This is a genomic window from Rhodophyticola sp. (genome assembly GCF_965284195.1).
Lineage (GTDB): Bacteria > Pseudomonadota > Alphaproteobacteria > Rhodobacterales > Rhodobacteraceae > Rhodophyticola.
On the sequence record NZ_CBDIRM010000001.1, the window covers coordinates 3,764,754 to 3,822,287 of the forward strand.

Sequence of the window (57,534 nt, forward strand, 5' to 3'; positions counted from 1 at the left end):
TTTCCGATCTGGTCCGCGCTCAAGACCCGGTTATCGAAACCGCCGAAAGCTACGCGACCGTATCGGTGGCGGCCCGGGGATTCTACGCGCTGGAGTTCCTTCTCTATGACCCCGAGATACGGGCGCTTGAGCCTGCGGCCTATCGCTGCGCGCTGATCCGGGCGGCGAGTGCCGATGCCCATGAAAGCGCGCGCGCCATTCTGACCGATTGGCAGGAAACCCATGCGGGCCTGATGCGCAACGCCGGCGGCAATGACACCTATCAAAGCCGTGACGAGGCCCTGCGCACGCTTTTCGGTGCGCTGTCCGAGGGGCTGGAGTTCACCGCCGATCTGCGCCTCGGCCGTCCCATGGGGACGTTCGAGCGCCCCCGTCCGCGACAGGCAGAGGCGTGGCGCTCGGGGCGCTCGCTTCGCCATGTGCAGATGTCGCTGATCAGCCAGGCCGATCTGGCCCGCCGGCTGGCGGCCTCCCGCCCTGAGATCCGGGACCGGCTTGACCGTACTTTTCAGCATGCCATCACCCGGGCGGAGGCGTTGGACGATCCGGTCTTTGCCGGCGTCGAAACGCCGGCGGGACGGCTGCGGGTCGAGGTTCTGCAACAGGCCGTGCGCGACGCCGGTGGCGTTCTCCGGGCCGAGCTTGGGCCTGCTCTGGGCATCGCCGCGGGGTTCAACGCGCTGGATGGAGACTAGCATGCCGTCGCGCAGAGCGTTCCTTGCGGGGATCCTGGCCGCGGCATCGGTGCCGCGGGCAAGCTGGGCCGATGCGGGCGATCCCGGTTACCTGTCCGCTGCGCGGGCAACAGACGGCACCTATCGGCTGTGCGGGCTCACCCCGGATGGGCACCTTGTCTTTTCGCTTCCGCTACCCGGCCGGGGCCATGCCGCCGCCGCCCATCCCCACCATCCACAGGCGGTGGCCTTCGCCCGCCGACCGGGCACATTCGCCGATGTGATCGATTGCGCGACTGGGGTGCATACGGCGCGGCTTGCCGCACCGCCCGGCCTCCATTTCTACGGCCATGGCAGCTTTTCCGCCGATGGCGCACGGCTTTACACGACCGAAAACGATCTTGAGACGCTTGAAGGCCGGATCGGCATCTGGGATGCGGGCTCAGGTTACGCGCGCATCGGCGACATACCGTCCGGTGGCATCGGGCCGCATGATCTGCGGCGTCTGCCGGGCTCCGACACGCTGATCGTTGCCAATGGTGGCATCGCCACCCATCCCGATAGTGGCCGGGCCAAGCTCAACCTGCCGACAATGCGCGCCAACCTCACCTATCTGGACGACCGTGGCGCGGTGCTGGATCAGATCGCGTTGCCCGACGCGCAGCGTCTGAACTCGATCCGGCACCTGTCGATCCGCCCTGACGGGGTTGTGGCGGCGGCGATGCAGTGGCAGGGCGCCGAGACGATCCACCCGCCTCTTCTGCTGCTTCACCGGCTGGGCGGCGGGGCGCCGCGACTGCTGGAAGCCCCGGGGGAGATCCAACGCGGCCTGCGAGGCTATGCCGGCAGTGTCAGTTTCTCCGGAAACGGTGCCGAGGTTGCCATCACATCTCCCCGTGGTGGCGCGATCCACCGGTTTGACGGCGAAAGCGGCGTGTTTCTGGGGGCCGTCGCGGTGGCCGATGTCTGCGGTCTGGGCCCGGCGCCGGGGGGCTTCGTCGCCTCTACGGGCGGCGGGGATATCCTGACAATCGCGGGCGGGTCGGTGGTCCGAACCCGCCACGACGCACTGCAGTGGGACAACCATCTGGTCAGCCTGGCCTAGCGCGGGCGGCTTCCCGCCCGGTCCCCGCCAACGGGGATGGCAAGCGCAGGGGCAGAACGAGGGCGCGGCCGCGTTTCCGTCAGTTGACGCTTTCGGCAGGTTGCTGATCCGCGTTTGCGGCATCGTCATAATGCGGGCAGGCAACCATGTGCCCGTCGGCGACTTCCAGCAATTCGGGCCGCACCTCCGCGCAATCGGGCTGCGCAATCGGGCAGCGTGTGCGGAACACACATCCCGAGGGCGGGGCGAGTGGGGAGGGAAGTTCGCCTTCCAGCACGGGGCGGTGCCGCGCCCGTTCAGCCTTCGGAGAGGGGATCGGAACCGAGGCGATCAGCGCCTTGGTATAGGGATGGCGAGGATTGGCTATCAACTCGCCCGCTTCGGCCGTCTCGACGATCCGCCCGAGATACATCACCGCAATCCGGTTCGAGATATGGCGGACCACGCTCAGATCATGGGCGATGAACAGAAGGGACAGACCCATGTCGCGTTGCAGATCCTGCAACAGGTTCACCACCTGCGCCTGCACCGACACGTCCAGCGCGCTGACCGGCTCGTCGCAGACCACCAGTTCCGGTTCGGTGATCAGCGCCCGCGCGATGCCGATCCGCTGACACTGTCCGCCGGAAAACTCATGCGGATAGCGGTTGACCAGCGCGGGCAGCAGGCCCACCCGCTCCATCATCGCACCGACCTTGTCCCGCACTTCGGATTTGCTCAGATCCGGGAAATGCGTGACCAGCGGTTCGGCCACGACCTGCCCCACGGTCATCCGCGGGTTCAGCGCCGCCAGAGGGTCCTGAAAGACCATCTGCACGTGGCGGCCATGGGCGCGGGTCTCGGCGGCCGACAGCCCGACCATGTCCTTGCCTTTCCACAGCACCCGGCCCCCGCTTACCGGAACGGTGCCCACGATGGCGCGGGCAAGTGTCGATTTGCCCGAGCCGCTTTCACCCACGAGACCAAGCGTCTCCCCTTCCTTCAAGGTGACCGAGGCGTTGGAGACCGCCTGTAGCTGGTCCGGCGGCGTCCATGGCCAGCCACCGCGGCGCGGGATGCCGAAGGTGACGCTGAGGTTTTCGACCTGCATCAGAATGTTGCTCATTACAGCGCCTCCCGGCTGGCATGACAGGCCCTGAACCGTCCGCTGTCGAACGCCTCCAACGGGGGCATGGTTTTCGTGCAGGGATCGTGGGACAGCGGACAGCGGGGGCTGAACGGACAGCCCGGCGGCAGATCGGTCAGATCCGGCGGGTCGCCCGGAATGGTCTCAAGCGAAGGCTGCGGCACATCGAGCCGTGGCACGGCCTTCAGAAGGCCAAGGGTATAGGGATGGGCCGGCGCCTCGAACACGTCATCGGTGGGCCCGCGTTCCATCACCTGCCCGCCATACATCACCAGCGTTTCGGCGCAGGTGCCCGCCACGATCGCCAGATCATGGGTGATCAGCACAAGCGCCGTGCCGAAATCGCGCTGTACATCGGCCATCAGTTCCATGATCTGGGCCTGCACGGTCACATCCAGCGCCGTCGTCGGCTCATCGGCGATCAGCAGTTTCGGGCGGCACAAAAGGGCCATCGCCACCATGATCCGCTGCCGCATCCCGCCGGAGAACTCATGCGGATACATCCGCAGACGCGACCGGGCATCGGGAATGCGCACCGCGTCCAGCATCGCGGCGCTTTCCTCCAGCGCGTCATGCTTGGATTTGCTCTGATGCAGCATCAGGACCTCGGCCATCTGGTCTCCGACCCGCATATAGGGGTTCAGCGAGGTCATCGGGTCCTGAAAGATCATCGCGATCTCGTTGGCGCGGATCCGGTTCAGCTTCGACTCCGGCAGGTTGAGGATTTCCTGGCCGTTGAACCGCACGCTTCCCTCGGCCTTGCCGTTCTTGGCCAGCAGACCGAGGATGCCGAAGGCCAGCTGCGTCTTGCCGGAGCCGCTTTCGCCAACAATCGCAAGCGTGTCGCCGGGTTCCAGCGTAAGGCTCATTCCGTTGACGGCGCGCACGATGCCATCGGGCGTATCGAAGCTGACCGTCAGGTCGGTGACTTCCAAAAGCGGCATTCGTTATTGATCCTTCGGGAAACGTGTCATCACCGATCCTTCGGATCGAGCGCGTCGCGCAGCCCGTCGCCGACGAAGAAGAAGCCGAAGAGCGTTACGACAAAGAAAAACAGCGGGACGAGCAGCATCCAGAGCGTCCCGTTCACCATCTCTCCGGAGCCCTCGCTGATCAGCGCGCCCCAGCTTGTCAGCGGTTCCTGCACCCCAAGTCCCAGAAAACTGATGAAGCTTTCATAGATGATCATCGAGGGAACCAGCAGCGTCGCATAGACGATCACCACGCCCAGAAGATTGGGCACGATGTGGCGCAGGATAATGGTGAAGGGGCCGACACCCGTCGCAACGGCGGCCTCCACGAACTCCTTGTTGCGGAGCGTCAGCGTCTGACCGCGCGCGATCCGCGCCATGTCCAGCCAGCTGACCAGCCCGATCCCGATGAACAGCATCAGCATGGAGCGCCCGAAGACCACCAGAAGCAGGATCAGCACGAACATGTAGGGGATCGACATCAGCACATCGACGATGCGCATCATCACATTGTCCACGCGGCCTCCGAAATACCCGGCGACCGCGCCGTAAAACGTGCCCACGATGACCGCGATGAAGGCGCCCACGATCCCCACCATGAGCGAGATCTGCGTGCCCTGCACGGTACGCGCGAACAAGTCCCGGCCCAATGGATCGGTGCCGAACCAGTGGCCCGTTTCCAGTGATGGCCGCCCCGCCTCGGCGACGCGGCCCAGCACGGACCAGTCGATCTCCTCATAGTCCCATGGCGCGATGAAAGGTCCGATCAAGGCGAAGAGGCCGACCAGAAGAAGGACGATCAAACCGCCGACCGCCGCCTTGTTGCGAAAGAACCGGGTGCGTGCATCCGCCCACAAGGACCGCCCCTTGACGGCGTCCTTATGGGCCAGCTGGTCGGCGATGGCTCTGGTTGCGAGCATGGGTCTAATACCGGATTTTCGGGTCGATCCACGCGTAGAGGATATCGACCACGAGGTTGAAGAAGATCGTAAGCGCGCCAAGAAGAACCGTGATCCCCATCATCACCCCGTAATCGCGGTTGAGAGCGGAGGCGACGAAGAACTGCCCGATGCCGCCGGTGGAGAAATATATGTCGATCACCACCGATCCGGTGATCATCCCCACGAATGCGGGGCCCAGATAGGAGATGACGGGCAGAAGTGCGGGCTTCAGGGCATGGCGCAGCACGATCCGGCGCATCGGCAGGCCCTTGGCCCGCGCCGTGCGGATGAAGTTCGAGGTCAGCACCTCCAGCATCGAGGCGCGCGCGATCCGCGCGATGGAGGCCATGAAGCTGGTCGACAGCGCGATGACCGGCAGGATCACATATTGCCACTGGCCGCCCTGCCAGCCGCCGCCGGGCAACCAGCCGAGCCAGAGCGTGAAGATCAGCACCAGGATCGGCGCCAGCACGAAGTTCGGCAACACCTGCGCGCCGATGGAAATGCCGACGGCCAGATAATCCAGCCAGGTGTTGTGGCGAATCGCGGCGATGATACCGAGGGTTCCGCCAACCAGCACGGCGACGACAAAGCTCCAGAACCCGTAGGTCAGCGTCACCGGGAAACCCTGCGCGATTAGGTCGTTCACATCCTGATCTCGGTAGATGAAGGACGGGCCGAAATCGAAATCGCTGACGATGCCCCAGATATAGCGCCAGATCTGGACATAGAACGGCTGGTCCAGCCCGTATTGGCGCTCAAGATTGGCCAGAACCGCGGGGGGTACGCCACGCTCGGTGGCGAACGGGCTGCCGGGGGCGGCATACATCAGGATGAAGGTGCCCACGATCAGGATCAGCAGAACCGGTATCGCGATCAGAAGGCGTTTGAAGATGAATGTGAACATCTGGAAAACGAAGCGCCGGGGCGGGTCGGATCACCCGCCCCGGCTGTTCATTATTCTGCTGCGACGCGGTAGATATCGCGGACGTACCAGTTGTTTTCCACGTTCTCCATCGGCCAGTTCCGGATCGTCGGATCCAGCACGAAGTTCTGCGTGTAGTGGTAGATCGGGATGATCGCCATGTCCTCGGACAGGATCTGCTCGACCGCGGTGTAATTCGGCTGCGGATCGGCCATGGTGACACTTTCCGCCATCAGCCGGTCGACCTCGTCATTGGCATATTTGCCGTCGTTGTTGGAGTTGTTCGAGGTCAGCAGGTCGAGGAAGGTCGACGCCTCGTTGTAATCCCCGCACCAGGCCGAGCGGGCGACGTCGAAGTTCTGGTTGCCCCGGATTTCCAGATAGGATTGCCATTCGAAGTTGTTCAGCACGGTGGTCACACCAAGGGGGCGCCACATCTGGCTGATGACTGTCGCGATCTGCCGGTGGTTTTCAGAGGTGTTGTAGATCAGGTTCAACTCGATCGGGTTGTCGGGGCCATACCCGGCTTCGGTCATCAACTCCATCGCATGCGCCATCCGTTCTTCCTGGGTCCAGGTGGCGTATTCGATCACGGGCATCTCGAAGCCCGCGGTCGCCCAGTGCGTGAAGTTGAAGGCAGGGGCCTGACCGGCCTGCAAAACCTGATCGGTGATGACTTCGCGGTCGATCATCAGGCTGAGAGCGGTGCGAACGCGAGGGTCCTGCAATGCCTCATGCCCGCTTTCGGACTGGTTGATCGCGTAATAGTAGGAACACAGACGCGGCACCGAATGCGCCACATCGGGCATTTCCGCCTCCAGACGCGGATAGCTGCCTGCGGGCAGATCGTCCATCATGTCGAACTCGCCGGCCTGAAAGCGCGTCAGGGCCTGGCTGGCATCGTTGATGACATATCCGGTGACCTCGGTGATGATCACATCTTCGGCGCCCCAGTATTCCGGGTTCGGGACGAGGCGGAAGAATTCGTTCACCGCAATCTCGTCCAGCATATAGGCGCCGTTGGAGACGATGTTCTCGGGCGCTGTCCAGGCCGCGCCGTGTTCCTGTACCGAAGGCTGATGGCTGGGCATGAAGGTGTAATGCACCGTCATCTGCGGGAAGTAGGGCAAGGGCTGGGACAGCGTGACCTCAAGCGTGCGGTCATCGATGGCGCGGACACCAAGCTCTTCCGGGCCGACTTCGCCCGCGATGACGGCGGCGGAGTTGCTGATCTGGCTCAGTTCGACATACCAGGCGTATTCGGAGGCGGTGGCCGGGTCGGCCGCACGCTGCCAGGAGGCAACGAAATCCTGTGCCGTCACCGGGTCGCCGTTGGACCAGCGGGCATCTTCACGAAGATTGAAAACCCAGGTCTGGTTGTCTTCGGAGGACCAGCTTTCGGCCACGCCCGGGCGCAAGGTGCCATCGGCGTTCTGTGTCAGCAACCCCTCGAACAACTGGCGCGCGACGTGGCCGCCGGCAGTTTCCTCGATCAACTGCGGATCGATGGAAGGGAACTGATCCAGCAGGCGGTATTGAAAGGTCTGATCCTCGGCCAGCGTTTCGCCGGTTACCGGGTGCGTCGTCTGCGCCCAGGCCGTGCTGCCAAGCGCAAACGTCAGAATGGTGGAAGTGGTCAGAAGGCTAAGTCTCGTCATTTGAGTCTCCCTGTTGTTGGTCGCCGGGCGTTTCCGGGCTCTGCCGGTTTATCGCCTCGACTTGATCCCGGTACTTTCGCGAAACCTGCGGTTCACACACTAGTATACGTTGCGTCATTTCCGCTTTCGGCGGAAATATTCCTACATGGCTGTTACGCAAGACCAGAATCGGAACAAACACTTTTCGATGTCGGACATCGAACTTCCGGTATCTAAGCACCTGAATGCGATATGCGGAAGCCCTGACTGATTTATTGTCCCGAATGGACGGATTGATACCGGTTCCGCGGGTTTCCTCGCCAAAAGCCGCGCGGTCAGTCTATTTTGGAGGCATCGCGATACATCACCCGATGCCGGCGCGTCCTGATCCACTCCGCAAGATCCTCGTCGGACATGAAATGGTCGCGATTGTATTGGTCCCGATGGAGGATTTCCTCGATCGGGCGGCGCCAGCGCTTATAGGGCGCCTGCGCGGGGGGACCGAACAGAAAGATATCAAGGACAGAGATCTCTTCGGGAATGTTCAGTAAAGGGCGCATCGCCTTCTGCGCCTCCTGCTGGCCGATGGCCGTCACCCACCAGACATTGTAGCCAAGTGCTGCGGCGGCCAGATGGGCCGACATGGTCGAGGCGGCGACCGATTGCAGCAAGATCCGTTCCGCATTTTCGCGATACATCCGGTCCAGATCGGAGCCGTCATTCAGCACCGGAAAGGCATTGACCCACCGCATGTCCGAACAGACCACCACAAAGCCAGGCGCCGTGGCCAGCCCGCGATAGTCCGGCGTCGGGAACTTCATTTTCGCCTTGGCGCGAAACCGCTGCTCGGCGACGAAGTAATCCGCGATCTGCTGCTTCACCGCTGCGTCGCGCACGATGATGTACTGCCAGGGTTGGGCGTTCGCGCCTGACGGGCCGTGGCGGGCGGCCTCCAGAATCAGCTCGTAATGCGTCTCTGGCACCACGAAATCGGCGTCGAACTTGCGCACGGTCACCCGGTTGCGGATCACCTGCATCAGCGCGTCGTATCTGCTGCGGTCCCCGATCGGCGGCAGATCAACCTCCGCTTCGGCTTCGGCGAGGTCGACGGCGGGCGTGATGTCGGTTTCTGTCATGATGGTCTCCCGAAAATCTCATGTGTTTACCGATCCGCCATCGACCGCGATGGTCTGGCCGGTCACAAAGTCGCTGTCGTCGGAACACAGGAACAGCAGTGCGCCGATCAGGTCGGCGGGTTGGCCATCGCGTTTGATCGCGCGCGAGGCCAGCACCCGGTCGCGGGTCGCCTCGATATGCGCCGCGTTTTCCAGAATGCTGGAGGACAGCGTAAGACCGGGTGCCAGCGAGTTCACGCAGACGCCGTTTTCCCCCATCTCCCGCGACAGGGTCCGCGTCAGGGCCGCCAGCGCCCCCTTTGAGGCGACGTAATGCGCCATCCCCGGCATCCCCTTCATCACCGTGCCCGAGGTGATGTTCACGATCTTGCCGCGCCCGCGTTGCTCCATCAGCGGTCCGATGGCGCGAATCATCCGCCAGGTTCCGCCGATATTCACCTTCATCACCTCGTCCCACAGATCGGGGGCGATCCGGTCATATCGTGCCATCGGCAGACCGGCATAAAGGGCGGCATTGTTGATCAGGATATCGACCTGTCCGAAGGCCTCCATCGCCGAGTCCGCGACCCGCTCGGCCATACCCTCCCCGGTGATATCGGCATGCACGAAACACGCGCCCGCCTGTTCCGCATCGGCGCCATCGGCAATGTCGGCGACCAGGACCCCGGCCCCCTCCGCAATCAGCGCGCGGGTGAACTCCAGGCCCAGACCTTTGGCCCCGCCCGTGATGACGGCGGCCTTGCCGGTCAGTCGTCCCATGCCAGTTCCGGCGTTTTTCCGGGGCCGTCCGCGACCATTTCGCGTACGAACAGATCGCTGTAATTGAGGGCGGCATGGCTGTGTTCGCGCATCATCGCCTCGGCGCGCGCGGCATCGCGTTTCTTCAGCGCGTCGAAGATGATGACATGTTGCGAGTGGCCCACGGTCAAACGCATGCGTTCCCGTCTGGGCTCGGTCGCCTTGAACATGAGCGAGCCGAGCGAGGTGAGGGGCAGCATCGCGATCCGCTCGAATGTATGCGCGATCAACTCGTTGCCGCACCGTTTCATGATCGTTTCGTGAAACAGGATATTGGCCTCCTGATAAAGCTCCAGCTGCGATGCAACGGGGCCATCGCCGGCCAGCATGTCTTCGGACATCTTGATGGAGCGCGAGAGGTCGGCTTCCACCTCGGGGCTCATCCCGGTTTGGGCCATGGTGGCGGCGGCAAGCGCCTCAAGCGCCGCGCGCACGGCGATGGATTTTTCCACATCCGCGGTCGAGATCGAGCGGATCGTGAACCCGCGACCCTTCCGCTTTTCGATCAGCCCCTCGGCCTGGAGCGCGGCAAGGGCCGTGCGGGCGGGCGTACGGGACACGCCAAGCTCGGCGGCAATCGCGGCCTCCGAAATCTTCTCCCCTGGCGGTCGATCGCCGTTGAGGATTTGCCGGCGGATGACCGCAAGCACATGTTCCACGCTGGATGCCATGCCCGATTATCGGATACGAAATCTCCTCTGTCGAGCTAATCTGGGCCCCTATGGCATTTTTTTGCTTTCTTTTGGATACGAATTTGACTCTAGTGGGGCAGGGACATCGCAAGGCCGCTTTGGGAGGAGAGGCCGGATCTGCCCCGCCGACACCGTTAAGCTTCTCTCATCGAAATCGGGATAAGCCTGTGTCGCCACCAGAGGGAGGAAGAGAATGCAAAGATTGGGTATCTGTGCCGCTGCCGCGTTGGCCTTGTCGACCGCCGCACCTCAGGCCGAGGAGTTGAGCCTGGCCTATTTCATGGGGCCCGGTCATCCGATGAACGCCGCCGTCTTCACGCCGTTCGCCGAGGCGCTGGCCGAGGTTTCGGGCGGAGAGATGACCGTGCAGCAATACCCCGGCGGGGCGCTGAACTCGGCGCCACCCCGCCAATACGGAATTCTGCTGGATGGTGTGGCCGATATCGTGTTTGCCCTGCCGGGATACACCGGCGAGGTGTTCCCGATGACCAATGCCGTCACGACCCCGGGCGTTTGCGGCAGCGCGTCCGAATGCACGCAGGCCTTGCTGCGCGCGCGCGAGGTGCTGGAACAGGAATATGAGGCCGAGGTGCTGGCGATTTGGGCCAATGCGCCGCCGGTTCTGATCACCCGTGACAGGCCGGTGCGCAGGCTGGAGGATCTCGACGGGATGCTGATCCGTGTCACCGCGAGCCAGGACGCGCCGTTCGTGGAGGCGCTTGGCGCCTCCGCGGTGGCGCAGCCGGTGAATGTCATCAACCAGAACCTGACCAACGGTGTCATCGATGGAATCGCCATCGGGCCGTCGGGCATCCCGTCCTTCAATCTGCATGAGCCTGCGAATTACATCACCACTTGGTTTCCCGGCTCCGGCTCGGCCTTCGTGTTGCTGATGAATCGCGAGGTCTATGACGGGTTGAGCGATGAGCAGCGCGGCTGGATCGACGCCGCTGCCGATGATGCGCTGTCGATCGCCGGGGGCGAGTTCTACGACCGGGCCGCCGCCCGCGGGCTCCAGATGGCCGCGGAGGCCGGGGTCGAGATGATCGAGATCCCGGAAGAGGAGCGCGCCCGATGGAACGCGGCCATCGCCGATACCCTGTCCGAGGTGCGCGCCCAGAACGCGGGACCGATGACCGTGGGTGAGGTCATGGACCTGATGATGCAGCCGGACGGCTGATCCCCCCGTGCCGCGCCAGACACCATCCACCCTGCTATGGGTCGATCGCCAGCTCGGGCGCCTGTCCGGGCTGGTGGCGATCCTGGGCGCGCTCGCCGTTCTGGGGCTGATGTTCGTCACGCTGACGGCGGTGCTCTGGCGCTATGCCCTGAATGATCCGATTTTCGGGATCAGCGACATCTCGACCATGACGCTGATCATCGTGGCCGGCGCGTCGGTCTGTTACGGTGCGCGTCACGGGGCGCATGTATCCGTCAACGTGATCGGAATGGTCGCGGGTCGTCGGCTGACCCGGTTCACCGACGCGCTGATGCGGCTGATGGCCTTTGGCATTCTGGCCCTGGCAAGCTATGCGCTGGCAGACAAGGCCTGCGGCGCGGAACGTGCCTGTCTCACCAACAACATGTCCATCGTGCATCGCCCGTTCTACTATTTCCTGTCCGCCACGATGGGCCTTTTCGCCCTGAATGTGCTTCTCCAGCTTGTTGTCGGTCTTTACCATCTGGATGGCGACGACCCGAACGAGATTGCTGACTGATGGACGGAAGCCTGATCGCGCTTGTCGGCTTCATCGCCCTGTTCGCCTGTCTGGTGATCCGTATGCCGGTGGGCATCTCGATGATGCTGGTCGGCACAATCGGCATTTATGCGATCCGCGAACGCGCGGCGATCCCGAAACTTGCGGGCGAAATCTTCAACGAGGCATCGAACTACCCGCTCACGATCATTCCGCTTTTCGTGTTGATGGGCAACCTTGCCGGCGTCTCGGGCATGAGTCGGGATCTTTATTCGGCGGCCCATAGCTGGCTTGGCCATCTGAAGGGCGGGCTGGCCTCGGCCACGGTGGTGGGCTGTGCGGGGTTTTCGGCGCTGTCTGGATCGTCTCTTGCCGCCGCACTTACCATGGGTCGCGTCAGCCTGCCGGAAATGCAGCGCTACAATTACGACAATGGTCTGGCCACAGGCTCCATCGCCGCGGGCGGCACCCTTGGTATCCTCATCCCGCCCTCGGCGGGGTTCGTGATCTACGCCATCCTGACAGAAGAAAGCATCGGACAGCTTTTCATGGCCGGGGTGATACCGGGCCTGATGCTGACCGCGCTTTTTGTCGTCGCGATCTGGCTGGTCGTGCTGCGCAATCCCGAAAAGGCACCCCGCGGCGCCGCGATCGTGCCGCTGAGGGAACGGTTTCAGGCGATGCGCCGCGCGTCTGCCATTGTCAGCATCATCGTCATCACCATCGGCGGCATCTATCTGGGCGTCTTCTCGGCGGTGGAGGCGGCCGGAGTGGGCGCCGCGCTGGCCTTCGTGATCACCGCCTTCCGGGGCCAGTTGACGCGCGCCAATCTGATCGAGGTCTTCACCAGCACGCTCAAATCCACCGGCACGGTCTTCTTGATCCTTTTCGGCGCATTCGTGTTCAAGAGCTTCATCGGTTTCTCCGGCGTCACCTACGATCTGTCCCTCTGGGTCGAGGCGCAGGGCTTCACCGGCATGCAGGTGGTGCTGATGTTCCTGCTGATCTTCATCATTCTGGGCATGTTCATGGACGGCTTCGCAATCCTCGTGCTGACCGTGCCGCTTGTGCAGCCGATCATCGAGCCGCTGGGCGTGGACATGATCTGGTTCGGCGTACTGATGGTGATCTGTCTGGAGATGGGCCTGATCTCGCCACCGGTGGGTGTGAATGTCTTCGTCGTCAAGGGCATCGCGCCGGGGGTTCCGCTGAACACCATATTCCGTGGCATCTGGCCGTTCTGGTTTGCCATGCTGCTGGCCGTGGTCCTGATCGTGGTCTTTCCGCAAATCGCACTGCTCCTGCCGCAAACCATGTTCGGCTAGGGCCTCGGCGTTCCATCAGGGAGTTGAGATATGAAACTGGGTGAAAACATCATCGCCGCAAGCGACACCGCGCCGTTCTTCGGCGTTGCCAATCCAGGCGATGTGGGTCTCGCACCGCCCGCCTTGCGTCTGGGCGATGCGGTGCGATGCTGGGTCCGGTCGCTGTCCGGGTTTCAGAAAGAGGCTCTGGTGATCTCGGCGCGTTCCGGGCTCATGTGGCGGCTGGTCTCGGATGAGGGGGCCTATCTGAACGGCCACGACGCCGCCCCGTGCCCGTTGGCCTTTCTCACCACCGGCATGATCGCGAGTTACATGAACGAGATTACCGCACTGGCGACGCGGGAGGGGGTCGCGTTGCGCAAGCTGCGGCTGATCCAGGACAATTTCTACACCATGAAGGGCTCCATGCGGCAACGCACGATGACCGGCGGCGCGCTTCCCGTGGAGCTGGAAGTGCAGGTCGATTGCGATCTGCAGGACGGCGCGCTGGCCGAGTTGTTGAGCAATGCAGTGCATGCCTCGCCGCTGAACGGGCTGATGCGGGACAAGCTCGACAGCCTGTTCACGCTGACACGAAACGGCGTGCAGATCCCCACTGCCGAGGCGAAACAGCTCAATGGCGCGCCCGTCCCCGACCCGGCGGGTGCCGACCCGGTGCCCGCGCCCACCGACCTGACCCTGATCGAGCGGCTTGGCATGACGCCGGCGAAGAAGGTCCGTGGCGGGACCGCGGGCGCCGCAACCAGCCTGACCGACGAACAGGACCGCACGTTGAACCCCGGTGCGATCTGCACGCTGCGCGACGACGGGATCAAGGAGATCGAACAACGGCTCTACAGCCCCCATGGCAGCGTCTTCCGCTTTCTGAGCGAAGAGGCGCCGGTGGCCGGCGGACAGGGGCGGGCGCCCGATGCGGTCAGCTTCATTTCCGCCGGGATCGGCTTTTGCTTCATGACCCAGTTCGGGCGTATGGCTTCGATGGAGAACCTCGATCTGCCAAGCTATTCCATCGTGCAGGATACGCATTTTTCCCTTGGCGGGGCGTCGGGCGGCACCGGCAAGGCGGGTACGGCCGATCCGGTCGAAACCCATGTGCATCTTGTAACCAGCGAAGCCGACGAGGTCGCTCGCGACATGCTGGACGTGTCCGAGCGGACCTGTTTCCTGCATGCGTTCTGCCGCACCGATCTGAAGACCAAGCTGAAGATCACCCGGGTCTAGACCGCGCGTCCGACCGCCATCGCCAGCATCGCTCCGGGATCTTCGACGTCGTCGCCGGCCCAGGCCACGAACCCGTCTGGCCTGACCAGAATGGCGCGCGCGGCATAATCCAGCCGTTCATCCGCATAGCTGTCGGTCACCACCGTCAGCGGCACGGAGAGCTTGGCAGCGGCCGTCGCCATTTCGCCTGCCAGTCCGGGCCGATCAAAGGCCAGAAGGGTGAAACCCGTTCCCAGGGCGTCATAGGTGGTGCGCCCGTCGCTCAGCCCGCGGGGGGCCAGATGATGCCCCGCGCGCGCCTCGAACCGATGATCGCCCCGCGCACCCGGATGGCCCGGCCCCGCCACGATGGGGGAGCCTTCGTAATGCGGCTCGAACGCCACGATCTCGGATGCGCCTTCGGGCCGGGCGAACCAGGCTTTTCTGAACGCCTCCTCGTCCTTTTCGGGGCTGTAGCGCGCCAGAAACGCCCGATCCTCCTTGATGAACCGTTCGATGAAATCGCGCGCGGTGGAGGCAAAGACCGGGCGGCGTTCCGCATCAAAGCTGTCCAGCAGCCGTTCACCGGCCCAGCCCTGCAACGCCGCGGCCAGCTTCCAGCCCAGGTTTCGCGCATCCTCGAACCCGGTATTGATCCCGTAGCCGCCATAGGGCGGGTGGCTATGGGCCGCATCGCCGGCGATGAACACGCGGCCCTTGCGATAGGTATCGGCCAGCGCCACGCGCAGATCCCAGAACCCGGTATGCGTGATCTCCAGATCGAACGGGCGGCCCACGGCCTTGTGCAGGAACCCGGCCGCGTCGAATGTCTCCTCCGTCGTGCCGTCGGGCACCGGCGCGTGAAAGAACCAGTCCCGGCCCAGATCCACCCGCCCAAGAAAAAGCCAATAGCCATCCAGCTCCGGGCTGATCGCATTGTAGAACGACCGTTCCGCATAGCGCTCACCCAATAGCCGATGCAATTCGGGGGAGCGGAACACCAGCAGCGCCATTCGCCGGTCATGATCCGACAGGCTCTGCGTGATCCCCGCCGCATCGCGCGTGGCCGATCGGCTGCCGTCGCAGCCCACCGCAAATGCGGCCCGCAGAACCTGCCGGCCGTCCCCCTTGTGCTCGGCGATCCCGATCGTCACACCGTCGGCATCCTGCGACAGCCCGTCGAAAGACCAGCCATAGAACGTGTCGATGGCGCCGATACGCGCGGCGCGGGCCCGCAGAACCCGCTCGGTCTCGTATTGCGGCAACCGGTCCAGCGCCTGCCCGTAGAAGGGCTGCACCTTTTCCCGCGGGAACCAGTCGTAATGGTAATCGCTCAACAGCGCGCCATAGGTCACCAAGCCGCCATTGGCCACGCCGCGGGGCACCACGCGGGCCGCGCGCAACTCGGGCTCGCAGCCCCACGCATCGATGTTTTCCAGCGTTCGCTGCGTCAGGTTCTGGCCTTTCGGGATCGGCTGCGGCGCAACATGGCGCTCCACCACCGCGACACGCAGTCCGCGCTGACCCAGATCGATGGCCAGCCCCATGCCCACCGGGCCGCCCCCGACGATGATCACATCATGCCGGGTCATGCGACACCGGGCTCCATGAAGATATGCTTGGTTTCCAGAAAATCGTGGAGGCCTTCGGGCCCATGCAACCGGCCCAGTCCCGACTGTCCGTAGCCGCCCGTTTCGGCCTCCGCGAACAGTCGCAGATGCGCGTTGATCCAGACCGTGCCCGCCCGGATCGCCCGCGACATCCGCATCGCGCGGGCATGGTCGCGGGTGAAGACCGAGGCCGCCAGCCCGTAGACCGTTGCATTGGCCTTGGCGACCGCTTCGGCCTCGTCCCCGAACGTCTCGAAAGAGATGATCGGGCCGAACAGTTCCTCCTGCACGAGCGGGGAGCGCACATCGTCGATCCCGAAGAGAGTGGGTGTCAGGAACGCGCCTGTTTCCAGCGGCCCGCCTTTCAGCATCATCCGTCCTTCGTCGCCGGCCTGCTCGATCAGTCGCATCAGGCGCGCCTGATTGGCCGTGTCGATCAGCGCACCCATCCCGCTTGACGGGTCGGCGCCGGGGCCGACGCGCACAGCCTTCAATGCCGCCGTCATCCGCTCCGCGAAATCCGCGGCGACGCTGTCTTGAACTAGAAACCGCGCGGCGGCGGCACACATCTGACCGGCAATCGCCAGCGAACCGTGGGTCAATTGCCGCACCGCCAGGTCCAGATCGGCATCTTCGAAGATCACCGACGGCGCCTTGCCCCCCAGTTCCAGCCCGACGCGTTTCAACGTGGCCGCAGCACCTTCCATGATCTTGCGCCCCGTACGGCTCGACCCGGTGAAACTGATCACGTCGATCAGGGGCGAGGCGACCATGGCCTGCCCAACCTCGATCCCGTTTTCATTGACCGAATTGATCACGCCCGCAGGCAGGGAGGGGCATTCGGCCAGGCATTGCATGACCCGCGCATGCACCAGAGGCGTCTGCGCCGCGGGCTTGATCACCGCCGTACAGCCCGCCGCCAGTGCAGGGGCCAGCGATCGCACCAACAGCGTGACCGGCGCGTTCCATGGCACGATGATGCCGGCAACTCCGGCCGCTTCCCGGTGAAACAGGGATATCTGTCCCGGCGCCATTTCCTGCATCGAGCCCCGGATATTGCGCGCAAGCCCGGCATAGTACCGACTCTCGGAGATGCCAGCCATGGTTTCACCCATCGCCTCCGACCGGAGCTTGCCATTTTCCGCGACGACCAGATCCGCGATGTCATCCTTTGCCTCGGCAAGCCGGTCCGCGAATTCATGCAGCAGCTGCGCCCGCAACCGGGGGGAGGCCGCCCATAGGCCGTCGTCAAACGCAGCCCGCGCCGCAGTTGCCGCCTCATCGGCCAGCGCGGCGTTGCCGGGGATGTATCTGCCAAGCGGAGTGTCATCGGCGGGGTTCACGCTTGGGCGCGGGGGTGCGCCATCGTCGCGCCAAAGCCCCGCGATGTAATGCTGCGCCAGTCCCGTCATTGCCGATCTCCCCGTCCCTTGGGGAAGCATCGCCCGATGGCTCCTTCAGGTCCAGAAGGTTCCTACAAAAAAACCGCCCTAAATGTCTGTTTTCAGGGGTTTGGGCGTACCGGCTTCAGATGCGCGGGTCTTGGTGATACGCCCGCGCCGGTCCTGCGTCCCGGGTCAGACCGTTCCGCCGAGAGAGCCTTCCAGCGCGACCAGTTCCTGTCCTCCGGCCATCATGTCCTGCAGCTCTTCGGGCGTGATCTGCCCGCGTTGCGCGGTGCCGAGCGTGGTGCCCCGGTTCAACACCGTGAACCTGTCGCCCACCGCCATCGCATGGCGGACATTATGGGTGATGAACACCACCGCGATGCCCTTCTTGCGCACCTTGTCCACGGTGGCCAGCACATTGGCGGTCTGCCGCACGCCAAGCGCGCTTGTCGGTTCGTCAAGGATCAGCACCTTGGCCCCGAAATGGACCGCCCGGGCAATCGCGACCGTCTGGCGTTCGCCGCCGGACAGCGTGCCGACCGCCTGATCCGGCCCCCGCAGGTTGATGCCCATCTTCTTCATTTCGTCCATGGTCACGCGGTTCGCATGCTCATGATCGAACAGCTTGATCGGCCCGATCCTGCGCAGCGGTTCGTTTCCCATGAAGAAATTGCGGCTGACGCTCATCAGCGGGATCATCGCGAGATCCTGGTAGACCGTTGCAATCCCCGCCGCGATCGCGTCGCGGGGGTCGTCGAACTGCATCGGTTTGCCTTCGAAGAAGATCTCGCCTCTTGTGGGTTTGTGAACGCCCGACATGGTCTTGATGAAGGTCGATTTCCCCGCGCCGTTATCGCCCAACAGGCAATGGCATTCGCCGGGATAGACCTCCACCGTGACGCCGTTCAGCGCAATGACCGAGCCGAAATGCTTCTCGATGTTCTTCATTTCGACGATGGGTGCGTGTCCGGTAGCCATCTCAACGCTCCCCCGTGATGATGCGGCGAATATAGGTGTTCAGGATCACCGCGAAGAGCAGGATGACGCCCAGGAAGACCCGGAACAGGCTCGATTCGACGCCGGCAAAGAACAGCCCCTGCTGCACCACGCCGAAGATCAGCGCGCCCAGAGCGGCCCCCACGACCGAACCGTAGCCGCCAGTCAGAAGCGCGCCGCCGATCACCACCGCGATGATCGCCTCGAACTCTTTCAGAACGCCCCGATCGGCCCCGGCGGACCCGAACTCCATCACTTGGCATGTGGCGAAGACGGTTGCGCAAAAGGCCGTGAACATGAACATCAGGATCTTCACGCGGTTCACCGGTACGCCGACATAGCGCGCCGCCTGCGCATCGCCGCCCGCGGCAAAGATCCAGTTGCCGAACCGGGTGCGGGTCAGCACGATATGCCCGAAAATCACCAGCGCGATGGCCCATACGATCAGCATTGGAATGCCGTCGATCACCGGCTCGCCCGCCCGATTACCCCTTTCGAACACGTCGATCAGGCCTAGATCGGCGAGCCAGACGAAAATCGGCTGTCCGATCTCGCCTCCGAAAAACGGCGCAAGCCAATCCCCTTCGGCGGCGTCGTCGATCCCGCCGATGATGGTGCGCCGCTCGATGGTCTGCGGAAAGAAGATGGTGAACCCGCGCAGGATGAACAGCGCCGCGAGCGTCACGATGAAACTGGGCAGGCCGGTCTTGATCACGATGTAGCCGTTCAGCGCCCCGATCGAGATGCAGAGCGCGAAGGTAGTGAGGATCGCGATCCAGACGGGCCAGCCCAGCGTGACCGAGAAAATCGCGATGGACATGCCCGCGAACCCGATCATCGAACCGACGGAGAGATCGAACTCGCCGGCGATCATCAACATGCAGGCACCGACCGCGATGATCATGAACTGCGCCGAAACCGTGGACCAGTTCATGATGCCCTGCGCATTGAACATGCCGCTGTCGGCGGCAAAGAGCAGAAAGAAGGTGAATACCGCGACGGTGCCGACGATCCCGCCCAGTTCGGGACGGATCAGGGCCTTTCTGAACCCCGATATTTCCTTGACGCGTTCGTCTCCTGTTGCCGTGTCGGACATCTCTTCCTCCCCCTTCCCGTGTCAGAAATGGCGCGACAACCCTCCCGTCGCCGCGCCATCAGGCCCTTGGCCGCTCAGCGGAACTCGCCGGCGAACTCTTCAACCAGTTCCAGACCGTCTGCGGTGATGAAGCCGGGGCCGGAGTTGATGTTGTTGCCCGGCAGCACGCCGTAACGGTGGTAGTTCGTCAGCACGACAACCGGCAGATAGGCCTGCAGGAAGGGCTGCTGGTCGATACCCCATTCGATGACGCCATCGCGGATCGCCTCAACGATGTTATCGCCCAGATCGAAGGTGCCGAAATAGATGTCGCCGGCCATGCCGTTGCTTTCCAGCGCCAGAATGGTCGGGTCTGCCGAGGTCGGCCCGAGTGTCAGGATCGCGCCGGTGTCGGGATTGGCGTTCAGATAGGCCAAAACCCGGTTCTGGATTTCCGACGGGTCGGTGCCGCTGTCGATCATCGAGTCGCCCAGATCCACGCCCAGACCGTCGGCAAAGCCCTGGCAACGCTCCGCGACGACCGGGTTGGAGATAACGTGGTTCACGCAAAGGAAGGAGGTCACCCCGTCCCGCGCGGCCCGCTGGCCCGCGGCCAGTCCCGCATCGTATTCGGGCTGTCCCACATACATCAGCGCGCCCACTTCGGCGGCCTGTTCCGGGGTGCCGGAATTCATGATGATCACATCCACCCCGCTGTCCACGGCGGCCCGGATCGGGCCGGAGAGCACATCGAAATCCGCCAGCGTGGTGATGATGCCGTCGGGGCCCGACGCGGTGGCCTGTTCGATGATGCGCGCCATATCGGCGATGTCGCCGGTGGGCGGGTTGCGGTACTCCACCTCGACGCCCATCTGCTCACCCGCCAGCGCCAGTGCGTTGCGGATCGTGTTCCACCAGCTGTCGCTGTCGGGCGCATGGCTGACCAGAACATAGCGTTCTCCTTCGGCGGCGGCCTGACCGGCTGCCAGAAGCGGCGCAGCGGCGACAAGTGCGGTCATCGCGGCCGTTTTCAGAAATGATGTCATTGGTTCCTCCCAAGAGTTTCCCCGCCGGCGGACACGGGCATTCGCGGTTTTCTCCGCCTTGGCGAAATCGTAACCACGAATCGCGCCACTTTGCAACCGGTTGCAAAAACGGGTGAAGCAAGGCATGGTGATTTCGGTCTTTTTGTATGAAAAGAGGGATGGGAAGCTTTGCAATTGGATCACGGGGACGCATGGCCGTAACTCTGAAAGATGTCGCCGAACGTGCCGGCGTGTCGCGCTCGGCGGTGTCGCGCACGTTCACCGAAGGCGCCTCGGTCTCCGACAAGACCCGCCGCAAGGTGGAAAAGGCCGCCGATGAACTGGGCTACAGCCCCAATGCGCTGGCCTCCAGCCTCACAACGGGCCGGACCAAGCTGATCGGGCTTGTGTCGAACAACTTCCACAACCCGATCTTTCTGGAGGTGTTCGATCTCTTCACCCGCGGCCTTCAGGACCGTGGCCTGCGCCCGCTTCTGGTCAATCTCAGTCACGAGGTCGATCCGGCCAATTCGGTGCGGATGCTGCGCCAGTACTCCGTCGACGGGGTGATCGTCGCCTCCTCCACGTTGCCGCCCAGCTTCGCCAAGGCGTTCCGCGATGCAGGCGTTCCGGTGGTTCATTCCTTCGGCCGCCGCGCGTCCATGCCCGAGGTGCATGTGGTCGGCATCGACAACCAGGAATGTGGCCGGATGGCCGCGCAGACCCTGATCGATCGCGGCTACACCCGCGTTTCATTTCTGGGCGGGCCGGAACGGGCCACCTCGACACAGGATCGCCTGATCGGCTTCATGGATGTGATGCAAGGCAACCCCGGCATGACGGTCAGCCACAGTTTCGCATCCGAGTATTCGTTCGATGCAGGCCGTGCGGAAATGATCAGGCTGCTGACCTCCGACCCGGCAGAGGCCTATTTCTGCGGTGACGACGTGTTGTCCATCGGCGCGCTAAGCGCGGTGAAGGATGCCGGACTTTCGGTGCCCGGCGATATCGGGATCATCGGATTGAACGACATGGAGATGGCAGGGTGGGAAAATATCAACCTCACCACCATCCGTCAGCCCATTGGCGAGATCATCAATTCCTCCATCGAACTGGTCGTGGCCACCGTCGACAAGCCCGACCGCACGCCGGAGGCGCGGCTGTTCCCCTGCCGGATCGTGGAGCGGGGAACGCTGCGCCCGCCAGCCTATCCGGTCTCGCCATGAGCTTTCCGCCCTGATCGAGCCGGAGGGCGGCGGCCTCCCCTCGGTATGCGCGACCGGACGATCCGGCCGGGACGTCTGCCACGCGGGTTTCGCCAAATGCGCGCGGGCGGATACGGGCCTGTCAGCGAAACATGGGCGGCCGCGCATTCACCCATTTGCCCTCGGCCTTGCCGCTTTCGGCCACCGCGAATACAGCCGCCATGGATCGCAGCCCGTCCTCCGCCCGGGGGTAGAGATTGGCTGCCGGATCCATTGTCCGGCCTTCTTTTCGTGCCCGGATCGCTTCGGCCAAATCCTTGTAGATATTCGCAAAAGCAAGCGGCATACCTTCCGAATGGCCGATGGTCACCCGGCTGGCGCGGTCTGCTTCCGGGCTGAGACCTGCCTCGCCGCGCTCGATCACCTGCAGGCGCTGGCCCAGGGGCATGTAGTACAACTGGTTCGGCTGCTCCTGCGCCCATCTGAGCCCGCCCGTCTCGCCGAAAACCTGCAAAGTCAGACCGTGCTGCCGCCCGATCGCCACGGAACTGGTCCAGAGCCGGCCTGTTGCGCCGCCGCTCATACGGAAATTCACCATGGCGTCATCTTCCAGCACCCTGCTGCCGATCGCGGAAATTGTATCGGCGCTGAGGCGTTCAACCTCCTGGCCGGTCACGAAAGATGCCATATGCATCGCGTGAATCCCGCAATCTGCAAACTGGGCCGAGACGCCCGCCTGCGCCGGGTCGTAGCGCCACCGCACCCGCGGATTATCGGCATCCGCGGCATCCGCATGGTGCCCGTGCGCAAACTCCGCCACCACAACGCGGATTTTTCCGATATCGCCGCGGGCGACCATGGCTTTCATGTGCCTGACCAGCGAATACCCGGAATAGCCGTAGTTGACGGCACAGATCTTTCCCGTTTCCTTCGCAATACTTACGATCTCTTCACCTTCCGCCACGGTCATCGTCATCGGCTTTTCGCAAAGCACGTGAAACCCGCCTTCGAGAAACGCTTTGGTGATTTCGAAATGCGTGGCATTCGGTGTTGCGACGGTGACCAGATCGACCCTGTCGGCGCGCGCGCGTTCGCCCTCCAACATTTCGCGCCAGTCGCCATAGGACCGATCCGCATCCAGTCCCAGGGCCTGTCCATATGCACGCCCTGCATCGGGCCGGTGGTCCAAAGCGCCGGCCACGAAGGAGAATTCGCCATCCAGCCCCGCGCCAAGACGATGTGCCGGGCCGATCTGGCTGCCTTCGCCACCGCCGATCATACCCCAGGTCAGTTTTGTCATCGCACGCACCCCGTCACTTGAAGCCGATGGATTCAAGATACGCGCGATTGGCCCGCGCATCGCCAACGGGATCGGGGTCCAGCGTCGGATCGCAATCCTGCTCGACGGTGCACCAGCCCTCGAACCCGGCATCCAGAAGCAGTTGCCGGACGGCGCGGAAATCCACATCGCCCTTGCCCAGATTGCAGAAGACACCCTGCCCGCAGGCCTCATAGAAACCGGTACAGCTCGCAATCACATCGGATTTGATGGCTTGATCTATGTCTTTGAAATGCATGTAGGAAATTCGCCCCATATACCGTTTCATGAACGATACGGGGTCGAAACCGGCATAGGAGTGGTGACCGGTATCGAAACAGATTTTCAGAATATCTTCATCCACCTCTTCCAGTAGCTGCTCCAGCTCCGGCTCGAAATCCATGAACCCGGCGGCATGGGCGTGGATGCCCACGGTCAGCCCGTACTCCTCCGCCCCCATCCGGGCAACCGTCGCAATCCGGTCCCGGAAGCCCGCCCATTCATCAGGCGAAAGCTGTTCGGCCTCGTCCGCCCGACCGGCCGTGGGCGCGCGGCGGGGTGAGATCGAGTCGATCAGAACCAGATGTTCCGCGCCATGGGCGACAAGCGCCTTGCAGGTGCGCACGGCTCCGTCCAGCACATCGTCCCACTGATCCGGGTCATGAAACGGGCGGAACACCACGCCACCGATCAATTGCAGATCATGTGCGGCCAAAGCGTCGGCCAGAATCGCCGGATCTTCGGGCATGAAGCCAACCGGCCCAAGCTCAATCCCTGCGTAGCCGGCGTCGGCGCAGTCCTTCAACACCGACATCCAAGGCGGATTGCGGGGGTCATCTGCAAATTCCACGCCCCAGGAACAGGGGGCATTGCCGATACGGATGGTCATTTCTGTTACCCTTTCAGACGGAGGAAACCGACCGCCAGCGTCTCTCGGCTGACGACGCGATGGCGGCGGCGACAATCTGGTTCACATGCATCCCGTCCCGGAAGCAGGGCCAGACCGGTCGGCCGGTCTCGATGGCGGTCAGGAAATCCCTGGCCTCGATAATGATCTGATCCTGATAGCCCGTCCCGTGACCCGGCCCTTGGCAAAAGGGCAGATAATCCGGGTGGGCGGGGCCGGTGAGGATCCTCGTGAACCCCCGTGTCGCCTCGGGACCCGCCGCGCGATAGAGCAACAGCGCGTTCTGATCTTCCTGATCAAATCGGATCGCGCCCTTTGTACCCGTGATTTCATAGGCGTAGCCCATCTTGCGGCCCGTTGCGATGCGGCTGAAATACATATGCCCCATCACCCCGTTTTCGAACCGGCACATGATCTGCGCGTGGTCATCATTGGTGACGTCCCGGGTGCCGTCCGGACCGGGGCGGGTCTTGTGAACGGTCTCGACCACCCCCATGACCTCGTCGATCGGCCCAACCAGCGCCAGCGCCGCATTGATCATATGGGGCGCCAGATCGCCCATGGTCCCATTGCTCATCCCTTGCGTGCGCCATGTCGCGGGCGCGTCGGGATCGGCATAGAAATCCTCCGTATGTTCCCCCCGAAACCAGGTCAGATCACCGATTTCTCCGTCGGCGATCAGCTGGAGGGCGAACTGGCTGGCGGGCGTGCGGATATAGTTGAAGGCGACCATGTTGGCGGCGCCGCTGGTCTCTGCGGCCTCCACCATTCTGCGGCTGTCCTGCAAAGATGCGCCAAGCGGCTTTTCGCACAGGACGGGCTTGCCAAGCGCAAAGGCGGCAAGCGCGATTTCGCAATGCATCTCTTGCGGTGCGGCAATGACGATCGCCTCCACCGCGGGGTCCGCGACGAGGGCATGCCAGTCATCCGTGCCGCGCGCAAAACCGTAGGCCCGGCGATACCGGTCGGCCCGATCCGCCGTTGTTGCACAGACCATCTCCAGCCGGGGGCGCAGGCCGGTATCGAAGACCGCACCGACCGACGACATGGCGACGGCATGAGCTTTGCCCATGTATCCGCCGCCGATGATTCCGATGCCGATTTCGGTCATCGCGCGCCCTCTCCGAGATTCCTGTTGCAACCGGTTGCAAAACAACTATCGTTGCCCCGGGGGACAGGCAAGTCTGAATCGGCGCCATCCCGACAAAAGACAAAATCCACTTGGGGGCGCGGAATGCCACAGACGCTTCGCCTGACAGTCGCACAGGCCATCATCCGCTATCTGCAGAACCAGTTTATCGAGATCGATGGTGTCGAGACGCGCATCTGTGGTGGCGGGTTCGGTATCTTCGGCCACGGCAATGTGCCCTGTCTGGGTGAGGCGCTTTACACCGTGCAGGAGGACCTGCCGCTTTATCGTGGCCAGAACGAGCAGAGCATGGGCTTCGCGGCGGCGGGATATGCCAAGTACCACTTGCGGCGGCGGTTCATGTTCTGCACCGCAAGCGCCGGGCCGGGCACGGCCAATCTGCTGACGGCGGCGGCGCTGGCTCATGCGAACCGGCTGCCTTTGCTGATGCTTTGCGGCGATACGTTCCTCACCCGCCTGCCGGACCCGGTGTTGCAGCAACTGGAGCATTTCGGAAACCCGACCCTTGGCGTGAACGATGCGTTCAAGGCGGTGGTGCGCTACTGGGACCGGATCACCCACCCGGCCCAGATCATCCAGTCGCTGCCTGCCGCACTGGCGACGATGCTGGACCCGGCCGATTGCGGGCCGGCGTTTCTGGGTCTGCCACAGGACGTGCAGGGCTGGGCTTATGATTATCCGGTCGAGTTCTTTCAGAAGAAATACCACCGTATCCGCCGCGTGAGCCCTGACGCCGGTGAAGTCGCGGATGCCGCCGCCGCGCTTGGCTCGGCCAGGCGCCCGATGATCATTGCCGGCGGGGGCGTGCAGTATTCCTGCGCCGTAGCCGAGCTGACGGCCTTTGCCGAGGCGCACCGGATCCCGGTCGTGGAATCCATTGCGGGCCGGGCAAACATGCTGGCGACCCACGAGCTGAACATCGGCCCCATAGGCGTGACGGGATCGGACAGTGCCAATACCATTGCGGAGCAGGCGGATGTGATACTGTCGGTCGGCTGCCGGATGCAGGATTTCACCACCGGCTCCTGGACGGCCTTTGCCCGGGACGCCACGCTTATCTCGCTCAACGCCGCGCGCCACGACGCGGGCAAGCATATGTCCCTGCCCGTTGTCGGCGACGCCAAGCTTGGATTGCTGGCCCTGGGCCAGGCGCTGGGGGGCTACACCGCCCCGGATACCTGGACAGCCGCGGCGCGGGAGGAGCGGGCCAAATGGGATGCCTATGTGGCCGCAAATGTCGCGCCCGGGAACCGGCCAAACTCCTATGCGCAGGCGATCGGCGTGGTGAATGACCTTTGCGATACACGCGACCGCGTGGTGGCGGCGGCAGGCGGGTTGCCCGCAGAGGTGACGGCCAACTGGCGCACGCTCGATATCGGCACGGTCGATGTGGAATTCGGCTTTTCCTGCATGGGCTACGAGATTGCCGGGGGCTGGGGCGCGCGCATTGCACAGGCCGAAAAAGAGCCCGACCGGGACACCATCGTCTTCACCGGGGACGGCTCCTACCTGCTGATGAATTCGGACATCTATTCTTCGGTTCTGACCGACCGGAAGCTGATCGTTCTGGTGCTCGACAATGGCGGGTTTGCCGTCATCAACAAGTTGCAGAACAACACCGGCAACGAGAGTTTCAACAATCTCATTGCCGACTGCCCCACCGTGCCTGCGCCCTTCGCGGTGGATTTCGAAGCCCATGCCGCATCCATGGGCGCCACCGCCGAGACGGTCGCGAACCCGGGCGAACTGGCCGAGGCGTTCAAGCGGGCCAAGGCGGGCGACAAGACCCATGTCATCGTCATGACGGTGGATGCCTATGAAGGCTGGACGGCGCAGGGCCATGCCTGGTGGGAAGTCGGAACGCCCGAAGTCTCCGAGAGCGCCAAGGTGCGTGCGGCCCACGAGGCTTGGGAAGCCACCCGGTCCAAGCAACGTAAGGGCGTCTGATGGACCTTTCCGGCAACAGGTTTGTCATCATCGGGCGGGCGGGGATGGATTTCTATCCCGACCCCCCCGGCACGCGCACCGAAGAGGCGGGGCGTTTCGTCGCCTGCCTTGGCGGCTCCTCGGCCAATATCGCCGTGGCGATCACAAGGCAGGGGGGCAGCGTCGCCGTGGTCACGCGTGTTTCGGACGATGCGATTGGACGTTTCGCGATCAACGAGCTGGAAAAGTACGGGATCGACCACACCCATGTCACCGCCACGGGGGGTGAGGCCCGGACCTCTCTGGCGGTGGTGGAAACCCGGATCGAGGATCACCAGTCGGTGATCTACCGCAACGGCGCCGCCGATTTCGAGATGACCAGAGAAGACGTCGACGCGGTCGATTACACGCGATATTCCGCCCTTATCACCACTGGCACCGTCCTTGCCGCCGAACCGTCCCGCAGCGCCGCGTTTCACGCCTTCGACCGCGCTAGGGCTGCCGGTCTGCCACTGATCTTCGACATCGATTATCGCCCTTATTCCTGGCCCTCGGCGGAGGTCGCGGCGGATGTCTATTCCCGTGCCGGCGCGCTTTGCGACGTCATCATTGGCAATGATGTGGAGTTCGGCTTCATGGCCGGCGATTATGACAAGGGTCTGGAAAAGGCCCGATCTCTTGTGGCCCACGGGGCGCAGATCGCCGTTTACAAGATGGGTGAAAAAGGTGCCGTCACCTTCACGCCCACCCGCGAAATCCGCACCGGCATCTATCCCACGAAGGCGCTCAAACCCACCGGCGCGGGCGACAGTTTCATGGGCGGGTTCGTCGCGGCGCTGGCCGCGGGCCGAGATGTGGAGGAGGCGGTGTTGCGCGGCTCGGCCTCGGCCGCGATCGTGGTTGCCCGCGTCGGCTGCGCGCCCGCCATGCCCACCACCGAAGAGCTTGACGCGTTTCTCGCCTCCCATGCCGGGCCAACCGCCGCCTGAAAGGATTGAAAAAAATGCATATTCCGCCCTATGACAACCGCAACGAGCCGATCGTGGACGCCGGCCACGATCTGGTGCCGCTGAACTACTTCAACATCGTGAAGCTGAAAGCGGGGGAGCATTTCGACTATGCTGTTCCCGGCTACGAGACCTGCGTGGTTCCGGCCACGGGCACCGTGACGGTTGAGGTGGCGGGCGAAACCTATCGCGATATTGGCAACCGTATCGTGGATGTCTGGGATGGCGAGCCCGAAGGCGTCTATGTGCCGACGGCCGCGGGCACCCGGATCACCTGCCAGAGCGACGCGGCGGAGGTGTTCATCGCGGGGGCGAAATACGCCGAGGTCCTGAAACCTTTCGCCGTGCGGGAGGCGGAGCTGGATCTGGTCCAGTACGGCTCTGACGAAACGAAAACGCACCGAAAGATCAAGCATATCCTGGGTGCCGGATATCACGACCGTGTGGGCCGGCTGCTGGTTTCGGAACTCTACACCGTGGGTCAGGGCGGCTGGTCCGGCTTCCCGAGCCACAAGCATGACACGGACCGCCTGCCGGAAGAAACGCGCCATGACGAAACCTACAATTTCCGGTTTCGTCCGAATTACGGCTCCGGCATGCAGATGCTGCAACGGAAGGATAACGAACCCGGCGATGCCTATCACATCGTCGATGGCTCCACGATCCTGATCGACAAGGGGTACCATCCCTGCGCCGTGCTGCCGGGCTACGAGATGTATTACTTCACCATCCTCGGCGGCCTCAGCCAGCGCAGTCTGAAGCAGTATTTCCAGCCGACCCATGCGGCGCAGCTTCATACGATCCCCGGCATCATGGATATGGTGGCCAAGTTCAAATGACGCTTGCGACCCTGTCCGAGGTCCTTCAGCCCGCGCTTCGGGGCGGGTATGCCGTGCCCGGTCTGGTCTGCCTCGGCTGGGAGGATGCGCGGGCCTATGCGCTTGCTGCGGAGGCCGAACGCGCACCTGTCATCCTGCAGGCGGGCCCCAGTTGCCGGGCGCACACGCCACTGCCGGTTCTGGGCGCAATGTTCTGCCATCTGGCAGACAGCGTTTCGGTGCCGGTCGTGTTGCATCTGGATCATGGCTACACGGTCGAAGACTGCCATGACGCCATACGGGCGGGTTTCTCCTCCGTGATGTTCGACGGCTCGCGCAAGCCGCTGGCCGAGAACATCGCCGAAACCGCCGCCATCGTGGAGCTGGCCCATAACGCCGGCGTCTCCTGCGAGGGCGAGATCGGCTTCGTGGGCTATTCCGGCGGCGAGGCGTCGGCCGGTACGGACCCGGCGGAGGCGGCCCGATTCGCCCGGGAAACGGGCGTCGACGCGATGGCGATTTCGGTCGGAAACGTGCATCTGCAACAGGACCATGAGGGCGGGCTGGACGAGCCGCGCATCCGCGCGATCGAGGCCGTAACCGATGTGCCGCTGGTGATCCATGGCGGCTCCGGCGTGCCACTGGCCGAGCGGACGGCTTTGGCCACCTGTTCCGCCATCTGCAAGTTCAACATCGGAACCGAACTGCGCATGGCGTTCGGGGCGGCGTTGCGCGCGGCGGTCAACAGGGACCCGGCGCGGTTCGACCGGGTTCAGATCCTGAAAGAGACCCATGATCCGGTGATGGAGGCCGCGCGCGCGGCCATCCGCGCCATGGGTGCGAGCGGAAAGGCGTGACGTGATGCTCAATATCGGAATTCTGGGTTGCGGCCGTATCGGGCAGGTGCATGCCCGGTCCATCGGTCAGGTGGAGCGGGCAAGGCTCGTCGCCGTGGCCGATGCGGTGCCCGCCGCCGCCGAGGCGCTGGCCAACAAGGCCGGTGTCCTGCCACGGAGCGCAGAGGAAATCCTGACGGCGGCCGATATAGATGCGGTCGTCATCGGAACGCCGACCGATACCCATTTCGACCTGATCCAGGCCGCCGCCGCCAATGGCAAGGCGATTTTCTGCGAGAAGCCCGTCGACATGGATGTCGCCAATATCCGCACCTGTGTCGGCGCGGTGGAGGCGGCAGGCGTCCCGTTCATGACCGGCTTCAATCGTCGTTTCGATCCGAATTTCGCCAATCTGCACGCGCGTTTGCAGGCCGGGGAGATCGGAGATGTCGAACTGGTCACAATCCTTTCCCGTGACCCGTCGCCTCCGCCGATATCCTACATATCGGGCTCCGGCGGCCTGTTCCGCGACATGATGATCCACGATTTCGATATGGCGCGGTTCCTGCTTGGTGAAGACCCGGTCAGCGTGCAGGCTGTCGGGTCCGCCTTGGTCGATGCAGAGATCGGTCGCGCGGGCGATGTGGATACGGCGGCGGCGATCCTGACGACGGCGTCGGGCCGGATCTGTCAGATCTCCAACTCGCGCCGCGCAGCCTACGGATATGACCAGCGGATCGAGGTACATGGCTCCAAGGGGCTGTTGCGTGCCGAAAACCAGTTGGAGGACACGGTGGAGATCGCCACCGAGGCCGGTTTCCGGCGCGCGCCCGCGCAACATTTCTTTCTGGAACGCTACGCCCTCGCCTATGTCGCGGAAATGACCGAGTTCGTGTCTGCCGTGCTTGACGGGCATACGCCGGAACCCGGCATCAAGGACGGGTTGCAGGCACAGATCCTGGCCGATGCGGCCAGCCGTGCACAGCAGAAGGGCGAGATCGTCAATCTGCCGGGGAGCTAGGCTCTTCAGATATCGAAGAAGACGGTTTCGTTCGGGCCCTGCAAATGGATGTCGAACCTGTAGCCGCCCGATCCGTCCGGTTCGGCCAGAAGGGTCGGAATCCGGGACTGATGCTCGATCCGCGTCAGGATCGGGTCTTCGGCATTCGCCTCCGGCTCGTCGGCAAAATAGGCCCGGGTGTGCAATCCGATATTGATGCCGCGCGCGACGATCCAGAACGTGATGTGGGGCGCCTGCATGCTCCCATCGGGGAACGGCACGCGCCCGGGCTTGACCGTCTCGAAGCGGTAAGCCCCGGTCTGCATGTCACCGGCGGAGCGCCCCCAGCCGGTGAAGTTGGGGTCCGCCGATCCGCGCGGGTCCTGCGCGGATGGATAAATCCCTGCCGCGTCCGCTTGCCAGATCTCGACCATTGCATCTTTCAGCGCTGCGCCCATCCCGTCGTAAACCGTGCCGGTCAGGGTGATCTCCTGCCCCTTGACCGGCCCCGTTTTCATCGACGCGCCAAGATCGGCGTCGTAGATCCCGTGAATGCCCGTGATATTCGGGGTGCAGCCGATATGCACATAGGGGCCAGCCGTTTGCGACGATGTTTCCCTCAGTATATCAAGAGGTTGAACCATATCATAGTCCCTCCGGCCGGTTTTCGAACGCGGTCTGGCGGCGACCGCGCAGCGTGATATCGAACTTGTAGGCGCGGGCATCCATCGGCACCGTGCGCGCCATGTCCAGGGGCGCGACCAGCGCGCCGACGGCGGCGGGGTCGCTGATGCTGCCGATGATCGGGCAATGCGCAATCAGCGGATCGCCCTCGAAATACATCTGCGTGATCAGCCGCTGCGCGAATCCGGCCCCGAACAGCGAGAAATGGATATGCGCGGGGCGCCAGTCATTCATCCCGTTGGGCCAGGGATAGGGGCCGGGCATCACGGTCCGGAATTCGTAGCGCCCGTCCGCATCGGTGATCACCCGGCCGCAGCCACCGAAATTCGGGTCCAGCGCGGCAAGATAGCTTTCCTTCTTGTGGCGATAGCGGCCACCCGCATTTGCCTGCCAGACCTCCAGCAGGGCACCGGCCACACCCCGCCCGGCCTCGTCGCGCACCCGCCCATGAACGATGATGCGCGGCCCGATCGCGGCCTCTCCGGGGGCTGCGAAATTCAGGATGAGATCATTGTCGAGTGGCCCCAGCATGGTGTGGCCGAAAACCGGGCCCGTTTCCTCGCTCAAGGTGCTGGGAAAGGAAAGAAGTGCCGCCTGTGGCGCGCGTTTCACGCTTGTTTTGTAGGGCGGATGAAAAGGGGCCGGGTGCCAGCCGCGGTCCCGGGGTATGTAGCCGCCCGCACGGGCCTTGTCTGCGTTTGACATGATGTTTCCTTGCGCCTCGTCTAGTAGGGCAGGCCGACATAATTCTCGGCCATGGCCTTTTGCGCGGCATCGCTGCTGCGCAGGAATTCAAGTTCGGCAATCTGCATTTTGTGATCGAACATCGACTGATCCGGATAGCGATGCATGAGCGAGGAGAACCACCAGCTGAACCGCTCGGCCTTCCAGACCCGTGCCAGCGCCTTGGCGGAGTAGCTGTCCAGCCCCTCCATGTCGCCGTCTTCATAAAATCTGCGAAGCCCGGTGTAGAGATACTGCACATCGGACGCGGCGGTGTTGAGCCCCTTGGCCCCGGTGGGCGGCACGATATGGGCCGCATCGCCGCACAGGAACAGCCGCCCCCATCGCATCGGCTCGCAGACGAAGGACCGCAAGGGCGCGATGGATTTCTCGATCGACGGCCCCATCACAATCGCTTCGGCCTGCTCGGCCGGGATGCGGCGCTTCAACTCGTCCCAGAAGGCGTGATCGGTCCAGTCCTCGGGCCGGTCCGACAGGGAACACTGGATATAGTAGCGGCTCAGACTCGCGTTGCGCATGGAGCACAGCGCAAAGCCCCTCTCGGAGTTGGAGTAGATCAGTTCGTCGTTCACAGGCGGCGTTTCCGACAGGATGCCAAGCCAGCCGAAGGGATAGACCTTCTCGTATTCGCGCTTCTGGTCCGTGGGAATCGTCCGGCGGCTGACCCCATGGAAACCATCGCAGCCGGCCACGAAATCGCAATTCAGCTGATGGATCCTATCGCCAACGCGGTAATGCACCTGCGGGCAATCGGTATTGGCGCCCGCAATCTCCACATCCTCGACATTGAAAATCAACTCTCCGCCGGCCTTCTCGCGCGCCTCGTAGAGATCGCGCGTCAGCTCGGTCTGTCCGTAGAGCATGACGCCCGACCCGGTATGGGCCTTGAAATCCACATGGAACATCTCGTCGCCATAGGCCACCAACGTGCCGTCATGGACAAAGCCCTCGCGGTGCATTCGCCCGGCGACATTGGCCTCTTCCATCAGCCGGACAAGCCCCTGTTCAAGCACACCGGCGCGGATGCGGCCCAGAACGTAGTCCTTCGTCTTGCGTTCCAGAACGACGGAACTGATGCCGCGGAGATGTAACAACTGAGACAGCAGCAGGCCCGATGGTCCGCCGCCGATGATGGCAACCTGTGTTCGCATGAAAGTCCCTCTCTCCCCTTGGTGCGAATATTGGCGTGTTGCCGATGCTTTGTAAAACGCTTCTCGGTCGGGGAGGCCCGGTTCGGTGTGCCAACCGTTGCGTCCCCTGCGCCGCGGGTGCATGAGTAGGCAGGGGGCAAGGAGACGGCAAGATGACCAGAACGGTTCGGGTTGCGATCAACGGGTTCGGGCGTATCGGGCGCTCGGTTCTGCGTGCAGCTCTGACGCGGGCGGACTGGCCCAGGGTGGAGATCGTTGCGATCAACGATATCGCGCCGCCCGAAACCTGCGCCTATTTGTTTCAGTATGACAGCGTTTTCGGCCCCTATCCGGGCACGGTCGAGACGGCGCCGGGAGCTTTGGTGATAGACGGGCGCCGCATTCCTCTTTCGCATGTGTCCGATCTGGGCGCGGTGCCGCTGGCGGATGTGGATATCCTGATGGAATGCACTGGTCGCGCCAAGGATCGCGCAGTGGCGGAGGCCGGGCTTGCGGCGGGTGCTGCCCGCGTGTTGATCTCCGGCCCGTCGCCGCAGGCGGATCTGACCGTGGTTCTGGGGGCGAATGACGATCTGTTGGCGCCCGCCCATCGCATCGTTTCCAACGCATCATGCACCACCAATGCCGTCGCGCCGCTGGTTCAGGTGCTGGACGAGGCCTATGGTCTGCAAACCGCGTTGATGACGACGATTCATTGCTATACCGGCAGCCAGCCCACCGTGGATGCGCCAACCGGCGATCTGGCGCGATCCCGCGCCGCGGCCCTGTCGATGGTGCCGACCTCCACCAGTGCCGAAGCGTTGGTCGATCTGGTCCTGCCGCATCTTGCGGGGCGCATCACGGGCTCGGCGGTGCGGGTGCCCACGGCCAGTGTGTCCGCGATCGATCTGGCGCTCATCACGGAAGACGCCCCCACCGCCGACGAGGCGCGGGAAATGTTGCGCGGAACCGCGGGCCCGATTCTGGGGTTCACCGACCAGCCCCTTGTGTCGTCCGATCTGCGCGCCCGTCCGGAATCTCTCGTGATTGCCGGGCCGGAGATCAAGCGGTCCAAAGGGGGGATGCTGCGCGTTTTCGGGTGGTACGACAATGAATGGGGCTTCTCCTGCCGGATGCTGGATGTAGCCTTGAGAATGGGAGAGTTGGCATGAGCGGATACCGGACCTGGCTGCGCGAGAAGAATTTCATTTCAGGCCAATGGGTTGGCGCGGATGATGGCGCGGCCATCGACGTGAAGAACCCCGCCAGCGGCGAGGTCATCGGTACTGTTCCCAAGGCCGGGAAGGCCGAGACGCTGCGCGCCATCGACGCCGCGCAATCGGCGTTCCCGGCGTTCTCGGGCATGGCGCTCATGGATCGGCTCGATCTGCTCTGGAAGCTGCATGACGCGCTGATGGACAATCAGGCCGATCTGGCGGAGTTGCTGACCGTGGAGATGGGCAAGCCGCTTGCGGAGGCGACGGGCGAGATCGCCATCGGCGCCCAGTATGTCCGCTGGTTCGCCGAGGAAGCGCGCCGCGCGAAGGGGGAGATCGTGCCCGCAGGCGTCAACGGCCGCCGCATTCTCGTGACCCGGCATCCGGTTGGCGTGGTGGGAATGATCACGCCGTGGAATTTCCCGTCCTCCATGCTTGCCCGCAAACTGGCGCCTGCGCTGGCTGTCGGCTGCACCGTCGTGGCCAAACCTGCCACAGCCACCCCCTATTCCGGTCTTGCATGGGCCGCGCTGGCCGAGGAGGTCGGCTTTCCGTCCGGCACCGTGAACGTCCTCACCGGGTCCGCCAAGGAAATCGCGGGCGCGATGATGGTACGCGACGAGGTGCGCAAGATTACCTTCACCGGCTCCACCGCGGTCGGCAAGGAGCTGATCCGGGGCAGCGCGGACACGGTCAAGAAAGTCTCCATGGAACTGGGCGGCAACGCACCGTTTCTGGTGTTCGACGATGCCGATCTGGACGCTGCGGTGGAGGGCGTCATGATGTCCAAGTATCGCAATATGGGGCAGACCTGCGTCTGCGCGAACCGCATCTATGTGCAGTCCGGCATCCATGACGCCTTCGTCGAGAAACTGGTGGAGAAGACCCGCGCGATGAAAGTCGGCGACGGGCGCGAGGATGGTGTCGAGCAGGGCCCGATGATCGACATGGCGGCGGTGGAAAAGGTCGAATGCCTGCTTGCCGATGCCACATCCAAGGGGGCGGAGGTCGCGGTTGGCGGCAATCGCCATGCCCTGGGCGGGCAGTTCTTCGAGCCAACCGTGCTGACCGGGGCCACCCAGGACATGGCCTTCGCGCAGGAGGAGATTTTCGGGCCGCTTGCGCCGGTCTTCCGCTTCGAAACGGAGGAGGAGGCGATTGCCATGGCCAATGATACGGTGTTCGGCCTCGCATCCTACGCCTACACGACCGATCTCGCGCGCGCCTTCCGTCTGAACGACGGGCTGCAATATGGCATGATCGGCATCAATTCCGGCCTGATCACGACGGTCGAGGCGCCGTTCGGCGGGGTTAAGGAATCCGGCATGGGCAAGGAGGGCGGCAGCCAGGGTCTCGATGATTATCTCGATACGAAATACGTCTGCATCGACGGGCTCTGACGGATTCCGTCAAATACGCAAATCGGGTGGGCGGCTTCCTTGGGCTGTGATGGGCTATCGGGTGACCGGCTGGATCATCCGACAAGACTGACTGTATAGCCCACATCGTCGCTGGCCATTTTCATGACCTGAATGGCCAGAACTCTGCCCGACGCATCCTTCGCGACCCGTCTGAGTACCAGAAGCGCCGTGTTGCGGTCGACCTCTAGGGCGACCGCCTCGCTCATCGAGCTGAGCTCGGCGGTAATCCGGTCCTCGATCTGTGCGACGCCCAGACCATGCGCGGATAACAGGTCCGGCAGGGTCACCGCCGCCTCGCCATCCAGATCCTCAAGCAGGCTCTCCGGCAGGCTGATCTCATCCTGCGCGAACCGGCGAGAGCCGCGTTTGAGCATTCGTTCCACCACAAGGGCCCTTGCCTCGCCCAGCATCTCTGCCTCCGCGGCCTCGGCGCGGCGGCCGGTCGTGCGGCTTCGAAACACCGCAAGGTCGGGCGGCTCGCCCCCGGGCGTGGCCAAACGGTCGAAACCGGTCCGGGCCGTCGCGTCATCGCCGGTATCGCCGGGGTCTGCCACGATGGTGCCGCGGCCCGGTTTTCGCGCCAGAAAGCCCTGGCCTTCTAGCGTGATGAGCGCGCGGCGCATGGTGCCCTGGCTTACGCCGAACTCCTCGGCCAGCTGAAACTCGTTTCCAAGCCGCTGGCCGACGGGCCATTCGCCGGTCTTGATGCGCCGCAGCATTTCCGTTTCGGCCTTGCGGTAAAGCGGTATACGCGCCATCTGAGATCCTTTCGTGATTCTTCTAAAAGAAAATGCTGCACCTGCAGCCTCACGTCAATTGAGATGCTCGATCAGGCGGGCATGTTTGTCGAAAGCCTTGATTGTTGCCCCCAAACTGGGCAGATCTGCCGCTTCCAGCATCGGGATCATCTTGCGAAAGGCCGCCGCGGTGCCGATGGCGTCGCCGATTGCCGTATGCCTGTCGGCCTCGGGGATCGTGATGCCAAGCCGCTGGCAAAGCGCATCCAGCGTGTGATCGGCCGATTGCCCGAACAGGATCGCCGAACACAGGACCGTATCCAGAATGGGCTGATCGAAGCGCGCGCCTATCTCGGTCTCGCGGCGCTGAAGGAAACTCATGTCGAAGGGGGCGTTATGGGCCACAAGAACCGCGCCATCCGCATAGGCGTGAAACCGTTTCAACGCCTCTGCGACCGATGGCGCGCCCTTCACCATTTCGTTGGTCACGCCATGCACCTCGATCGAGCCCTGCGGAATGCGCCGCCCCGGGTCAACCAGCATGTCGAACCGCTCGCTGTCGACAATCTTGCCATTCACGATCCGCACGGCGGCGATCTGGCAGATCTCGTCCACTTGCGGGTTCAGCCCCGTGGTTTCGGTATCGAACACCACGTAGTTCAACTGCCTGAGCGCGGCCTCCGCGATCTCCTTTGGGATATCCGCATGCAAAAGCTCGAAATCATACTGGATCACCCGTGCGGTGCCGCGGGGCCGCGGATCCGCGAGCGGCAGGGTCAGATGGAGCGCGCCGGAGGGGTCGGGAACCAGCCTCGTGGCATGCGTCACCAGCACGTCCCGGCCGGCAAACTGCGCCAGACCCGGACTGAGCGGCGTGGCCAGCCAGCGCGTCAGCGTTTCGCTGTCGGGCGGGGCGCCCGTGGCTGATAACACAAGCCGGCCCGTGCTCTGCGTGTCATCCGCAAAGCCGAGTTTCAATGCGCTGGCGCCCGCCGCCGCCCATTCCAGCGCCAGACGTTCCAGAAGCCGGGTCACCGCGAACCCGTCGCAGCGCAGTTTCAGGGCGGGCAGATCGGTGGAAATGGGCACGCCCTTGCGTTTCAGCCGTGATGACAGCGCCGCGCCCAGATCTGTCGCGGCAAGGGCTTCCATCGGCCACCATGCGGTATCCGTGAGGGGTTTGCGGGCGGCCACCTCGGCCGTGGTGCTGACAAGGTACTCCATCGCGCTCGGGTCCTTGCTGGTGACGGCCCCTTTCGCCGCATCAAGAAGGGAGTTCAGCAGATGGGCGCGCTCTGCGTGGATCTTCAGATCGGTCGTCACATCCCGCAAGCTCAGAATATAGCCCGGCTGTTTGGTTTCCTGCGCGTCGAGCCACATCAGCCGCATGCGCGCCTCAAGCAGCTTTGCGCCTGCCTTGGTGGCACACAGAATATCCGCGCCCTCCTGCGCTTCGGCGGCCAGCAGCCGCTCATAGGCCTGATGCACCGGGCCCGGCAGGATCACATCGGCCAGAGACCGGTTGAGCCCCAGGGCCGGGCTGTTGTCCAGAACTGTGCGGGCCTGGCCGTTGTAAAGCGCCACGCAGTGATCCGGGGTGCAGAAAAGAACACCATCCGGCACCTCGGCCAGAAGTGTTTCCAGCCGCGATTTCTCAAGGCCGAGCCGTGCGGTCTCGCGACCGATCGCCTGCGCCATGGCGTTGCGCGTCTCGGTGAGGTTCGAGGCCACCGCCGCCGCAGCAGGGGCCAGATCGCCCAGATAACGCGCCGGTGCGTGGTCGATATCCAGATCGACATCGGCATGGGCCCTCGCCCGCATGTCGGCGGCCAGTCTTTCCACCGGGCGGGCCACGTTTTCATCGAACAGAACCCAGACCCAAGCGGTCAGCCCGAAAATCGCCAAGACGCCGATGGCACCCGCGATCACGAAGCTCGGCAGGGCATGGTCTTCGCCCAGACGGATGTATCCGAGCGTCAGCCCCGCGATCATCAGGGCGGAGCCGCCGACGGCCAGAAGGGCGAAGAACAGGAATATGCGCAAACGCAGACTGAGATGGGTAAACATGGCTGCGGGCCTCCTCCTACCCGCGGGTGTCGGCCCCTCCCGGCCGGTGGTTCAGCTGACGGCCTCCACGCAGACGGCGGCAAGCAAGGCGTCGTCGGGCGCGACCTCGCGCCAGTCGGCATCGATCGGAGTGCCGTTTTCGTCGAACTCGATCCCGTCGATGACGTCGGCGCGGCGGTTGCGGATGCAATCCACGAGCGACGGGATTTGCGTTGCCGCCTGCCAGCGCGCGAAGACATAGACATTCAGCAAATGCACGCCCGGCACGGCGTCATTGGTGCGAACCGAACTCTGATCGACGGCCACGAACCCGTCGGTATAGGGAACGACAAAGGTCCACGGACGCCACCAGGATTGGTTTTCGCGCGTCGCGACCACCTCCATTCCCGCGGGCAGGGTCTGCAACGTGCCATCATACCAGGCATATTCGCTGCCGATGGTCGCGGCGATCATGGCGGCACCGGCGGCAATCGGTGTCGCCCATTTCGGAACCCGGTCCTTCAGTATGGTTCTGAGCAGCATCACCATGCCGGCACCGGCAAGCCCGGCGAAAAGAGTGGCGATAAGGGTGAAGAACATGGGCGGTTTTCCTGTCAGCTCAGATGACCGCCGCGGGAGCCGGCGGCGGATTGCATGGTTTTGACGACGACGAAGGCGTCGCGCAGATGACTGCGTTCGAAATCGCTCAGATCGGATGGCGGCATGAAGTTGTCCGGCTTTTCGCCGCGCTTGATCTGTGCGGCCTGATGGGCCAGCCGGGTATCGGCAATCATGTCATAGGCGTCGATCAGGTCACGCCCGCCGGTGGCGGAGATGATGCCCGTCTCCACCGCCGAAACCAGACGCGCCCGGGTATTGGCCTGGGTCAGCTGACCCCGCAGCGCATAGATCCGCCCCAGATCGACGACCGGCACGACACCGCTGTGCTTCAGGTCGATCATGTTCTTGTGCTCGCCCGTGCGGGCGGTGGCGAAGCCGCGAAACAGGCCAAGCGGCGGCGTATGCTTGAGGGAATTGGAAATCATGTGGGCCACGAAGATGCTGTTCTTGGCCGATTGCGCGAGGGTTTCTTCCTGCAATCCCGAAAACAGCTCCGCGTCGCCGCCGATCGCGCGCAGATCATACATGACAGAGGCCAGCATCTGTGCCTCCGGGTCCGGCTTGGCGATCCAGCCCCGGAAATACTTCCGCCATGTGCTCAGCGGCTGGCGCCATTTCGGGTTGGTCGCCATCATGTCGCCCGGACAATAGAAATACCCCGCCTCGTCAAGGCCGTCGGAGACGAATTTGGCCAGCGCTGCGAAATAGGCGTCATCCGCCTCGGTCGTGGCATCGTCCAGGATCAGGCAGTTGTCCTGATCCGAAATGCCGGTCTGCTCCTGCCGGCCCTGCGATCCGCAGGCAAGCCAAAGATAGCGCACGGGCGGGGGGCCGAGTTTTTCCTCGGCCATCGCAAGCAGCCGCCGCGTGGTCGCATCGCCGATATCGGTGATCAGCCGCGTCACGACCTGATGGGCGTTGTGGGCCCCCACGAGTTGCACCAGCAGCTGCGGGATGCGGCCCACGATCTGGGCCAGCGCGGATGTGCTTTGCGCATAGGTGATCTCTTCGATCAGCGCGGCCGAGGATGTGGCCTGAAACCGGGTCAGATCGGTCTGCGTCAGAATGCCGACAAGCCGCCCGCCGTCGGTCACGGGCATATGGGTGATGCCGCGTTCCACCATGGCATGAAGAACGTCCGAAACCAGCGCCGTGGGCGGCAGCGTAATCGGATCGGGCGTCATGATCTGCCTGACGGGGGTGTCATACGCCAGCCCCTCCGCCAGCGCCTTGTTGGTCAGGTCGCGGGTGGTCAGAATACCGCTCGCTTCACCCTTTTCGGAGACGATCACGCAGGACACGCGCCGGTCGCGCATCATCCGTGCGGCCTCGATCAGCGACGTGCCGGGAGGGCAGGTCAAAGGCCCGGGCGTCATGATGTCCGACAGGGCCATGGTCGTCAGGTCCTGCTTGCGGGCCATGGCGGGCCGGGTCCGGTCGAAAAACCGGCGGACCGCCGGATGTTCGCCGATCAGCCGGTGAAAAATTTCGGCCGGTATGGCGACAAGCGTGGTGGGCTCCGCCGCGGTGGCGGTGACGGCGGCCATGCCGTCCTTCATCAGGCCGCGTTCCCCGAAGGAGTTCTTCGGACCGAGGATCGAGACCAGCTCGCCCGTCTCATCGGTGATGTTCACGCGGCCGCTCAGGATGAGGAAGAGCGCCGTCTGCGGTGCGCCGATGCGGTAGATCACCTCGTTGGTGTCGAACGTGACTTCGGAGAGTTCTCCGGCCAGCAGCGCCTGATCCTCCGCGGGCAGGCTGTCATAGGGATGGGTCTGGGTCAGGATCGTGGCAAGATCGAAGGTCATGTGTCCAAACGCCCGCTGAACTGGAAAGGGCGCATCCCGATCAGGCGGGATGCGCCCATGATGTAGCAGGGCCCACGGTGACGCAGGCCCTGGAAAGGCGCAATCCCCTAGTGGTCTGTCGCCGCACCCGCCCCGCGGGGGATACGGACAGATTCCACCAGTTCCTGGATGTGCTGCGGCGGTTCTGCCGTGACACGGCTCACCAGATAGGCAACCAGGAAGTTCGCCACTGCACCGATCGGCCCGAAATGGGTCGGCGGGATGCCGAACAGGTAGTTCGATGCGGTGTTTTCCAGCATGTTCGTACCGGGGATGAAGAACCAGCCCAGATAGGTGAACAGATACAGGCAGGTCAGGATCAGACCGGCCAGCATCCCTGCTGTCGCCCCGGCGGAGTTCATCCGCTTGGAGAAAATCCCCATCATCAGCGTCGGGAAGAGCGATGCCGCCGCCAGACCGAAGGCCAGAGCCACGGTCTGCGCCGCGAAGCCCGGTGGATTGAGCCCGAGCCATGTCGCCAGTACGATCGCACCGGCCATCGAGATTCGGGCGGCCACAAGTTCGCCTTTCTCAGAGATACCCGGGTTGATCACCGACTTGATGAGGTCGTGGCTGATGGCCGAGGAGATGGCCAGTAGCAGACCCGCCGCTGTCGAGAGGGCCGCCGCGATGCCGCCGGCGGCGATCAGCGCGATAACCCAGCCCGGAAGCTGCGCGATCTCCGGGTTGGCGAGCACGAGGATGTCACGGTTGAAGGTGACGAGCTCGTTGCCTTCCCAGCCACGTTCAGCCGCCAGTGCCTGCATCTCTTCGGAACTGTCGTTGTAGTACTGGATGCGGCCGTCACCGTTCTTGTCCTCGACGCCGAGCAGGCCGGTGACCTGCCACGTTTCGAACCAGTTCGGCAGGTCCTCGACCGCCACGGCTTCGCCTTGCACACCTTCTGGCCACATGGTGGTCGTGATGTTCAGACGTGCCATTGCGCCCACGGCCGGAGCCGTCAGGTACAGCAGCGCGATGAACACCAGCGCCCAGCCGGCGGACCAGCGTGCGTCGGCCACCTTCGGCACCGTGAAGAAGCGGATGATCACATGCGGCAGACCCGCGGTACCGATCATCAGCGACAGGGTGAAGAGGGCCATCAGCCAGGGCGAGGAGCCCGTGGTGTAGGCGCTGAAGCCGAGGTCGGTCAGAAGGCCGTCCAGCGTGACCAGAAGCGGCGTGCCCTGGCCCGTATTGCCGGCGGACATATCCGAGAACAGGCCGAGGCCCGGGATCGGATTACCCGTCAGCTGCAGCGAGATGAAGATCGCCGGGATCGTATAGGCGATGATCAGAACGCAATACTGCGCCACCTGGGTGTAGGTGATGCCCTTCATCCCGCCGAGAACGGCGTAGACGAAGACGACGGCCGAAGCGATCAGCAGACCGTTGGTCGAGCTGACTTCAAGGAAGCGCGAGAAGGCCACGCCCGCGCCGGTCATCTGCCCGATCACGTAGGTCACCGAGATGATGATCAACGCGACAACGGCCACGACGCGCGCCGTGTTCGAGTAGTAGCGGTCGCCGATGAACTCCGGGACGGTGAACTTGCCGAACTTGCGGAGGTAGGGTGCAAGGAGCATCGCCATCAGCACGTAGCCGCCGGTCCAGCCCATCAGGAAGGTGGAGTTCTGGTAGCCGACAAAGGCGATGAGGCCCGCCATAGAGATGAAGGAAGCCGCCGACATCCAGTCGGCCGCGGTGGCCATGCCGTTGACGACCGGGTTCACACCCCGTCCGGCGGCATAGAATTCCGACGTGGAGCCCGCTCGGGCCCAGATCGCGATCCCGAAGTAGAGCGCGAACGACAGCCCCACAACGATGATATTGAGTGTTGTCTGATCCATGGTCTGGTCCGTCCCTTACTCTTCGTCCACGCCATGTTCCTTGTCGATCTTGTTCATGCGCCATGCATAGAAGAAGATCAGGACGAGGAAGACGAGGATGGATCCCTGCTGGGCAAACCAGAAGCCCAGGTCCGTGCCGCCCACCGCGATGCCGGAAAGCATCGGGCGAAGCAGAATCGCGAATCCGTAGGACGCAATTGCCCAGATCACCAAGCAGATGGTGACCAGACGGATATTCGCGGCCCAGTACGCGTTGTTATTTGGCTGTTCTGCCATTGCTTACTCCCTTCGAGTGATCGCCTGCCGGACCCTCCTTGATCCGACGGGCATTGTACTCGCCGCCACCCGATGTTGGGTCCGGGCCTCGGCGAATTCCGGTTAAGACACCTGCGTCAGCTTGCCGACGATGGCATCAAGATCAGCGGCAATGACGGTGATGTCGCCCATGGCGGACACCTCCGTCAGCGTGCCGCGTGCGTTGTAGTAGTCGATCAGCGGTGCGGTCTGTGCGTGATAGGCCTGCAGCCGGGTGCGGACCGTTTCGGCATTGTCATCGGCACGGCGTTTCATCTCCGTGCCGCCGCATTTGTCGCACATGCCCTCTGCCCGGGGCTGTTTGAAATCGTCGTGATACCCTTCGCCGCAGGCGGCGCAGGTATAGCGGCCCGCAACACGCGCGATCATCGCTTCGTCCTCGACCTTCAGGCTGATCGCCGCGTCGATCTTCTGCCCTTTCGCAGCAAGAAGCGTATCGAGGGCCCGGGCCTGTGCCTCGGTCCGGGGAAAGCCGTCCAGTATGGTTCCCCTGGCCAGATCGGGGCCGTCAAGCCGCTCTTTCAGCACCGCCAGAACGATCTCGTCGGAGACAAGCTCGCCCGCATCCATCACGGTTTTCGCGGCAAGCCCGGCGGGTGTGCCGGACGCCACGGCCCCGCGCAGCAGATCGCCGGTGGACAGTTGCACCAACCCGAATGCTTCCTCCAGCATTCGGGCCTGCGTGCCCTTGCCGGCACCCGGGGGGCCCAGCAAAATCAGGTTTACCGGGCGGGTTGTGGTCTCTGCCATCATTTCCACCCCCTCAGCTCTTCTCACGGTTTTCGATCAGCTCGTCGACCACGGACGGGTCGGCCAGCGTCGATGTATCGCCAAGGCTGTCGAAATCGTTCTCCGCAATCTTGCGCAGGATGCGGCGCATGATCTTGCCCGAGCGGGTCTTGGGCAGCCCCGGCGCCCATTGAATGACATCCGGTTTCGCAATCGGGCCGATCTCGCGGCGCACCCAGTCCGACAGCGTTTTCTTCAACTCGTCCGACGGCGTTTCGTCATTCATCAGGGTCACGTAGCAATAGATGCCCTGTCCCTTCACCGGATGCGGATAGCCGACGACGGCGGCCTCCGAAACGGTCTCATGGGCGACCAGCGCGCTTTCGACCTCGGCGGTGCCCATACGGTGGCCGGACACGTTGATCACGTCGTCGACACGGCCCGTGATCCAGTAATCGCCATCGGCATCCCGGCGACAGCCATCGCCCGAGAAGTAGTAGCCCTTGTAATCGCTGAAATAGGTCTGCACGAAACGATCGTGGTCGCCATAGACCGTGCGCATCTGGCCCGGCCAGCTATCGGCGATCACCAGAACGCCTTCGACCCCGTTTCCTTCGACGACCTCGCCCGAGGTCGGGTCCAGCACAAGGGGCTGCACCCCGAAAAACGGCTTCTGCGCGGCCCCCGGTTTCAAGGTATGGGCGCCGGGCAGGGGGGTCATCATGTGGCCGCCCGTTTCGGTCTGCCACCAGGTGTCGACGATGGGGCAGGTGCCCTTGCCGACATTCTCGTTGTACCAGTTCCAGGCCTCGGGGTTGATCGGCTCGCCCACGGTGCCAAGCAGTTTCAGGCTGCTCAGGTCGTACTTCTCGACAAAGCCGGTGCCCTTGCCCATCAATGCGCGGATCGCGGTGGGGGCGGTGTAGAACTGGTTGACCTTGTGCTTTTCGCACACCTGCCAGAAACGGCCCGCATCGGGGTAGGTCGGCACACCCTCGAACATCAGGGTCGTGGCGCCATTGGCCAGCGGGCCGTAGACGATATAGCTGTGCCCGGTCACCCAGCCCACATCGGCCGTGCACCAGAAGACATCGCCGTCCTTGTAGTCGAACGTGTATTCGTGGGTCATGGAGGCATAGACGAGGTAGCCGCCGGTGGTGTGCACCACACCCTTCGGCTGTCCGGTGGAGCCTGAGGTGTAGAGGATGAAAAGCGGATCCTCGGCGTTCATCTCTTCGGGCGGGCAGTCGCTGCTGACCCGCTCGGCAAGATCGTCATACCAGATGTCGCGCCCGCCGACCCAGGCAACCTGATCGCCGGTGCGTTTGACCACGAGACATCTTGTGCCCAGCACATTGTGCAACAGCGCCTTGTTGACGTTGTCCTTGAGCTCGGTCACGCGCCCGCCGCGCGGCGCGCCGTCCGCGGTGATCACCAGCTTGGCGCCGGACCCGTTGACCCGGGCGGCAAGCGCATCCGGCGAGAACCCCGCGAACACGATGGAATGGATCGCCCCGATCCGGGCGCAGGCCAGCATCGCATAGGCCGCCTCGGGGATCATCGGCAGATAGAGCACCACGCGGTCGCCCTTCCGCACGCCGCATTCCTTCAGCACATTGGCGAATGTGCCGACCTCCCTGGCGAGCTGTTTGTAGGTGATGTGTCTGGCTTCGTCATTCGGATCGTCGGGCTCGAAGATGATCGCGGTCTTGTCGCCCCTGCTGTCCAGATGCCGGTCGATGCAGTTGGCCGACACGTTCAGCGTGCCATCCTCGAACCATTTCACATGCACGTCGTCATGGGCGAAGGAGGTATCCTTGACCTTGGTATAGGGCTTGATCCAGTCGATCCGCTTGCCATGCTCGCCCCAGAACCCTTCGGGGTCGTTGACGGAGGCGGCGTACATCTCCTCATAGCGGGCCGCATCGATATGGGCGTCGGGCAGCAAATCGGGCGTATCTTTGGGCAAGGTCTCTCTCCCTTAACGAGTCTCGGCTCGGTTCCCATCGGCACAACGCGCTGAGCCTTCGGGGTCCGGGCGGGCCCCACGCGTGGCGCAATCCCGGCCGGATCAGCGCAGCGAGGCGCCCCCCTTGGCCGGAGCCCGGGCATGCCGGGCCGAATGAAATGGTTAGCCTCCCCAACCGTATCACGGAATCCGTTCTGGCGATGTTTTCGGGGCTGTTCGTCCCCGCCCCACTCATCTCAGATCGGGTATTTCCGCCCGGCTCCGAACCACCTAAGGACTTGATCATTACGCTGCGGAACCGGTGCTCGGACATTACAGGAATCCGGCAAATTCAGAACATGTTCCTGACGGGAAAAGATTTTTCTGTAACAGATTTTCATACTTCGGCCCAGGCATTGTAAATTACTTGACTAATGCCGAAATTGTGATGTTGGATCAAGGGCTTCCCCTTTCGGGGTTTTCGACAGCACTCAGCCTTCGGGGCGGCCACTTCGCAATGCGGACAGGCGGTGCGGCGAAGTGTCATGAGGCTTTGGCGGCCTCCGCGCGCTGCGGCACGAGCCCGATGGTCTCCGGGGCCGGCTCACTCGCCGGGAAGCCCGCCAAGTCTGTTTGAGTCCGAGATCGGATCGCGTCCCATCTGGTTGAGAAGGTCGATATAGTCCAGAAGGACCCAGTTTTCGGCGATCTTCCGGTCGGTGCAGCGATAGAAATCCATCACTCGCAGGGTCATTGCGCGCCCGGTCGGTGCCACGCCCAGATAGGGGCCCAGATGGGTCATCGTCATCGACGGCCAGCCCGAGACGGCTGCATAGCTCCCGTCCCCGATCCGGCAGTAGTGATTGCCGCCCTTCCGGTCGGGAAAAGCCCCCAGAAAAGACGCGCGGTGATGGTCCACGAAGCCGTCCCACCCGGTCGTGGAGCCGATGCCGCCCGGCCCGTACCACATCAGGTCATCATCCCATAACCCGTCGCTGCCGATCTGCGACTGCGACCCGAATGTGGTCGGGTCATAATCATGCAGGGCGCCGAGCATCGTCTCCACGATGGCCAGGCTGCGGGCGCCGGTCTCCCGGTCCGGCGGGATCACACCGTCGTGGGTCGCAGGGCCCGGAAACGTCATCTCCGTCCCGTAGGAAAACGGCAGCGGGAAGCGCCCGGTCTGTCGCATCAGGTCCAGCAGGTCGAGGATGATCCGCGCCTCGACGATCCGCCCTTCCTCGATCCGGTAAAACTCACCGGCGCGCAGGAATACCAACCGGTCGCCCGGCAGAATGCCGAAAAGCGGCGCGGAAAAACGGCCCACATAATGGGTCAGGCTGGCGATCCAGTCTCCCCCATTTGCGCGCGTGTTGCGCCCGCCGAAAAACAGCCCGTCCCGTCTGTTCAAATGGGTCAATGCCGCGCGCAAGGGACGGATGAAACCCGACAGAATGGCGCGACGGCCCTGCAACCGTTCGACCGGCGCACTTATGTGGAAAACCGCGTCCTCCGCCAGACGGGTGGCGGCGTAGCCTTCGAGATCCGGCTCGCGGCATCGCAACAGGCCGCCAAGAAAATCGTGGATCTCTGATCTGGGATCGGTCATTTTGGGCGCCTCCGGCAAATCCATGAGAAAACGCTTGCCAAATTGCCGCGGGGGAAACTAGCGTTTTCTTGCAAACCTATGCAAACGGAAAGACGCTGGCCTGCAAGTGCGAAACGCCGATGCCAAAGCAGATGGGAGGATATCTCTGCAAGGCGCGGGGACTTGAGAAAACCAACCGGGAGAGATCTGATGATGATCAGGAGACTTGCGCTGGCCGGGGCACTCAGCCTGATAGCTGGCACCGCAACGGCCGATTGCGCCTTTGAGAACGAAACCGAAGTGCGCATTCTCAGCGCCGCCTTCGAAGCCTGGAATGCGGTCACCGAAGCGATGGCGGAATGTGGCAATGTCAGCGCCGAGCTTGATCAGGAATTTCGAACCAAACAACCGTCCGCCTTTGCCGCGAACCCGTCGCTCTACCATGTCGGCGGTGTGTCGAACGGCACGATCACGCCCTTGATGAACGAAGGCACGATCCGACCGCTTGACGATCTGGTCGCGGAATACCGCCAGCATCTGAGCCCCAATCAGCTGATCCGCATAAACGGCGAAATCCTTGCCGTCGCGATGATGGTGAATACCCAGCATCTGATGTATCGCGCCGACATTCTCGAAGATCTCGGGATCCCCGTTCCCGCGACATGGGAGGAGGTTCTGGCCGCCGCCGAAGTGATCCGGGAGGCCGGCGTCGTCGACTATCCGCTTGGCGCGACGATGCGGGCCGGCTGGAACATCGCGCAGGATTTCAATAACATGTTCCTCGGGTTCGGAGGCACGTTCGTGAACGATGACAGCACCCCCAATGTCAACACCGAGGCCGGGGTGCGGGCGCTGGAGATGATGATGCGGATGACGGAATACATGGATCCGGAATACCTCGTCTCCGACAGCACCTATGTCCAGCAGCAGTTCCAGCAGGGCCGGATCGCCATGGCAAATCTCTGGGCCAGCCGTGCCGCCGCCATGAATATCGAAGAGGAAAGCCAGGTCGTCGGTCTGGTCGCCACCGCCGCCGCGCCAACGGCGATGCCCGGCGGCGCACCCGCCACCACATTGTGGTGGGACGGGATCGTGATCGCCGCCAATATCAGCGACGAAGAGGCCGAAAACGCCTTTCGCGTCGCGATGGAGGGGCTCGACGAGGAGATGGTGAGGGCCAATAACGACGACGCCATATGGCTGGTTCGGGGCTATCAGCCGACACCGCTTGCCGAGGGAGCGATTGCGACAGCCACGGCCGAACCTGCGCCGCTGTCCTATCCGTCGACCTCCCAGATGGGGCTGATGCATACGGCGCTTGGCAACGAACTGCCCGCCTATTTCACCGGCGACGTCACGGCCGAGGAAGCGCTCGCCGCGGCGGAGGCGGCCTATATCACCGCCGCTCAGGAAGCCGGGCTGCTGGACTAGCACATGCCGAAGGCGGGGGGCCGGCAATATAGCCCGGTGCCGCCGTCAATGTCTCTCAGAAGGGGGGCGGATCTTTGCGATTCAGGACATTTGCAGGCTTTGTCGGGCCGTCGGTCTTCCTGATGCTGCTGTTTATCGCCGCTCCGCTGGTCGGCGTGTTTCTGGGCAGCTTCCAGATCACGCAGCCCGTGGTGGAACAGGTGGAGGTTGAAACCTGCACCCCCGGCTTTCTGACGCAGACCTGCACGACCGAACTCGTGACCCGCCCGATCCTCGACGAAAACGGCAACATCACCACCACCACCGAATGGGTCGGTCTGACATCCTATATCCGTGTTCTGGAGCCCGGACGCGCCTGGGATGCGATCAGGGATCTTGACTACAACGCCCTGATGCAGATCGATTTCTGGGCGGCTTTGCGGTTCACGCTGATGTTCACGCTGGTCACGTTGCCGCTTGTCCTCGGCTTTGGCCTGGCCATCGCGCTTGCGGTGAACAACGCCGCCCGGTCGATCAGGGGGCCCGTTATCTTCATCTCGCTTCTGCCCTTCATCATCACGCCGGTGATCGGCGCGCTTTCGATCCGCTGGCTTTTCATAGGCGACGGTATCCTGACATCGGCGCTCGAGATGTGGCTGGACCGCGATCTCGCCCTGTTCGCCCAGGCCTGGACGATCGAGCTGATGATGCTCTTCTACCGGGTCTGGCACGTGGCGCCCTTCGCCTTCGTTATCTTCTATGCGGGCCTGCAGACGGTGAATCAGGACACGCTGGAAAGCGCTATCATCGACGGGGCCTCAAGATGGGATCGTCTGCGTTATGTGATCATCCCCCATCTCATGCCGCTGATCGTATTCGTCGCACTTATCCACCTGATGGACAGCTACCGCGTGTTCGAAGAGATCGTGGGCTTTTCCAGTCAGGCCCATGTGATCAGCCTGCAATGGCTGACCTATGATTTCCTGCAACCCGACGATGCGGGCAACCGGGCCTATAGCCGGGCCTCGGCATCGGCCATGTTGACGATGGTCGGGATCGTCATTCTGCTGATCCCGCTGCTGCGGCGCACATGGCGCGATCACAAGGGGGCGCCCCACTGATGCCCGACACGCCGCGCGCGATGCGCCAACCCGTTCCGCTCCGCCTGGGCTCGGCCGCCTTTCTTGCATTTTGGTGCCTGATCGCCTCTTTCCCGATCTTCTGGATCGCGGTGATGAGCTTCAAGGCGCCAGTCGATGCCTTCGCCGCCAACCCGCTTGACGTGATCCTTGGCCCGGCCACCCGGGCGGCGGGGCAGGGCCTCTCGATCCTCGATATCGCGGCCGGTCTGGCGGTGCTGTATCTGACGGTGCGGTTCGCCATGCGCTGGCTGCCCGATCGGGTCGCGGCGTGGTCACCGGGCGGTCAGGTCTGGGCCGGGTGGATCATCGGCGGGTTGGCCTATGGCCTGGCCTTCGTCGTGGTGTTCCTCGGGGTGCTGCCGGTGGTGCTGGGCGCGCTGAACCCGGTTCTCGGGCCGCTTGGCAACCCGGTTCTCGGCCTGACCACGGTCCATTATCACTCCGTCTGGGTCGAAAACGAGTTCTACCGGAATTTCCTGAATTCACTGCTGGTCACGACCGGGGTCGTCACCGTGTCGTTGACCGTGGGCACTCTTGCGGGCTACGGGCTCGCGCGGTCCGGCTCCAACCTTGCCTTCTGGCTTCTGATCGTCGCACTGGTGTTCCGCGCGCTGCCGCATTCGGTTCTGGTGGCCGGTTATCTGCCGGTGTTCATCAACTCCGCCGAATGGCTGCGCCCGATCCTGGGGGATAATGCGCCCACCCTCTACGGTCAGCCGCTGGCGGTCATCGCGGTTCTTGTGTCGATCAATCAGCCCTTCACCATCTGGATGCTGCGCAGCTTCTTCCAGAACATCCCCGCCGAACTGGACGAGGCGGCACGCGTCGACGGCTGCACCCATTTTCAGGCGTTCCGCTGGGTGATCATGCCGGTGATGTGGCCGGGTGTGATCACCACGGGCCTGTTCAGCTTCCTTCTGGCCTACAATGATTTTCTCGTCACGTCGCTGTTGCTCGATGCGACCAATCAGACGATGGTTCCCGCCATCGCGGGGTATTTCAACCGTGAAACGACCACCACCGATCAGGTAGAGGCCGTGGCCGCCGCCGTGTCGATCACCGCCCCGCTCTTTCTTCTGGTGATGATCTTTCAGCGTCAGATCGTATCGGGCCTGACGGCCGGCGCGGTCAAGGGATAGCGCGCGGCCATGCGGGCCGATGGTGGGCTCAAGCTATGGCTTGCCGGTATGCCGGGCCGTCCTCCGCAATGCCCGCCCGGCCGCGCTCAGTCCAGCAGCACGAATTCGCTTGCCAGCCAGGGCATCGCGTCCAGTCCGGGGGTGGTGAAATGGGTGGCAATCAGTTCCCGCGCGATGCTTGCGATCTGGGCGGGAATGTCGCCGCTCCAGTCGTCGCTTGCATAAAGCACGATCTGCCTTGCGATCCCGTCCTGCGGCAGGGGAAACGCGTCGATCCCGTCTGCGAACCGTCCCGCCCGCAGAAGGCTCAGCGGCGTCGTGATCGTCCACCCCTTGCCGCCGGCCACCAGTGCGCTGATCGATTGATTGCTGTCCATTTCGAAGCGCTGCGGAGGGGTCCAGCCATGGGTGGCCAGATACTCCTCGATCTGCTTGCCCATGATCTGGTTCATGTCGCGCCGCAGAAACGGGAGGTCCGACAAGGCTGTCAGCCCCCCGGAAACATCCATACCGCGAGGGGCCGCCAGAATGTAGGGATCTCTCAGCAGCGGATGGGTGACCGTGTTCGGCGGCACACTCGGCCCTGCGGCGCAGATCGCAATGTCCAGCTCCCGCGCGGTGATCAGCGCCTGCATCGCGTGGCTGGCCCCGGTTTGCAGCCGGAACGCGCAATTCTGCATCGTTTCCGCAAGATGCGACGCAAGGTTCGGTGTCACCTCATTCTCGAAATCCTCGATCACGCCCATCCTCAGCGAGGAGAGATCGGACAGATCCAGCGCCACCACGTCCCGCTGCCCCATGCGCAGGGCGGACAGGGCCGCCTCCGCCCGCCGGAGAAACAAGCGCCCCGCCGGGGTCAGCGTCATCGGCCGGCGGGAATGGTCGATCAGTTCCACGCCCAGAGCCGCATCGAGGTTCTTGAGTTGCTGCGATACCGCGGGCGCACTCATCGCCAGCCGTTCCGCGGCGCCCGCGACGGATCCGGTACGGGCCAGGGCTTCGAACACCTCAAGCCCGCGGATGGAGACACCTTTGAGGGCGCTGCCGGGCATCTCTAGAAAGCCCCGGTCATGAATTGATGATCCGTTCCAGCAGATCCTGCGGCACGGCCACCCCGTCGGCCTCGATCCGGGCTCGTGCGTCGGCGCGTCTGGCGCCGGGCAGGCGCGCACCCTCCTGCGCGGCAATCGCCTCGGCCAGATCGGTCAGGCGCGCGCCGAACTGCCCGCCGGACAGGGCATCGGTCTCAACGGCGATGAAGCACTGCCCGGTGCGGGGCGGTCCGCCGAGGGGGCCCGAGAACGGGGCGGCATCCTTGCCCAGGGTCGCACCCGCGAGACAGGCGGCGAAGATTTCCACCATCAGCCCTGCGCCGAAGCCCTTGTACCCTCCCGCGGGCGCCATCGATCCCTTCAGCGCGGCACCCGCATCGGTGGTGGGCGCGCCGGTTTCGTCGAAGGCCCATCCCGCGTCGATGCTGCGGCCTTCGCGGGCCCGCAGCATGATCTCGGATTTGGCAATTGCGCTGGCGGACTGGTCGATGACCATTTTCGCGCCGCCCGCGCCATCGGGAACGCCAAGCGCGAAAGGGTTGGTGCCAATCACCGGGGTCCTGCCGCCCCAGGGCGCGATGGAGGCGGGCGCATTCGTGAAACACAATCCCAGCAGGCCGGCCTCGGCGATCCGTTCCGCATGATGGCCGAGCACGCCGCAATTGTAGCTGTTGAAGATGGTCATCGCCGCGATGCCCTGACTGCGCGCCGCGCCGATCAGCCGGTCGAAACCTGCGTCTATCGCCGGGTGGGCAAATCCCGCGCCGGCATCCACGCGCACGGCCCCCGGCCTGGGCGCGGTGACCTGCGGGACCGCCTGCCCGTCCACCTTGCCGCAGCGCAAATGTTCGGCGTAGATCGGGATATACATCAGCCCGTGGCTGCGAATGCCGTCGCGCTCCGCCGCGCGGGTCGAGCGCGCCACGGATGCGGCGGCCATTTCGCTGGCACCGGCGCGCCTGAGCACATCGCGGGCCAGCGCCTCCAGATCGTCAAGGCCGAGGATTTCGTTCATGGGCCATTCTTTCATCTTGGGGTCAATCGCCATCGCCGGTGCCGGCCCCGGCGCCAAAGGCACGCGATGCGGCGGTGGCCTGCACCAGTGTCCCGCTGGCAAGTTGCAACGCGTCCTCCCAGTCGTCTGAAGACGGCGCGTGGCGGCCGCAGGACAGGGGCGCGCCGGGAAGGCCGGGTCTTGCCGTCAATACCAGATCGCGGCGGGTCGGGTCGGTATGGGGCGCATCCAGCAGGTGGCCTGCCTCGATCTGCACGGTGATCGCACCTTCAAGCCCGATCCGGTATCCTGTCTGGGCCGAGGCCCATCCGGCCAGGCCCAGAAAAAGCGTCCGGTGATGGGTGAAGGTGACATGAACGGGGCCTTCGCCTGCGAAGAGCAGATCCAGCGCGGCGGGCCCGGCCACGGCGACCGGCGCCGGGCCGATATACCAGAGCGCATCGCCGTTCTGGCGCGCATCGACCGGGCCCGACGGCTCCTTGATGGCCGCCAGCGCGGCACCAACCCCGTCGGCACCCTGCGCGGCAAGCCATGCGGCGGCGTGACCGATCTCGGTTGCGATCCCATCGGGCCAACCCGCTCCGCGCGCGGCATCCCGCATCCGTCTGGCGGTTTCATTCAGCGATGGTGTGATCATGCCGCACCTGCGTCGGGCGGCGCCCAGAACGCCCAGCCATCGGGGTCCGCCTGTGCGATCTCCCCGGCCAGCGGCGCGCCCTGGCAGAGGGTGATCCGGGTCCAGCGGTCCGATTTCGGATCGAACCGGGTGGCCCCGAAAAACGCCAGTTTGAAGCGGAGCAGATCGATCGGCAGGCAGGCCCGCCCGATCAGGTTGTCGCGGATTTCACCATAGGGGTGCGCGGCGATGGTCTGCACCCGCTCAACGATATGGCGCTGATCCGGGTGGCGCATCAGAAAGGCCGCGACACTGTCGGCGGGTTGTGCCCTGTGAACGGCGTGGGACAGCTCCTGAACCTGTCGGGCGACATCCAGACGGGTTTCCAGTTCCACGCCCGGTTCCCGGGAGCGCACGCCAAGGCGGGGTTCGGATTTGTCCTCGGACACATACCAGAACTGATAGGTCTCGTCCGGCTGGTCGAAATCGATCTTCAGCGCCCATGCATAGTCATGCCGGATGATCCCGGCCAGATCGGACAGCCGCATCGACGGGTCCAGCCGCATCGGCAGGCCGCACTGCATCTCATCGGCCAGATCGTCGACCAGCGCGCCGTACGGCTCCATGACAAGGGCGTTCAGGCATTCCTGCGCTTCAAGCCCGCAGGCCGACGCGGCGATCAGCAGCCCCTCCCACGGGTAGGGTGCGTGCAGGCTGCCACTATCGGTCAGCGCCCGGATGCCGGCAAGATCGGTGCGCAGCTCCCTGATGCGCTCCATCTGCACCGGGTCGGGCACAGACCAGCTTGCGGCATGGGCAATCGCGCGGTTCAGGACATCGGCGAATATGGCGCGTTCCTGCGCGCGGGCGCGCGGCAGGGCGCGGACCCGCGCCAGCGCGGTTTCGCGGGCATGGACCCAGGAATGGATCAGTTCCGGGTGCGTTACCAGAAACGGCGCCATGCCAAGGCCGGTCGCGTTGCCGATCCCCAGTCGGCGGCGGGTGTCCGCGGAAAGCGAAACGGCGGTTCCGGGCGCGCGGGCATGGGCGATATGATCGGCCAGATCATGGGTGAAATGCCGGATCAGCCAGACGGTCAGCATCTCGACCTGAAACGCCCCTCGCAAACCGGGGCGCCCGGCAATCACCGCGCGGTCGGCCAGCCCGAACTTGCCGTTGCCGTAAACGGCCGTGGTGCGCATCAGATAGCCGGTCTGGTCCAGTATCTCCGGCTCCGGCTGGTCCCCCCGCGCCAGGGCCGAGACCACATGTTCGAAGAGGCGCATGCTCCTGTTGGCCCGGCTGAGCACGAGTTCGCGCTGCGACATGCGGCCTGCCTCCTGCAGGGGTACGTTTTCGGCCAGCCTGTCGAGATCGTCGGGCGTGGGCAGCCCGTCAAACAGGGCATAGGTCGTGTCCCACCGCTCGGCGATGACCCGGTCGGTCCGGTCCTCGGGCGGCAGATGATGGGAAAACGCCACAAGCGCATAGCTGTGGCCGCCCAGTGTGAGCGTATAGACCGCGCGTCCATACCCTTCGGGCGTCATCTCCCATAACCGCCGCGTGACCCTGACCTGCTCTTTGCTCAGCCGCCGCATCAGGATCCTGAGAAAGCTCAACCGGGTGGGAAAGCTGGCGCCCATCCGGGCAAGCCGCATGACCAGAGCGGGCGGACGCAGGCCTTCCGTCTGGGCAGAGTTTTGGATCAGATCATCCATCGGTACCGTCAAATACCCGGTCAAAATAAGCCAGCCAATTGCCGCCCATGATGCCAGCGATTTCGGATTTGTCGAATCCGACAGCCGCAAGGCCCTCGGCCAGTCGCGGAAAGTCGCGGTTGTCGCGGAAAAACGCAGGCTGCGGCGGAAAGCCGGGCGCCTCGGCGGAGCCTTCGCCGAAGTCGATCCGTTTGCTCCAGCGGCCGGTGCGCATCCACTCCACCACGCTGTCCGGCTGATCCTGGCACAGATCGGAGCCGATCCCCAGATGCGCCGCGCCGTATCGGTCGGCCGTGTCGGCGATCATCCTGCAAAAGCTCTCCAGACTGCAGGCGCTGCCGTCTTTCAAATGGTGGGGGTAAAGGGAAAATCCCAGCATTCCGCCACTGCCGGTCAGCGCTCGCAGGACCGTGTCGGACTTGTTGCGCAGGGCAGGATGCCATGCATGGGGGTTGGCATGGGTGATCGCGATGGGGCGGGTCGAGCGCTCGATCGCCTCAAGGGTGGAACGTTCGGCCGAATGGGACATGTCGACGGCCATGCCCACCCGGTTCATCTCGGCCACCACCTCCCGGCCCATGCGGGTCAGGCCCGGATCCTCGGCCTCATAGGCGCCCGTCGCAAGGAGGCTTTGGTTGTTGTAGGAAAGCTGCATGATCCGCAGGCCAAGGCGGTGCAGGATCTCGACCAGCCCGATATCGTCTTCGATGGGGGAGGGGTTTTGCGCACCGTAGAGGATTGCCGTCCGGCCCTCTGCCTTTGCGGCGCGGATATCGGCGGTGGTATAGGCCAGCCGGATCAGGTCTGGGAATGCTTCGAACCGGCGGTTCCATTCCTCAATCCTGAGAACGGTTTCGCGAAATGTCTCGTGATAGGCGATGGTCACATGCACGCAGTCCAGCCCGCCGTCGCGCATCTGGCGAAACACCTTTTCGGACCAGTTGGCATATTGCAGCGCGTCGATGCAGATCATGGGTGCCGCCTGGCTTGTGTCAAGTTGACGGACTTGAGCAAATAGTCACGGGGTCGCGCAAGCCCAAATGCCCCTGTGCAGGCTGTTACGACTGCAAAACAGGTTACGAAAAAAGATCGATTTTGAAGTTTTTGTAACCTATCGCCCGCGAAGGTCTCCCGTGGCGAATGACAGATCGGGGCAGACGGCCCGCGCGCTCGGCGGCTCGCGGGCGTCAAAGGGCAATCTCACCCTTCGATGACCAGATCGGGGAACCGCCCTGCCGTTTCACGGATCAACTGCGCCAGCCGGCCATAAGCCGCGGAGGCGCCGGTGGTCGAGCGCCAGACCAGCCCGATGGAGCGGGAGAAGCGGCGGCCCCGGAACGGGCGGACGATCACGTCCTGCGCCCGGCCTTCGATTTCGGATTTCACGTAAAGCGCCGGCAGGAATGTCGCGCCCATGCCCATCGCCACCATCTGGCGGAGCGCATCCAGCGATGTGCCTTCGTAATCCCGTGACAGCGTCGCGCCGGTTTCGACGCAAAGTGCCGAGATCTGGTCGTGCAGCGTGTAGGATGGCGACAGGGACAGGATCGTCTGATCGGTCAGGTCGGGCCCGTCCAGCATGGCCTTTTCGGTCAGCGGATGATCCGCAGGCAGCGCGACGGACAAGGGCTCGCGGAAAAGACGCGAGGTTGTCAGCGCCGCGCCCGAGACGGGCAATTGCGTCAGGATCAGGTCATGGACGCCATCATTCAGCTCGCGCAGCAACTCCCTTGGGGCGGCTTCGCGGATATACAGGCGCAGATCCGGGTGAGACTTGTGAAGATCGCCGACCACATGGGGCATCAGATAGGGCCCCAAGGTGGCCGAGGTGCCAAGCCTGATCGTGCCGCCGAGCCCCGATTTCAGCGTGACCGACAGATCGAGGATGCCCTGGGTTGCATCCAGAATGTCACGCGAGCGCGCGGAGACCTCGCGCCCGGCCAGCGTAAGCCGGACAGGCCCGCGCCCGCGCTCCACCAGGGTCAGGCCAAGGGCCTCTTCCAGGGTTTTGATCTGGACGGAAAGGGAGGGTTGGGAGATGCCGCACGATTCCGCGGCCTCGCGAAAATGCGCGGTT

The 57,534-nt window shown here is 63.8% G+C and carries 51 protein-coding genes (2 of these 51 running past the window's edge); 17 read left to right on the forward strand and 34 right to left on the reverse strand.

Translation table 11 applies throughout. The features are described 5' to 3' along the window. Both ACQ651_RS18825 and ACQ651_RS18830 read left to right on the forward strand, forming a co-directional pair. A protein-coding gene (locus ACQ651_RS18825) for an imelysin family protein (protein ID WP_430450132.1) crosses the window boundary here: on the forward strand, positions 1-695 show its 3' portion. It extends 319 nt beyond the left edge of the window; only the last 695 of its 1,014 coding nucleotides appear in the window; its start codon lies beyond the left edge, outside the window; its stop codon occupies positions 693-695. A gap of 1 nt (position 696) precedes the next feature. Next, complete coding sequence (locus ACQ651_RS18830) at positions 697-1,779, forward strand: DUF1513 domain-containing protein (RefSeq protein WP_430450133.1); 1,083 nt, start codon at positions 697-699, stop codon at positions 1,777-1,779. Between the two features lie 79 nt (positions 1,780-1,858). Here ACQ651_RS18830 and ACQ651_RS18835 read toward each other — a convergent pair whose 3' ends face one another. The 8 genes from ACQ651_RS18835 to ACQ651_RS18870 form a co-directional block, all read right to left on the reverse strand. After that, positions 1,859-2,884, reverse strand: a complete 1,026-nt coding sequence (locus ACQ651_RS18835; protein WP_430450134.1) for an oligopeptide/dipeptide ABC transporter ATP-binding protein — start codon at positions 2,882-2,884, stop codon at positions 1,859-1,861. Further along, entirely contained in the window at positions 2,884-3,849 is a 966-nt protein-coding gene (locus ACQ651_RS18840; protein ID WP_430450135.1) for an oligopeptide/dipeptide ABC transporter ATP-binding protein, read from the reverse strand. The genes ACQ651_RS18835 and ACQ651_RS18840 overlap by 1 nt, the downstream gene beginning before the upstream one ends. 29 nt (positions 3,850-3,878) lie before the next feature. Then, the gene (locus ACQ651_RS18845; RefSeq protein ID WP_227287393.1) at positions 3,879-4,796 is read right to left on the reverse strand and encodes an ABC transporter permease subunit; all 918 of its coding nucleotides are present in this window, start codon (positions 4,794-4,796) and stop codon (positions 3,879-3,881) included. 4 nt (positions 4,797-4,800) lie between these two features. Beyond that, positions 4,801-5,724 (reverse strand): oligopeptide ABC transporter permease OppB, encoded by a 924-nt coding sequence (gene oppB, locus ACQ651_RS18850; RefSeq protein ID WP_227287392.1) that lies wholly within the window; start codon positions 5,722-5,724, stop codon positions 4,801-4,803. Positions 5,725-5,774: 50 nt separating this feature from the next. Then, entirely contained in the window at positions 5,775-7,400 is a 1,626-nt protein-coding gene (locus ACQ651_RS18855) for a peptide ABC transporter substrate-binding protein (RefSeq protein WP_430450136.1), read from the reverse strand. Positions 7,401-7,714: 314 nt separating this feature from the next. Next, positions 7,715-8,515, reverse strand: a complete 801-nt coding sequence (locus tag ACQ651_RS18860) for a nitroreductase family protein (protein ID WP_227287390.1) — start codon at positions 8,513-8,515, stop codon at positions 7,715-7,717. A gap of 18 nt (positions 8,516-8,533) precedes the next feature. Further along, entirely contained in the window at positions 8,534-9,274 is a 741-nt protein-coding gene (locus tag ACQ651_RS18865) for an SDR family NAD(P)-dependent oxidoreductase (RefSeq protein WP_430450137.1), read from the reverse strand. Continuing rightward, the gene (locus tag ACQ651_RS18870) at positions 9,262-9,984 is read right to left on the reverse strand and encodes a GntR family transcriptional regulator (protein WP_227287388.1); all 723 of its coding nucleotides are present in this window, start codon (positions 9,982-9,984) and stop codon (positions 9,262-9,264) included. Before ACQ651_RS18870 ends, ACQ651_RS18865 begins: the two co-directional genes overlap by 13 nt. A 214-nt stretch (positions 9,985-10,198) precedes the next feature. On the opposite strand from ACQ651_RS18870, the gene ACQ651_RS18875 reads away from it, so the two are divergent. Genes ACQ651_RS18875 through ACQ651_RS18890 form a run of 4 tightly spaced genes read left to right on the forward strand, consistent with a single transcriptional unit; the run spans position 10,199 to position 14,248 of the window. Continuing rightward, positions 10,199-11,185 carry a TRAP transporter substrate-binding protein gene (locus ACQ651_RS18875; protein ID WP_227287387.1) on the forward strand — a complete coding sequence of 329 codons (987 nt, stop codon included), beginning with the start codon at positions 10,199-10,201 and terminating at the stop codon, positions 11,183-11,185. A 7-nt stretch (positions 11,186-11,192) separates the two neighbouring features. Beyond that, positions 11,193-11,723, forward strand: a complete 531-nt coding sequence (locus ACQ651_RS18880; protein WP_227287386.1) for a TRAP transporter small permease — start codon at positions 11,193-11,195, stop codon at positions 11,721-11,723. After that, on the forward strand, positions 11,723-13,027 hold the full coding sequence (locus tag ACQ651_RS18885; RefSeq protein WP_430450138.1) for a TRAP transporter large permease: 1,305 nt from the start codon (positions 11,723-11,725) through the stop codon (positions 13,025-13,027). The genes ACQ651_RS18880 and ACQ651_RS18885 overlap by 1 nt, the downstream gene beginning before the upstream one ends. Positions 13,028-13,057: 30 nt before the next feature. Continuing rightward, on the forward strand, positions 13,058-14,248 hold the full coding sequence (locus tag ACQ651_RS18890; RefSeq protein WP_430450139.1) for an OsmC family protein: 1,191 nt from the start codon (positions 13,058-13,060) through the stop codon (positions 14,246-14,248). Here ACQ651_RS18890 and ACQ651_RS18895 read toward each other — a convergent pair. The 5 genes from ACQ651_RS18895 to ACQ651_RS18915 form a co-directional block, all read right to left on the reverse strand. Further along, positions 14,245-15,819 (reverse strand): FAD-dependent monooxygenase, encoded by a 1,575-nt coding sequence (locus ACQ651_RS18895; RefSeq protein ID WP_430450140.1) that lies wholly within the window; start codon positions 15,817-15,819, stop codon positions 14,245-14,247. The two genes, ACQ651_RS18890 and ACQ651_RS18895, sit on opposite strands and share 4 nt — an antisense overlap. Beyond that, positions 15,816-17,249, reverse strand: a complete 1,434-nt coding sequence (locus ACQ651_RS18900) for an aldehyde dehydrogenase family protein (RefSeq protein ID WP_430450141.1) — start codon at positions 17,247-17,249, stop codon at positions 15,816-15,818. The genes ACQ651_RS18895 and ACQ651_RS18900 overlap by 4 nt, the downstream gene beginning before the upstream one ends. A gap of 165 nt (positions 17,250-17,414) precedes the next feature. After that, a complete protein-coding gene (locus tag ACQ651_RS18905; protein WP_227287381.1) occupies positions 17,415-18,203 on the reverse strand; it encodes an ATP-binding cassette domain-containing protein in 789 nt (262 codons plus the stop codon). A gap of 1 nt (position 18,204) precedes the next feature. Further along, positions 18,205-19,317 (reverse strand): ABC transporter permease, encoded by a 1,113-nt coding sequence (locus ACQ651_RS18910; RefSeq protein WP_430450142.1) that lies wholly within the window; start codon positions 19,315-19,317, stop codon positions 18,205-18,207. 74 nt (positions 19,318-19,391) lie between these two features. After that, entirely contained in the window at positions 19,392-20,342 is a 951-nt protein-coding gene (locus tag ACQ651_RS18915; RefSeq protein ID WP_430450143.1) for a sugar ABC transporter substrate-binding protein, read from the reverse strand. A 191-nt stretch (positions 20,343-20,533) separates the two neighbouring features. Here ACQ651_RS18915 and ACQ651_RS18920 point away from each other — a divergent pair, with 191 nt between their 5' ends. Continuing rightward, a complete protein-coding gene (locus tag ACQ651_RS18920) occupies positions 20,534-21,547 on the forward strand; it encodes a LacI family DNA-binding transcriptional regulator (RefSeq protein WP_227287378.1) in 1,014 nt (337 codons plus the stop codon). 121 nt (positions 21,548-21,668) lie between these two features. On the opposite strand, the gene ACQ651_RS18925 is transcribed toward ACQ651_RS18920, so the two are convergent. Genes ACQ651_RS18925 through ACQ651_RS18935 form a run of 3 tightly spaced genes read right to left on the reverse strand, consistent with a single transcriptional unit; the run spans position 21,669 to position 24,862 of the window. Next, positions 21,669-22,826, reverse strand: coding sequence for a Gfo/Idh/MocA family protein (locus ACQ651_RS18925; protein ID WP_375550798.1), 1,158 nt, complete (start codon positions 22,824-22,826; stop codon positions 21,669-21,671). A gap of 13 nt (positions 22,827-22,839) precedes the next feature. Continuing rightward, positions 22,840-23,733 (reverse strand): sugar phosphate isomerase/epimerase family protein, encoded by an 894-nt coding sequence (locus tag ACQ651_RS18930; RefSeq protein WP_430450144.1) that lies wholly within the window; start codon positions 23,731-23,733, stop codon positions 22,840-22,842. A gap of 13 nt (positions 23,734-23,746) precedes the next feature. Beyond that, complete coding sequence (locus ACQ651_RS18935; RefSeq protein ID WP_430450145.1) at positions 23,747-24,862, reverse strand: Gfo/Idh/MocA family protein; 1,116 nt, start codon at positions 24,860-24,862, stop codon at positions 23,747-23,749. Between the two features lie 123 nt (positions 24,863-24,985). Here ACQ651_RS18935 and iolD point away from each other — a divergent pair, with 123 nt between their 5' ends. Genes iolD through iolG form a run of 5 tightly spaced genes read left to right on the forward strand, consistent with a single transcriptional unit; the run spans position 24,986 to position 30,509 of the window. Beyond that, entirely contained in the window at positions 24,986-26,848 is a 1,863-nt protein-coding gene (iolD, locus tag ACQ651_RS18940; RefSeq protein ID WP_227287374.1) for a 3D-(3,5/4)-trihydroxycyclohexane-1,2-dione acylhydrolase (decyclizing), read from the forward strand. Continuing rightward, entirely contained in the window at positions 26,848-27,816 is a 969-nt protein-coding gene (gene iolC / locus ACQ651_RS18945) for a 5-dehydro-2-deoxygluconokinase (RefSeq protein ID WP_375550794.1), read from the forward strand. The genes iolD and iolC overlap by 1 nt, the downstream gene beginning before the upstream one ends. Before the next feature lie 14 nt (positions 27,817-27,830). Further along, positions 27,831-28,673, forward strand: coding sequence for a 5-deoxy-glucuronate isomerase (locus ACQ651_RS18950; RefSeq protein WP_227287372.1), 843 nt, complete (start codon positions 27,831-27,833; stop codon positions 28,671-28,673). Then, complete coding sequence (locus tag ACQ651_RS18955) at positions 28,670-29,509, forward strand: class II fructose-bisphosphate aldolase (protein WP_430450146.1); 840 nt, start codon at positions 28,670-28,672, stop codon at positions 29,507-29,509. Before ACQ651_RS18950 ends, ACQ651_RS18955 begins: the two co-directional genes overlap by 4 nt. 4 nt (positions 29,510-29,513) lie before the next feature. After that, entirely contained in the window at positions 29,514-30,509 is a 996-nt protein-coding gene (gene iolG / locus ACQ651_RS18960) for an inositol 2-dehydrogenase (protein WP_430450147.1), read from the forward strand. A 5-nt stretch (positions 30,510-30,514) separates the two neighbouring features. On the opposite strand, the gene pcaG is transcribed toward iolG, so the two are convergent. The 3 genes from pcaG to pobA are packed head-to-tail and all read right to left on the reverse strand — an operon-like array spanning position 30,515 to position 33,067. Further along, on the reverse strand, positions 30,515-31,132 hold the full coding sequence (gene pcaG, locus ACQ651_RS18965) for a protocatechuate 3,4-dioxygenase subunit alpha (RefSeq protein WP_430450148.1): 618 nt from the start codon (positions 31,130-31,132) through the stop codon (positions 30,515-30,517). A 1-nt stretch (position 31,133) separates the two neighbouring features. Then, positions 31,134-31,877 carry a protocatechuate 3,4-dioxygenase subunit beta gene (pcaH, locus tag ACQ651_RS18970; RefSeq protein WP_227287368.1) on the reverse strand — a complete coding sequence of 248 codons (744 nt, stop codon included), beginning with the start codon at positions 31,875-31,877 and terminating at the stop codon, positions 31,134-31,136. A gap of 20 nt (positions 31,878-31,897) precedes the next feature. Next, complete coding sequence (gene pobA, locus ACQ651_RS18975; RefSeq protein WP_430450149.1) at positions 31,898-33,067, reverse strand: 4-hydroxybenzoate 3-monooxygenase; 1,170 nt, start codon at positions 33,065-33,067, stop codon at positions 31,898-31,900. A gap of 152 nt (positions 33,068-33,219) precedes the next feature. On the opposite strand from pobA, the gene ACQ651_RS18980 reads away from it, so the two are divergent. After that, entirely contained in the window at positions 33,220-34,218 is a 999-nt protein-coding gene (locus tag ACQ651_RS18980) for a type I glyceraldehyde-3-phosphate dehydrogenase (RefSeq protein WP_430450150.1), read from the forward strand. Next, on the forward strand, positions 34,215-35,663 hold the full coding sequence (locus ACQ651_RS18985; protein WP_430450151.1) for an NAD-dependent succinate-semialdehyde dehydrogenase: 1,449 nt from the start codon (positions 34,215-34,217) through the stop codon (positions 35,661-35,663). Before ACQ651_RS18980 ends, ACQ651_RS18985 begins: the two co-directional genes overlap by 4 nt. A 74-nt stretch (positions 35,664-35,737) precedes the next feature. Here the strand turns inward: ACQ651_RS18985 and ACQ651_RS18990 are convergent, their stop codons facing one another. From ACQ651_RS18990 to ACQ651_RS19030, 9 genes are all read right to left on the reverse strand, one after another. Then, positions 35,738-36,442, reverse strand: a complete 705-nt coding sequence (locus ACQ651_RS18990) for a GntR family transcriptional regulator (protein ID WP_430450152.1) — start codon at positions 36,440-36,442, stop codon at positions 35,738-35,740. Positions 36,443-36,496: 54 nt separating this feature from the next. After that, positions 36,497-38,488: an exonuclease domain-containing protein gene (locus tag ACQ651_RS18995; protein ID WP_430450153.1), complete on the reverse strand. Its 1,992-nt coding sequence runs from the start codon at positions 38,486-38,488 to the stop codon at positions 36,497-36,499. Between the two features lie 51 nt (positions 38,489-38,539). Continuing rightward, on the reverse strand, positions 38,540-39,067 hold the full coding sequence (locus tag ACQ651_RS19000; RefSeq protein WP_430450154.1) for a hypothetical protein: 528 nt from the start codon (positions 39,065-39,067) through the stop codon (positions 38,540-38,542). 14 nt (positions 39,068-39,081) lie between these two features. Beyond that, positions 39,082-40,896 carry a DUF294 nucleotidyltransferase-like domain-containing protein gene (locus tag ACQ651_RS19005; protein WP_430450155.1) on the reverse strand — a complete coding sequence of 605 codons (1,815 nt, stop codon included), beginning with the start codon at positions 40,894-40,896 and terminating at the stop codon, positions 39,082-39,084. Between the two features lie 107 nt (positions 40,897-41,003). Continuing rightward, on the reverse strand, positions 41,004-42,785 hold the full coding sequence (locus tag ACQ651_RS19010; RefSeq protein WP_375550788.1) for a sodium:solute symporter family protein: 1,782 nt from the start codon (positions 42,783-42,785) through the stop codon (positions 41,004-41,006). Positions 42,786-42,800: 15 nt separating this feature from the next. Beyond that, positions 42,801-43,061, reverse strand: coding sequence for a DUF4212 domain-containing protein (locus ACQ651_RS19015; protein ID WP_227287359.1), 261 nt, complete (start codon positions 43,059-43,061; stop codon positions 42,801-42,803). 102 nt (positions 43,062-43,163) lie between these two features. Then, entirely contained in the window at positions 43,164-43,853 is a 690-nt protein-coding gene (locus ACQ651_RS19020; RefSeq protein WP_227287358.1) for an adenylate kinase, read from the reverse strand. 10 nt (positions 43,854-43,863) lie between these two features. After that, a complete protein-coding gene (gene acs, locus ACQ651_RS19025) occupies positions 43,864-45,798 on the reverse strand; it encodes an acetate--CoA ligase (protein WP_227287357.1) in 1,935 nt (644 codons plus the stop codon). A gap of 583 nt (positions 45,799-46,381) precedes the next feature. Beyond that, entirely contained in the window at positions 46,382-47,386 is a 1,005-nt protein-coding gene (locus tag ACQ651_RS19030) for an ester cyclase (RefSeq protein ID WP_430450156.1), read from the reverse strand. Positions 47,387-47,575: 189 nt separating this feature from the next. Between ACQ651_RS19030 and ACQ651_RS19035 the strand changes: the two genes are divergently transcribed. The 3 genes from ACQ651_RS19035 to ACQ651_RS19045 all read left to right on the forward strand — a co-directional run bounded on the left by ACQ651_RS19035 (position 47,576) and on the right by ACQ651_RS19045 (position 51,056). Beyond that, positions 47,576-48,796, forward strand: a complete 1,221-nt coding sequence (locus ACQ651_RS19035) for an ABC transporter substrate-binding protein (RefSeq protein WP_430450157.1) — start codon at positions 47,576-47,578, stop codon at positions 48,794-48,796. Positions 48,797-48,870: 74 nt separating this feature from the next. Beyond that, positions 48,871-49,896 carry a carbohydrate ABC transporter permease gene (locus ACQ651_RS19040; RefSeq protein WP_430450158.1) on the forward strand — a complete coding sequence of 342 codons (1,026 nt, stop codon included), beginning with the start codon at positions 48,871-48,873 and terminating at the stop codon, positions 49,894-49,896. Beyond that, positions 49,896-51,056: a carbohydrate ABC transporter permease gene (locus ACQ651_RS19045; RefSeq protein ID WP_430450159.1), complete on the forward strand. Its 1,161-nt coding sequence runs from the start codon at positions 49,896-49,898 to the stop codon at positions 51,054-51,056. Before ACQ651_RS19040 ends, ACQ651_RS19045 begins: the two co-directional genes overlap by 1 nt. A gap of 86 nt (positions 51,057-51,142) precedes the next feature. Here ACQ651_RS19045 and ACQ651_RS19050 read toward each other — a convergent pair whose 3' ends face one another. The 6 genes from ACQ651_RS19050 to ACQ651_RS19075 form a co-directional block, all read right to left on the reverse strand. Beyond that, complete coding sequence (locus ACQ651_RS19050) at positions 51,143-52,108, reverse strand: LysR family transcriptional regulator (protein ID WP_430450160.1); 966 nt, start codon at positions 52,106-52,108, stop codon at positions 51,143-51,145. 16 nt (positions 52,109-52,124) lie between these two features. Next, positions 52,125-53,123: an Ldh family oxidoreductase gene (locus ACQ651_RS19055; RefSeq protein ID WP_430450161.1), complete on the reverse strand. Its 999-nt coding sequence runs from the start codon at positions 53,121-53,123 to the stop codon at positions 52,125-52,127. 22 nt (positions 53,124-53,145) lie between these two features. Then, complete coding sequence (locus ACQ651_RS19060) at positions 53,146-53,760, reverse strand: DUF3726 domain-containing protein (RefSeq protein ID WP_430450162.1); 615 nt, start codon at positions 53,758-53,760, stop codon at positions 53,146-53,148. Beyond that, complete coding sequence (locus tag ACQ651_RS19065) at positions 53,757-55,457, reverse strand: hypothetical protein (RefSeq protein WP_430450163.1); 1,701 nt, start codon at positions 55,455-55,457, stop codon at positions 53,757-53,759. The genes ACQ651_RS19060 and ACQ651_RS19065 overlap by 4 nt, the downstream gene beginning before the upstream one ends. Then, positions 55,450-56,430, reverse strand: a complete 981-nt coding sequence (locus tag ACQ651_RS19070; protein ID WP_430450164.1) for a membrane dipeptidase — start codon at positions 56,428-56,430, stop codon at positions 55,450-55,452. The genes ACQ651_RS19065 and ACQ651_RS19070 overlap by 8 nt, the downstream gene beginning before the upstream one ends. A gap of 227 nt (positions 56,431-56,657) precedes the next feature. Beyond that, a protein-coding gene (locus ACQ651_RS19075; protein ID WP_121898905.1) for a hydrogen peroxide-inducible genes activator crosses the window boundary here: on the reverse strand, positions 56,658-57,534 show its 3' portion. It continues 62 nt past the right edge of the window; the window shows 877 of its 939 coding nt (coding positions 63-939); its start codon lies beyond the right edge, outside the window — the gene reads right to left on this strand; its stop codon occupies positions 56,658-56,660.

Coding starts and splice junctions, on each gene's coding strand:
- ACQ651_RS18830 (WP_430450133.1), top strand. CDS start 697: ATGCCGTCGCGCAGAGCGTTCCTTGCGGGGATCCTGGCCGCGGCATCG.
- ACQ651_RS18835 (WP_430450134.1), bottom strand. CDS start 2,884: ATGAGCAACATTCTGATGCAGGTCGAAAACCTCAGCGTCACCTTCGGC.
- ACQ651_RS18840 (WP_430450135.1), bottom strand. CDS start 3,849: ATGCCGCTTTTGGAAGTCACCGACCTGACGGTCAGCTTCGATACGCCC.
- ACQ651_RS18845 (WP_227287393.1), bottom strand. CDS start 4,796: ATGCTCGCAACCAGAGCCATCGCCGACCAGCTGGCCCATAAGGACGCC.
- oppB (WP_227287392.1), bottom strand. CDS start 5,724: ATGTTCACATTCATCTTCAAACGCCTTCTGATCGCGATACCGGTTCTG.
- ACQ651_RS18855 (WP_430450136.1), bottom strand. CDS start 7,400: ATGACGAGACTTAGCCTTCTGACCACTTCCACCATTCTGACGTTTGCG.
- ACQ651_RS18860 (WP_227287390.1), bottom strand. CDS start 8,515: ATGACAGAAACCGACATCACGCCCGCCGTCGACCTCGCCGAAGCCGAA.
- ACQ651_RS18865 (WP_430450137.1), bottom strand. CDS start 9,274: ATGGGACGACTGACCGGCAAGGCCGCCGTCATCACGGGCGGGGCCAAA.
- ACQ651_RS18870 (WP_227287388.1), bottom strand. CDS start 9,984: ATGGCATCCAGCGTGGAACATGTGCTTGCGGTCATCCGCCGGCAAATC.
- ACQ651_RS18875 (WP_227287387.1), top strand. CDS start 10,199: ATGCAAAGATTGGGTATCTGTGCCGCTGCCGCGTTGGCCTTGTCGACC.
- ACQ651_RS18885 (WP_430450138.1), top strand. CDS start 11,723: ATGGACGGAAGCCTGATCGCGCTTGTCGGCTTCATCGCCCTGTTCGCC.
- ACQ651_RS18890 (WP_430450139.1), top strand. CDS start 13,058: ATGAAACTGGGTGAAAACATCATCGCCGCAAGCGACACCGCGCCGTTC.
- ACQ651_RS18895 (WP_430450140.1), bottom strand. CDS start 15,819: ATGACCCGGCATGATGTGATCATCGTCGGGGGCGGCCCGGTGGGCATG.
- ACQ651_RS18900 (WP_430450141.1), bottom strand. CDS start 17,249: ATGACGGGACTGGCGCAGCATTACATCGCGGGGCTTTGGCGCGACGAT.
- ACQ651_RS18905 (WP_227287381.1), bottom strand. CDS start 18,203: ATGGCTACCGGACACGCACCCATCGTCGAAATGAAGAACATCGAGAAG.
- ACQ651_RS18910 (WP_430450142.1), bottom strand. CDS start 19,317: ATGTCCGACACGGCAACAGGAGACGAACGCGTCAAGGAAATATCGGGG.
- ACQ651_RS18915 (WP_430450143.1), bottom strand. CDS start 20,342: ATGACATCATTTCTGAAAACGGCCGCGATGACCGCACTTGTCGCCGCT.
- ACQ651_RS18920 (WP_227287378.1), top strand. CDS start 20,534: ATGGCCGTAACTCTGAAAGATGTCGCCGAACGTGCCGGCGTGTCGCGC.
- ACQ651_RS18925 (WP_375550798.1), bottom strand. CDS start 22,826: ATGACAAAACTGACCTGGGGTATGATCGGCGGTGGCGAAGGCAGCCAG.
- ACQ651_RS18930 (WP_430450144.1), bottom strand. CDS start 23,733: ATGACCATCCGTATCGGCAATGCCCCCTGTTCCTGGGGCGTGGAATTT.
- ACQ651_RS18935 (WP_430450145.1), bottom strand. CDS start 24,862: ATGACCGAAATCGGCATCGGAATCATCGGCGGCGGATACATGGGCAAA.
- iolD (WP_227287374.1), top strand. CDS start 24,986: ATGCCACAGACGCTTCGCCTGACAGTCGCACAGGCCATCATCCGCTAT.
- iolC (WP_375550794.1), top strand. CDS start 26,848: ATGGACCTTTCCGGCAACAGGTTTGTCATCATCGGGCGGGCGGGGATG.
- ACQ651_RS18950 (WP_227287372.1), top strand. CDS start 27,831: ATGCATATTCCGCCCTATGACAACCGCAACGAGCCGATCGTGGACGCC.
- ACQ651_RS18955 (WP_430450146.1), top strand. CDS start 28,670: ATGACGCTTGCGACCCTGTCCGAGGTCCTTCAGCCCGCGCTTCGGGGC.
- iolG (WP_430450147.1), top strand. CDS start 29,514: ATGCTCAATATCGGAATTCTGGGTTGCGGCCGTATCGGGCAGGTGCAT.
- pcaG (WP_430450148.1), bottom strand. CDS start 31,132: ATGGTTCAACCTCTTGATATACTGAGGGAAACATCGTCGCAAACGGCT.
- pcaH (WP_227287368.1), bottom strand. CDS start 31,877: ATGTCAAACGCAGACAAGGCCCGTGCGGGCGGCTACATACCCCGGGAC.
- pobA (WP_430450149.1), bottom strand. CDS start 33,067: ATGCGAACACAGGTTGCCATCATCGGCGGCGGACCATCGGGCCTGCTG.
- ACQ651_RS18980 (WP_430450150.1), top strand. CDS start 33,220: ATGACCAGAACGGTTCGGGTTGCGATCAACGGGTTCGGGCGTATCGGG.
- ACQ651_RS18985 (WP_430450151.1), top strand. CDS start 34,215: ATGAGCGGATACCGGACCTGGCTGCGCGAGAAGAATTTCATTTCAGGC.
- ACQ651_RS18990 (WP_430450152.1), bottom strand. CDS start 36,442: ATGGCGCGTATACCGCTTTACCGCAAGGCCGAAACGGAAATGCTGCGG.
- ACQ651_RS18995 (WP_430450153.1), bottom strand. CDS start 38,488: ATGTTTACCCATCTCAGTCTGCGTTTGCGCATATTCCTGTTCTTCGCC.
- ACQ651_RS19000 (WP_430450154.1), bottom strand. CDS start 39,067: ATGTTCTTCACCCTTATCGCCACTCTTTTCGCCGGGCTTGCCGGTGCC.
- ACQ651_RS19005 (WP_430450155.1), bottom strand. CDS start 40,896: ATGACCTTCGATCTTGCCACGATCCTGACCCAGACCCATCCCTATGAC.
- ACQ651_RS19010 (WP_375550788.1), bottom strand. CDS start 42,785: ATGGATCAGACAACACTCAATATCATCGTTGTGGGGCTGTCGTTCGCG.
- ACQ651_RS19015 (WP_227287359.1), bottom strand. CDS start 43,061: ATGGCAGAACAGCCAAATAACAACGCGTACTGGGCCGCGAATATCCGT.
- ACQ651_RS19020 (WP_227287358.1), bottom strand. CDS start 43,853: ATGATGGCAGAGACCACAACCCGCCCGGTAAACCTGATTTTGCTGGGC.
- ACQ651_RS19030 (WP_430450156.1), bottom strand. CDS start 47,386: ATGACCGATCCCAGATCAGAGATCCACGATTTTCTTGGCGGCCTGTTG.
- ACQ651_RS19035 (WP_430450157.1), top strand. CDS start 47,576: ATGATGATCAGGAGACTTGCGCTGGCCGGGGCACTCAGCCTGATAGCT.
- ACQ651_RS19045 (WP_430450159.1), top strand. CDS start 49,896: ATGCCCGACACGCCGCGCGCGATGCGCCAACCCGTTCCGCTCCGCCTG.
- ACQ651_RS19050 (WP_430450160.1), bottom strand. CDS start 52,108: ATGCCCGGCAGCGCCCTCAAAGGTGTCTCCATCCGCGGGCTTGAGGTG.
- ACQ651_RS19055 (WP_430450161.1), bottom strand. CDS start 53,123: ATGAACGAAATCCTCGGCCTTGACGATCTGGAGGCGCTGGCCCGCGAT.
- ACQ651_RS19060 (WP_430450162.1), bottom strand. CDS start 53,760: ATGATCACACCATCGCTGAATGAAACCGCCAGACGGATGCGGGATGCC.
- ACQ651_RS19065 (WP_430450163.1), bottom strand. CDS start 55,457: ATGGATGATCTGATCCAAAACTCTGCCCAGACGGAAGGCCTGCGTCCG.
- ACQ651_RS19070 (WP_430450164.1), bottom strand. CDS start 56,430: ATGATCTGCATCGACGCGCTGCAATATGCCAACTGGTCCGAAAAGGTG.